The 49,560-nt window shown below is 45.2% G+C and carries 45 protein-coding genes and 1 tRNA gene (1 of these 46 running past the window's edge); 19 read left to right on the top strand and 27 right to left on the bottom strand.

The window, feature by feature from the left end; genetic code table 11:
* Both mrcB and hrpB read right to left on the bottom strand, forming a co-directional pair.
* Positions 1–386: the start of a penicillin-binding protein 1B gene (gene mrcB, locus NB463_RS12325; RefSeq protein ID WP_258432217.1), read on the bottom strand. The gene continues 1,987 nt to the left of window position 1, outside the view; the window shows 386 of its 2,373 coding nt (coding positions 1–386); it begins with the start codon at positions 384–386; its stop codon lies off the left edge, out of view.
* Positions 379–2,847 (bottom strand): ATP-dependent helicase HrpB, encoded by a 2,469-nt coding sequence (hrpB, locus tag NB463_RS12330; RefSeq protein WP_258432218.1) that lies wholly within the window; start codon positions 2,845–2,847, stop codon positions 379–381. The genes mrcB and hrpB overlap by 8 nt, the downstream gene beginning before the upstream one ends.
* Positions 2,848–2,913: 66 nt before the next feature.
* Between hrpB and sfsA the strand changes: the two genes are divergently transcribed.
* The 7 genes from sfsA to panC all read left to right on the top strand — a co-directional run bounded on the left by sfsA (position 2,914) and on the right by panC (position 8,860).
* Positions 2,914–3,630: a DNA/RNA nuclease SfsA gene (gene sfsA / locus NB463_RS12335; RefSeq protein ID WP_258432219.1), complete on the top strand. Its 717-nt coding sequence runs from the start codon at positions 2,914–2,916 to the stop codon at positions 3,628–3,630.
* A gap of 136 nt (positions 3,631–3,766) precedes the next feature.
* Positions 3,767–4,213, top strand: a complete 447-nt coding sequence (gene dksA, locus NB463_RS12340) for an RNA polymerase-binding protein DksA (protein WP_005386584.1) — start codon at positions 3,767–3,769, stop codon at positions 4,211–4,213.
* A 96-nt stretch (positions 4,214–4,309) separates the two neighbouring features.
* Positions 4,310–5,173 carry a tRNA glutamyl-Q(34) synthetase GluQRS gene (gene gluQRS / locus NB463_RS12345; protein ID WP_258432220.1) on the top strand — a complete coding sequence of 288 codons (864 nt, stop codon included), beginning with the start codon at positions 4,310–4,312 and terminating at the stop codon, positions 5,171–5,173.
* Between the two features lie 101 nt (positions 5,174–5,274).
* On the top strand, positions 5,275–6,642 hold the full coding sequence (gene pcnB, locus NB463_RS12350; RefSeq protein ID WP_005396721.1) for a polynucleotide adenylyltransferase PcnB: 1,368 nt from the start codon (positions 5,275–5,277) through the stop codon (positions 6,640–6,642).
* Positions 6,639–7,124 (top strand): 2-amino-4-hydroxy-6-hydroxymethyldihydropteridine diphosphokinase, encoded by a 486-nt coding sequence (gene folK, locus NB463_RS12355; RefSeq protein ID WP_005396720.1) that lies wholly within the window; start codon positions 6,639–6,641, stop codon positions 7,122–7,124. The genes pcnB and folK overlap by 4 nt, the downstream gene beginning before the upstream one ends.
* 24 nt (positions 7,125–7,148) lie before the next feature.
* Positions 7,149–7,943, top strand: a complete 795-nt coding sequence (gene panB, locus NB463_RS12360; protein WP_005396718.1) for a 3-methyl-2-oxobutanoate hydroxymethyltransferase — start codon at positions 7,149–7,151, stop codon at positions 7,941–7,943.
* Between the two features lie 11 nt (positions 7,944–7,954).
* The gene (panC, locus tag NB463_RS12365) at positions 7,955–8,860 is read left to right on the top strand and encodes a pantoate--beta-alanine ligase (protein ID WP_005396717.1); all 906 of its coding nucleotides are present in this window, start codon (positions 7,955–7,957) and stop codon (positions 8,858–8,860) included.
* A gap of 55 nt (positions 8,861–8,915) precedes the next feature.
* Here panC and NB463_RS12370 read toward each other — a convergent pair whose 3' ends face one another.
* The 4 genes from NB463_RS12370 to NB463_RS12385 form a co-directional block, all read right to left on the bottom strand.
* Positions 8,916–9,845: a Kdo(2)-lipid IV(A) acyltransferase gene (locus NB463_RS12370; RefSeq protein ID WP_258432222.1), complete on the bottom strand. Its 930-nt coding sequence runs from the start codon at positions 9,843–9,845 to the stop codon at positions 8,916–8,918.
* 127 nt (positions 9,846–9,972) lie between these two features.
* Complete coding sequence (locus tag NB463_RS12375; protein WP_005396714.1) at positions 9,973–10,743, bottom strand: ABC transporter permease; 771 nt, start codon at positions 10,741–10,743, stop codon at positions 9,973–9,975.
* Positions 10,744–11,661 carry an ABC transporter ATP-binding protein gene (locus tag NB463_RS12380; RefSeq protein WP_005396713.1) on the bottom strand — a complete coding sequence of 306 codons (918 nt, stop codon included), beginning with the start codon at positions 11,659–11,661 and terminating at the stop codon, positions 10,744–10,746.
* Positions 11,662–11,913: 252 nt separating this feature from the next.
* Entirely contained in the window at positions 11,914–13,584 is a 1,671-nt protein-coding gene (locus tag NB463_RS12385) for a SulP family inorganic anion transporter (RefSeq protein ID WP_258432229.1), read from the bottom strand.
* Between the two features lie 277 nt (positions 13,585–13,861).
* Between NB463_RS12385 and can the strand changes: the two genes are divergently transcribed.
* The gene (gene can / locus NB463_RS12390; protein ID WP_005379996.1) at positions 13,862–14,530 is read left to right on the top strand and encodes a carbonate dehydratase; all 669 of its coding nucleotides are present in this window, start codon (positions 13,862–13,864) and stop codon (positions 14,528–14,530) included.
* A 77-nt stretch (positions 14,531–14,607) separates the two neighbouring features.
* On the opposite strand, the gene hpt is transcribed toward can, so the two are convergent.
* Complete coding sequence (gene hpt / locus NB463_RS12395; protein WP_005379995.1) at positions 14,608–15,138, bottom strand: hypoxanthine phosphoribosyltransferase; 531 nt, start codon at positions 15,136–15,138, stop codon at positions 14,608–14,610.
* A gap of 318 nt (positions 15,139–15,456) precedes the next feature.
* On the opposite strand from hpt, the gene opaR reads away from it, so the two are divergent.
* Positions 15,457–16,071 (top strand): transcriptional regulator OpaR, encoded by a 615-nt coding sequence (gene opaR / locus NB463_RS12400; RefSeq protein ID WP_031780576.1) that lies wholly within the window; start codon positions 15,457–15,459, stop codon positions 16,069–16,071.
* Positions 16,072–16,216: 145 nt separating this feature from the next.
* On the opposite strand, the gene lpdA is transcribed toward opaR, so the two are convergent.
* The 5 genes from lpdA to ampD all read right to left on the bottom strand — a co-directional run bounded on the left by lpdA (position 16,217) and on the right by ampD (position 24,266).
* Positions 16,217–17,644 (bottom strand): dihydrolipoyl dehydrogenase, encoded by a 1,428-nt coding sequence (gene lpdA, locus NB463_RS12405; protein WP_005379993.1) that lies wholly within the window; start codon positions 17,642–17,644, stop codon positions 16,217–16,219.
* 267 nt (positions 17,645–17,911) lie between these two features.
* Positions 17,912–19,810: a pyruvate dehydrogenase complex dihydrolipoyllysine-residue acetyltransferase gene (gene aceF / locus NB463_RS12410; protein WP_258432223.1), complete on the bottom strand. Its 1,899-nt coding sequence runs from the start codon at positions 19,808–19,810 to the stop codon at positions 17,912–17,914.
* A 19-nt stretch (positions 19,811–19,829) separates the two neighbouring features.
* Positions 19,830–22,493: a pyruvate dehydrogenase (acetyl-transferring), homodimeric type gene (gene aceE / locus NB463_RS12415; protein ID WP_005396679.1), complete on the bottom strand. Its 2,664-nt coding sequence runs from the start codon at positions 22,491–22,493 to the stop codon at positions 19,830–19,832.
* 48 nt (positions 22,494–22,541) lie between these two features.
* Positions 22,542–23,309, bottom strand: a complete 768-nt coding sequence (gene pdhR, locus NB463_RS12420; RefSeq protein ID WP_258432224.1) for a pyruvate dehydrogenase complex transcriptional repressor PdhR — start codon at positions 23,307–23,309, stop codon at positions 22,542–22,544.
* Between the two features lie 405 nt (positions 23,310–23,714).
* Positions 23,715–24,266: a 1,6-anhydro-N-acetylmuramyl-L-alanine amidase AmpD gene (gene ampD, locus NB463_RS12425; RefSeq protein WP_053809205.1), complete on the bottom strand. Its 552-nt coding sequence runs from the start codon at positions 24,264–24,266 to the stop codon at positions 23,715–23,717.
* Between the two features lie 92 nt (positions 24,267–24,358).
* On the opposite strand from ampD, the gene nadC reads away from it, so the two are divergent.
* The 8 genes from nadC to yacG all read left to right on the top strand — a co-directional run bounded on the left by nadC (position 24,359) and on the right by yacG (position 31,548).
* Positions 24,359–25,246 (top strand): carboxylating nicotinate-nucleotide diphosphorylase, encoded by an 888-nt coding sequence (gene nadC, locus NB463_RS12430; protein WP_258432225.1) that lies wholly within the window; start codon positions 24,359–24,361, stop codon positions 25,244–25,246.
* Positions 25,247–25,507: 261 nt separating this feature from the next.
* The gene (locus NB463_RS12435) at positions 25,508–25,945 is read left to right on the top strand and encodes a pilin (RefSeq protein WP_053809203.1); all 438 of its coding nucleotides are present in this window, start codon (positions 25,508–25,510) and stop codon (positions 25,943–25,945) included.
* Positions 25,946–27,631: a type IV-A pilus assembly ATPase PilB gene (gene pilB / locus NB463_RS12440; RefSeq protein WP_053809202.1), complete on the top strand. Its 1,686-nt coding sequence runs from the start codon at positions 25,946–25,948 to the stop codon at positions 27,629–27,631.
* Between the two features lie 23 nt (positions 27,632–27,654).
* The gene (locus tag NB463_RS12445; RefSeq protein WP_053809201.1) at positions 27,655–28,878 is read left to right on the top strand and encodes a type II secretion system F family protein; all 1,224 of its coding nucleotides are present in this window, start codon (positions 27,655–27,657) and stop codon (positions 28,876–28,878) included.
* A 64-nt stretch (positions 28,879–28,942) separates the two neighbouring features.
* Positions 28,943–29,812, top strand: coding sequence for a prepilin peptidase (locus NB463_RS12450; protein WP_012841418.1), 870 nt, complete (start codon positions 28,943–28,945; stop codon positions 29,810–29,812).
* On the top strand, positions 29,813–30,427 hold the full coding sequence (gene coaE, locus NB463_RS12455) for a dephospho-CoA kinase (RefSeq protein WP_047008979.1): 615 nt from the start codon (positions 29,813–29,815) through the stop codon (positions 30,425–30,427).
* Positions 30,428–30,454: 27 nt separating this feature from the next.
* Positions 30,455–31,195 carry a cell division protein ZapD gene (gene zapD / locus NB463_RS12460; protein ID WP_258432226.1) on the top strand — a complete coding sequence of 247 codons (741 nt, stop codon included), beginning with the start codon at positions 30,455–30,457 and terminating at the stop codon, positions 31,193–31,195.
* Between the two features lie 158 nt (positions 31,196–31,353).
* Complete coding sequence (gene yacG, locus NB463_RS12465) at positions 31,354–31,548, top strand: DNA gyrase inhibitor YacG (RefSeq protein ID WP_005396692.1); 195 nt, start codon at positions 31,354–31,356, stop codon at positions 31,546–31,548.
* Between the two features lie 668 nt (positions 31,549–32,216).
* Here the strand turns inward: yacG and rplS are convergent.
* The 5 genes from rplS to ffh all read right to left on the bottom strand — a co-directional run bounded on the left by rplS (position 32,217) and on the right by ffh (position 35,801).
* The gene (rplS, locus tag NB463_RS12470; RefSeq protein ID WP_005379971.1) at positions 32,217–32,570 is read right to left on the bottom strand and encodes a 50S ribosomal protein L19; all 354 of its coding nucleotides are present in this window, start codon (positions 32,568–32,570) and stop codon (positions 32,217–32,219) included.
* 41 nt (positions 32,571–32,611) lie between these two features.
* A complete protein-coding gene (trmD, locus tag NB463_RS12475) occupies positions 32,612–33,355 on the bottom strand; it encodes a tRNA (guanosine(37)-N1)-methyltransferase TrmD (protein WP_005425529.1) in 744 nt (247 codons plus the stop codon).
* Positions 33,356–33,382: 27 nt separating this feature from the next.
* Complete coding sequence (gene rimM / locus NB463_RS12480) at positions 33,383–33,931, bottom strand: ribosome maturation factor RimM (protein ID WP_005379964.1); 549 nt, start codon at positions 33,929–33,931, stop codon at positions 33,383–33,385.
* A gap of 29 nt (positions 33,932–33,960) precedes the next feature.
* Positions 33,961–34,209 (bottom strand): 30S ribosomal protein S16, encoded by a 249-nt coding sequence (gene rpsP / locus NB463_RS12485; protein WP_005379962.1) that lies wholly within the window; start codon positions 34,207–34,209, stop codon positions 33,961–33,963.
* 209 nt (positions 34,210–34,418) lie between these two features.
* Positions 34,419–35,801, bottom strand: a complete 1,383-nt coding sequence (gene ffh, locus NB463_RS12490) for a signal recognition particle protein (RefSeq protein ID WP_005385423.1) — start codon at positions 35,799–35,801, stop codon at positions 34,419–34,421.
* Between the two features lie 224 nt (positions 35,802–36,025).
* Here ffh and NB463_RS12495 point away from each other — a divergent pair, with 224 nt between their 5' ends.
* Both NB463_RS12495 and NB463_RS12500 read left to right on the top strand, forming a co-directional pair.
* Entirely contained in the window at positions 36,026–36,820 is a 795-nt protein-coding gene (locus NB463_RS12495) for a cytochrome C assembly family protein (protein ID WP_005396694.1), read from the top strand.
* 124 nt (positions 36,821–36,944) lie between these two features.
* Positions 36,945–38,213, top strand: a complete 1,269-nt coding sequence (locus tag NB463_RS12500) for an HlyC/CorC family transporter (protein ID WP_005396696.1) — start codon at positions 36,945–36,947, stop codon at positions 38,211–38,213.
* Positions 38,214–38,328: 115 nt separating this feature from the next.
* Here NB463_RS12500 and luxS read toward each other — a convergent pair whose 3' ends face one another.
* From luxS to NB463_RS12550, 10 genes are all read right to left on the bottom strand, one after another.
* On the bottom strand, positions 38,329–38,847 hold the full coding sequence (gene luxS, locus NB463_RS12505) for an S-ribosylhomocysteine lyase (RefSeq protein ID WP_005396698.1): 519 nt from the start codon (positions 38,845–38,847) through the stop codon (positions 38,329–38,331).
* An 84-nt stretch (positions 38,848–38,931) separates the two neighbouring features.
* Positions 38,932–39,537 carry a transglycosylase SLT domain-containing protein gene (locus NB463_RS12510; protein WP_170891673.1) on the bottom strand — a complete coding sequence of 202 codons (606 nt, stop codon included), beginning with the start codon at positions 39,535–39,537 and terminating at the stop codon, positions 38,932–38,934.
* A 24-nt stretch (positions 39,538–39,561) separates the two neighbouring features.
* A complete protein-coding gene (gshA, locus tag NB463_RS12515; protein WP_258432227.1) occupies positions 39,562–41,130 on the bottom strand; it encodes a glutamate--cysteine ligase in 1,569 nt (522 codons plus the stop codon).
* Positions 41,131–41,286: 156 nt separating this feature from the next.
* Entirely contained in the window at positions 41,287–44,130 is a 2,844-nt protein-coding gene (locus tag NB463_RS12520; RefSeq protein ID WP_150919419.1) for a M16 family metallopeptidase, read from the bottom strand.
* 9 nt (positions 44,131–44,139) lie between these two features.
* The gene (locus tag NB463_RS12525) at positions 44,140–44,601 is read right to left on the bottom strand and encodes a YqaA family protein (protein WP_005396704.1); all 462 of its coding nucleotides are present in this window, start codon (positions 44,599–44,601) and stop codon (positions 44,140–44,142) included.
* Complete coding sequence (locus NB463_RS12530; protein ID WP_053809194.1) at positions 44,595–45,545, bottom strand: NADP-dependent oxidoreductase; 951 nt, start codon at positions 45,543–45,545, stop codon at positions 44,595–44,597. Before NB463_RS12530 ends, NB463_RS12525 begins: the two co-directional genes overlap by 7 nt.
* Before the next feature lie 123 nt (positions 45,546–45,668).
* Positions 45,669–46,799 (bottom strand): sodium ion-translocating decarboxylase subunit beta, encoded by a 1,131-nt coding sequence (locus tag NB463_RS12535; protein ID WP_005396706.1) that lies wholly within the window; start codon positions 46,797–46,799, stop codon positions 45,669–45,671.
* 9 nt (positions 46,800–46,808) lie between these two features.
* A complete protein-coding gene (oadA, locus tag NB463_RS12540) occupies positions 46,809–48,593 on the bottom strand; it encodes a sodium-extruding oxaloacetate decarboxylase subunit alpha (protein WP_199803557.1) in 1,785 nt (594 codons plus the stop codon).
* A 31-nt stretch (positions 48,594–48,624) separates the two neighbouring features.
* The gene (locus NB463_RS12545; protein ID WP_005379932.1) at positions 48,625–48,882 is read right to left on the bottom strand and encodes an oxaloacetate decarboxylase subunit gamma; all 258 of its coding nucleotides are present in this window, start codon (positions 48,880–48,882) and stop codon (positions 48,625–48,627) included.
* A 556-nt stretch (positions 48,883–49,438) separates the two neighbouring features.
* A tRNA-Arg gene (locus NB463_RS12550) sits at positions 49,439–49,515 on the bottom strand.
* Positions 49,516–49,560 lie beyond the last annotated feature (45 nt).

The raw sequence follows: 49,560 nt of genomic DNA on the forward strand, positions 1-49,560 counted from the left end.
GAAGAGGAATATTCGCCTGGGTAACGAGGTTGACTCACTTTACGGTAATTCAACACATCTAACTCGTTGCGCAGCTCTTGGATAGTGATATTCTCACCAGGACTTAGGTTCAAGATACGGGCATAAACCACCGTTGGCAGCTCAAACAGCTGACCTTCAAAGCGTTCTTTAACCACACTATCTAAGTAAATCCCCACAAACAGCAAAACAGCGGCAAGCGCAACACCGGCTTTCCAGCTAAATGACCACAAAACTTTCAGCCACGAACGTTTCTCGTTAGCCGGCTTTTTACTCGGTGTGCGTCGAGTCAGTTTTGTCGTTCCTTTATTGGTTGTACTTTTCTTCGCTGGCGCTTTTTTCGCGCTAGGCTTCTTGCTGTTAGTCATTATTCAATTGTCTTTTTGTTTTCGTAGTTGCTACATGATTGGCAGGATCATCTGGCCAAACGTGTTTTGGGTAGCGCCCTTTCATCTCTTTTTGAACGTCTTTATAGCTTCCGTTCCAGAAAGCCGCCAAGTCAGACGTCACTTGCAGCGGACGTTGTGCTGGCGAAAGCAGTTCAAGTACCAAACGCTTACGACCAAGTGCTACCGTAGGAGAGCCACTCTCACCAAATACCTCTTGCATACGCACCGATAGTTTCGGCTCATGGCCATACTGGTAACGGATACGCTTCTTTGAACCTGTCGGCAGTTGGTAATGCTCTGGTAACCATTCATCCAGCTGTTGATTGAGTGGCCAACCTAATCGAGCGTTCAGCGCTTCGACCAAGTTTATCTTGCTCAAATCGTTAACCGAACTGACGGACGTCATGTACGGCTCTAACCACTCTTCTAATGAATCCAACAAACTGGCTTCATCAAACATTGGCCATGATTGCTCGGGTAACCATTCCACCGCACAACGAACCCGAGCCAACAAGCTCTCCGCTGTCGGTGTCCAGTTTAGACTCTGTAAGCCCTGGCGGCGGACATACGTGAGTAAAGCTTGTGTCATTTTTTCTTTGCCAGGGCTTGGCAACGGCTCGCGTTCAACCACCAGCTGACCGAGTTTTGTTTGTCGCTCAGCCATTAGACGCCCTCTTTTTTCATCCCAGTCTACAACTTCTTCAGACGAAAATAGCGCTTCAAAGGTCGCTCGCAATATATTGACATCCAATTCACATGCCGAATGAATTTGACTGGAGTTAGAATGAGAACGCATTAAGTCAACGGCAACCAAATACTCACAGCCACCTAGCATGTCTTCCTGACGACATTCTGCACCATGACCATTAGCCAAAGTAAATCGCCCAAATTGATTTGTGCGCTGCTGCGCAATGCGATCTGGAAATGCCAAACTTAACACCAGCGGTAATGCTTCTTCATCCACGCCTTTCAGGTCAAATACCGTATCCAATTTGTACGCTAGAGATTGAGCACGCTTGAACAACAGCGACTTTTTTGGATGAGTACCAACAAGCCAACGATGCAAGCTATGAGCGATATTGGTAACGTTTCTCTCTGGCTCTTCAATCAGTGCGACCGCCGCCAAAGCAGCATTTAACATCTTATCACTGTAAGATTGCGCTTTAATTAGCATCGCAGCCGCACGAGGCTCAACGCCTAGTTCATGCGCCTGTTTTCCTTCGGACGTTAATTGCCCTTTTTCCGTCAGTAGTCCCAATGACACCAATAGCTGCTTCGCTTGTTCCAATGACGCGTTAGCGGGAACATCAAGCCACTTGAGATCGTGGATATCACTCGCACCCCAAAAGGCCAGCTCCATGATTAAGCTCGATAGATCGGAATGCAAAATTTCAGGTTGGGGAACCAGAGGTTGCTGCTTGAACTGGCTTTCAGAATAAAGACGAACACAAATGCCCTCTTCGATCCGCCCTGCTCGTCCTGCACGCTGAATCGCTGAAGACTGTGCAATGCGTGTTTGCTCTAAGCGTGTTAAACCGTTTTTCAAATCAAACCGGGCAATGCGTTCGAGCCCGGAATCAACCACAAGGCGAATGCCTTCAATCGTTAGTGAAGTTTCTGCGATGTTGGTCGCGAGTACGACTTTACGCTTGCCGTGTTCTGCCGGCGTGATGGCTTTTTGTTGCTCAGTAAAGCTCAGTTGCCCATAAAGCGGACACACTTCAATATCATCCGCCAAATGAGATAAACGTTCTTCGACTTGTTTAATGGCCCCAACGCCCGGTAGGAAAGCCAACAAAGAGCCGGATTCTTTATTCATAAGGCTTTCTATCGTTTGGGCCATACTCGTAGGTAAATGATCATTCACACCTAACGGTTGGTAACGCATTTCTACGTCGAAACTGCGTCCTTCTGATTCAATGTAACTGGCTTCCGGCAACAACGACTGTAAGGCTTGTTGATCAAGCGTTGCCGACATTACCACCAGCTTGAGATCGTCTCGCAATGCCTCTTGAACTTCTAAACTGAATGCCAAAGCGGTATCGGCATGAATACTGCGTTCATGAAACTCATCAAAGATCAGCAGATCAACACCATCCAGTTCAGGGTCAGTTTGAATCATCCGAGTCATGATCCCTTCGGTCACGATCTCCAACTGCGTTGCAGAACTTACCTTTGCCTCGCCACGAACTCGATAACCCACGCGTTGACCAACTTGTTCTCCCAATTGCTCAGCAAGATAACGGGCAATGTTACGCGCCGCGAGTCGTCTTGGTTCGAGCATGATGATTTTTCCAACAACCGAATGGTTTAAGAGGAGCTGTAAAGGGAAGTAGGTCGACTTACCGGCACCAGGCGCCGCTTTTAAGATCACTTGATGTTGATTTTTGACCGCCGTCAGCAACTCAGGCATCACGGCTTCAATCGGCAATTGTGACAAAGGAAATACCTTATGGTGTAATGGTGGCAACATTGTACATAAAAAAATTTTTGTCTAAATAAGCAAATGCATTTCACACCCGCTTTAGAGTCCGCCACTCTACTCAAACGCTATAAACGCTTTCTTGCCGATATCGAACTCGATACCGGTGAAGTTCGTACTGTCCACTGCGCAAACACTGGCGCTATGACAGGTTGTGCGACACCCGGAAACAAAGTTTGGTTTTCCACTTCCGACAACCCGAAACGAAAATATCCCAATAGTTGGGAGTTGAGTGAAACCGAACAAGGCCACCGCATTTGTATCAATACCGCGCGCGCCAACCAATTAGCCGTTGAGGCTATTGAAAATAATGTCATTTCAGAGCTTTGTGGTTATGACACACTTCAAACTGAGGTGAAATACGGTAATGAAAATAGCCGAATTGATATCTTGCTCAGCGCAGACAACAAGCCAAAGTGCTATATAGAAGTGAAAAGCGTCACTCTTCTTGATGAGACCGACTCTATTGGACAAGGATACTTCCCAGATGCGGTCACGACTCGGGGACAAAAGCACCTGAGAGAGCTCACAGAAATGGCACAAAATGGAAGTAGAGCCATACTTTTATTCACTGTTTTACATTCAGGTATTGAAAAAGTATCCGCGGCGCACCATATAGACGCGAAATATTCACTATTACTCAAACAAGCACAAGACGCTGGAGTGGAAGTTCTCTGCTACAAAGCTGAACTGAGCGATACTGGAATGAAGCTGATTTCCGCTATTGATTTTATCAATTAAGAGAAAAAATGATGTCGTCTTCACATTGACGATAACTTTGCGATTCAGTATTTGCTTGCACCGCCTCTTTTTGCTATAGATACCCGCCTTAAATTGACTGCGTAGCAGTTGACTAGGTGTAAGTAGGAGATGCTGTATGCCAGAATCAAAGAAGAAAACGATAGGCATCCTAGCCATTGCCGGCGTGGAGCCATATCAGGAAAAACCTGGTGAAGAGTACATGTCACCAGAGCAGGTTGAACACTTTACGAAAATCTTAACAGCTTGGCGCGACCAGCTGAGAGCTGAAGTGGATCGTACCGTTCACCACATGCAGGACGAAGCAGCAAACTTCCCAGATCCAGTTGACCGCGCCTCTCAAGAGGAAGAGTTCAGCCTAGAACTGCGTAACCGCGACCGCGAACGCCGTTTGATCAAGAAGATTGAAAAGACTTTGGATAAAATCAAAGAAGACGATTTTGGCTTCTGTGAGTCTTGTGGCGTAGAGATTGGCGTTCGCCGTCTTGAAGCACGTCCAACCGCTGACCTATGTATTGACTGTAAAACACTTGCAGAAATCAAAGAGAAGCAAATGCAAGGTTAATCAACCAAGCATTATGATTATTGAAGGGAGCTCAGGCTCCCTTTTTGTTTTGACTACCTTTGCATCCCATTTGTTTACTAAATTCGAGATACACGCATGACACGCTATGTAGGTCGATTCGCCCCATCTCCTTCTGGTCCTTTACATTTTGGTTCACTGATTGCCGCTCTTGGCAGCTATTTTCAAGCGAAAGCACACAACGGAACCTGGTTAGTACGTATTGAGAACTTGGACCCACCAAGAGAAATGCCAGGTGCGGCGCAACTTATCCTAGATGCGCTCAAAGCCTATCAGCTGCATTGGGATGGAGAGGTGGTATACCAGAGTGAACGTCATGACCTTTACCAAGCCCAAATAAACACATGGCTCGAAAATGGTGAGGCCTATTATTGCCAATGTACTCGAAAGCAAATTAAAGAGCATGGCGGGTTTTATCCTGGCACTTGCCGCGATAAAAACTTGAAAGACGGCGCGATTCGCCTAAAAATGACCAAGCCTGTCGCTCATTTCTTCGATCAGAAGCGTGGAACAATTAAGATTCCAGAGCAACTCGTTAATGAAGATTTCATTATTAAACGTCGAGATGGATTATTTGCTTATAATCTTGCGGTAGTATTGGACGACATCGACCAAGGCGTCACAGAAGTCGTGCGTGGTGCAGACTTAATCGAGCCAACAGGGCGTCAAATCAGTCTGTACCAGATACTTGGGCAGCCTGAAGTCAGCTACTTGCATTTACCATTGGCGATGGACAACAACGGCAATAAACTGTCGAAACAAAATCACGCGACGGCTATTGATATAGAGACACCAAAGCCTACTCTATTACGCGCCATGACATTTTTGGGCTTCGAGATACCGGAAGCCATAAAAGCGGCCAACATAGAAGAGATTCTTCGTTGGGGCTGCGAAAACTGGCGCTTGGAACAGCTTCCAACAGAGATCGAGATCACACCGTGATTCTCAAATGGCATTGTGTAGGCTATCATTAGCCGCAAATTAGGCCCTAGAGGCGCAAAAACTAACCAAAGCAAGATTGGACTAAACCCAGTTATTGCCAGATGCACATGAATACAAACGACTATACACCAAGCGAACCTGCCACTATTCCAGAGCTCGCTCTCAATGTAATAACTCGTGAAGAGCACAACATTTCGCGTAAGCAGATCAGTGATAATGCACTGAAGGTACTGTACCGTCTAAATGGTGCTGGTTTCGATGCTTTTCTTGTGGGTGGCGGGGTTCGAGACTTACTGCTTGGACAGAAACCAAAAGATTTTGACATTGCGACCAACGCAACGCCGGAACAGATCAAACAGCTATTTCGTAACTGCCGTTTGATTGGTCGCCGCTTCCGCTTGGCTCACATTATGTTTGGCCGGGACATCATTGAGGTTGCGACATTCCGTGGTCACCACCAAGAGCAAAAGAATAAGAGCATCTCTCAGCAATCGAAAGAAGGAATGCTGCTGCGGGACAATGTCTACGGCACCATCGATGAAGATGCTGAGCGCCGTGATTTCACGATTAACTCGATGTACTACAACATCGCGGATTACTCGATTCACGACTACGCACGTGGTATTGAGGATTTAGAAGATCGCCTCATTCGGCTGATTGGCGATCCAGAAACACGCTACCGTGAAGACCCAGTACGTATGTTGCGTGCAGTTCGCTTCGCGGTAAAGTTGGACTTTGATATTGAAGAAGACACCGCGGCACCAATCGAACACATGGCACCGTTGCTCGGTGACATTCCGTCAGCGCGTCTTTTTGAAGAGTCACTCAAGTTATTGCAATCCGGTCATGGCTTAGAAACCTACCACCTACTGCGTGAGTACAACCTATTCCAGCAACTCTTCCCGACGATTGCAGCGCACTTCACGGAAGATTACTCCTCTTACACAGAGCAAATGTTGGATCTCGTGTTGGATTCTACTGACATGCGCATCGAAGATGGGAAACGCATCAATCCAGCATTTATGTTTGCTGCAATGCTGTGGTACCCACTGTGTGCGAAAGCCGATGAACTGATGGAAGAGCGCAACCTAGGCCATTACGACGCTATTATGGAAGCGAGTAACATCATTCTTGATGAACAAGTTCGTACAATTGCCATTCCAAGACGCCACACCGCAACCATTCGCGAGATTTGGCAGTTACAGCTTCGTCTTCCACGACGCAACGGTAAGCGTGCATTCCGTCTTATGGAGCTCAATAAATTTAGAGCTGGCTTTGATTTTCTTGAAATGCGCGGTGAAATTGAAGGTGGTGACACTCAGAAGCTTGCCAAGTGGTGGGAAACTTTCCAAAATGCAGGCCGAGAAATGCGTCAAGCAATGGCTGCCGACCTAGACGGTCAATCACCGAAGAGTGGTCAGCGCCGCCGTAAAACCTATCGCAAGAAAAAGAGTAAGCCTAAGTCATGATCACAGCGTACATTGCGGTAGGCAGTAACTTGGCTGATCCTGTCAGCCAAGCGAAGCAAGCGATTGAAGCGTTAAAAACGCTGCCTAAATCAGAATTTGTTCAGGCTTCTTCGCTATACAGCAGCACGCCAATGGGACCACAAAACCAACCGGATTACATTAATGCGGTTGTGTCGATTAACACCAGTTTGACGCCTCTTGAATTGCTCGATTGCACACAAGCCATTGAGCAAGAACAAGGGCGTGTCCGTAAAGACGAACGTTGGGGACCAAGAACCTTGGACCTCGACATTGTTCTTTATGGCAATGAGGTGATTAATTCCGAGAGGCTGATCGTTCCTCATTATGGAATGAAAGAGCGTGAATTCGTACTCTACCCTCTTGCGGAAATTGCACCAAGTTTACAACTCCCCGATGGGACCGAGGTCTCTAAACTACTGGAACAAGTAGATAGAAACGGCCTCAGTATCTGGCAGTCATAGCCAACTCCTAGTAAGGATAAAACCATGAAAAAAATGACCATCAACGACCTAATCAAGTGGAAGCAAGAAGGTCGTAAATTTGCTACTTCAACCGCTTATGATGCGAGCTTTGCCCAACTGTTTGAAAGCCAAGAAATGCCAGTACTTCTTGTTGGTGATTCTCTAGGTATGGTTTTGCAAGGTCACAACGATACTCTGCCAGTAACGGTCGATGATATCGCTTACCATACTCGTTGCGTACGCGCAGGTAGCCCAAATTGTTTGTTGATGGCTGACATGCCATTCATGAGCTACACCACGCCAGAGCAAGCTTGCGAAAATGCGGCTACACTGATGCGTGCGGGTGCCAATATGGTGAAAATTGAAGGTGGTGACTGGCTAGTCGACACTGTAAAAATGCTCACTGAACGCTCGGTTCCAGTTTGTGCTCACCTTGGTTTAACTCCTCAAGCCGTGAATATTTTTGGTGGTTACAAAGTTCAAGGTCGCGATCAAGAAAAAGCGGACCGCATGGTGAAAGATGCGTTAGCACTGCAAGAAGCAGGCGCTCAAATCGTCTTACTAGAGTGCGTGCCTGCTGAGCTTGCTGAGCGTATTACGCAAGTGCTCGACGTGCCTGTTATCGGTATTGGAGCTGGTAACGTGACAGATGGTCAAATTCTCGTGATGCATGATATGTTCGGTATCTCTGCCAACTACATGCCGAAATTCTCCAAAAACTTTCTTGCTGAAACAGGTGATATGCGCAAAGCCGTTGCTAAATACATTGAAGATGTAGCCAACGGTGTATTCCCAGACGACGCTCATACCATTGCCTAGAGGATAAATGCATGCAAACTTTTGCGGAAATCTCAGCAGTTCGTGAACACCTTAAAACCTTTAAACGTGAAGGTCGTAAAATTGCGTTTGTCCCAACCATGGGCAACCTTCACGAAGGTCACTTAACTTTAGTGCGTAAAGCACGCGAATACGCTGATATCGTTGTCGTAAGCATCTTTGTTAATCCGATGCAGTTTGATCGTGCAGACGATTTAAATAATTACCCGCGTACGCTAGAGGAAGACTTAAGCAAGTTAACCTCTGAAGGGGTCGATGTGGTATTTACGCCGACACCAGAAGTTATCTATCCTGAAGGGCTTGATAAACAAACGTTTGTTGATGTTCCGGGTCTATCGACTATTTTAGAAGGGGCTTCACGCCCTGGTCATTTCCGTGGCGTCACAACCATCGTAAACAAGCTATTTAACATCGTTCAGCCAGATGTGGCCTGTTTTGGTGAGAAAGATTTTCAACAACTTGCTGTTATCCGCAAGATGGTTGTCGATCTTGCGATGGACATTGAAATCATCGGTGTACCAACCGTACGTGAAATGGACGGTTTAGCAATGAGCTCACGTAATGGTCTGCTTACACTTGACGAACGTCAACGTGCGCCAGTACTTGCTCGTACAATGCGTTGGATCAGCAGTGCCATTCGTGGCGGCCGTGATGACTACGCATCGATCATCGAAGATGCGAGCGACCAACTGCGAGCTGCAGGTTTGCACCCTGATGAGATCTTCATTCGTGATGCTCGTACATTACAAGTGATCACACCAGAAACGACACAAGCCGTCATTCTGATGTCTGCGTTCTTAGGCAAAGCTCGTCTTATCGATAACCAAACGGTAGATATGGTTGTCGAAGCGAAGGAAGAAGCAGAGTCTAGTAATACAAACTCAGAGAGCGCAGAGTAAGCTCTGAGCCATCAAGACGTAAAAAGGTCGACTCTTAGTCGACCTTTTTTATTTTCTACGTATAGACGCAATCTAACCCTTCAGGGCGTGTTTTAAACCGCTTGTGCAGCCACATCCACGCTGGAATATCACGTTTTATCATTTTCTCAAGCTCTTGGTTCAAGATACTTGCCGCTTTAATCGCATTACGCCTCTCGAAACGCTCACTGATATCTTTTCCAATATATAACGTGTAATGGTGATTCTTGCTCACTGTGACGCCAGATATGACCGCACACTTTGTTGCGTCTATAAGCACACTAGAGCCCACGGTACTCGCGGCTTGTTCAACAGCAAAGAACGGCGCAAAAACAGAATGGCTGACGCCATAATCATGGTCGGGCAAATACCACAGTCGATGACCATTTTTCAGAACTTTGAGCATTGATTTCACGTCTTTTCGATCAATCATTTGATGCCCAAAACGAGTTCGACCTCGATGTTGAATAAACTCATAAGCAGGGTTCGAATTTGGGCGATAAACGCCATAACCTTTGGCAAACTGGCTAAAAATACGAGCGGTTATCTCCAAGTTTAAATGGTGACTGCACACCACCAACACACCACGGCCATTCTTTTCCTCAGCGAGTAAACGATCTTTTCCAACAATAGAGGTTATCCGACGTATCCGCCAATCTGGCCAAAACCAGGCGATCCCCGTTTCGATGATCGCCATTCCCGTATATTGAAAGTTTTTTCGTACTACGTCCTTACATTGCCAGTCCGTAAAATCAGGGAAACACAGCTGGAGATTACGCAGAGCGATCTTGTGTCGGCGCTTCATTACATGCATCGCAACACAACCGATGTTTCTACCTAAGATTCGCAATACTATGTATGGCAGTACATTAACAAGAATCGCTAAAGATCCAAATGCCAGCCATACAGACCAATATTTGGGCTTAAGTAACTGATAGGAGAAAGGCGGCGGCGGGACAATATTCATAGGGTCACTCATTTATTACAAATGATTGAAACCTATCATGATAAAAACTGAATGATTGTATGGGTATGTATTGTTATGCATGCCAAAGAGCAGCATGATTCGCTGCTCTTTGTTGTGTGGGAGAGTCTTAGCTTCTTAGCCCAATACCTTTCGTTACTAAGTAATGAGCAACGGCATACAGCGCTATCACAAACACCGCAAGCACACTGAATGAGGTGACAATACCCACATCCGATACGCCTAAAAAACCATAACGGAACGCATTCACCATGTAGACGATTGGGTTAATCTTAGAGACACCTTGCCAAAATTCAGGCAGTAAGCTGATGGAATAAAAAACACCACCCAAGTAGGTTAACGGGGTCAACACAAATGTAGGAATGATCGAAATATCATCAAACGTTTTTGCATAGACCGCATTGATCAACCCGCCTAGAGCAAATACAACGGATGTCATGAAGACGGTCGCAACAATAATGCCCCAGTGTTCAACTTGCAGATCCACAAACAATAGAGACACACAGGTAACAATAGCGCCTACTAACAAACCTCGAGTCACACCGCCCATTACGTATCCAGCAATAATCACGTAATTTGGCACCGGTGCCACCAGCAGCTCTTCAATGTTCTTCTGTAGTTTTGCACTAAAGAACGAAGACGCCACATTCGAGTATGAATTGGTGATCACCGACATCATGATCAAACCTGGAACTATGTACTCCATGTAGCTAAAGCCGCTCATCTCACCGATTCGAGAGCCAATTAGATTACCGAAAATGATGAAATACAGTGTCATTGTGATTGCAGGCGGAACTAAAGTTTGCACCCAAATGCGCGTAAAACGGGTGATCTCTTTGCTCAGCAAGCTACGAAATGCCGTCCAATATAAACCGTACATTTACTTACTCCCTTCTCTTACAATGCTGACAAACAACTCTTCCAGTCGGTTGGCTTTGTTACGCATTGAAAGAACTTTAATACCATGCTCTGTTAACTGACTGAACACTGAATTCAATCCTTGGCTTTTATCTAGCTCTATCTCTAAAGAGCCATCAACAATACTTTGTCGATTGACGCCTTCAAGCTCAGGCACCTCGCCTTCAGATTCAATGTCTAGGATAAATGTCTCGACGCTTAACTTACCTAGCAACGCCTTCATGGTGGTGTTTTCGATCAACTCACCTCGGTTAATAATGCCGATATTTCGACACAGCATCTCCGCTTCTTCTAGGTAGTGCGTCGTCAAAATAATCGTAATCCCTTGCTCTTGGTTGATCTCTTTCAAAAATTCCCACATTGAGCGCCGTAGTTCAATGTCCACCCCAGCCGTTGGTTCATCCAAAATGAGCAACTGCGGCTCGTGCATCAAAGCTCGGGCGATCATCAAACGGCGCTTCATTCCGCCAGATAAATTACGGGCACGCTCTTTACGTTTTTCCCATAAATCGAGTTTTTTCAGGTACTTTTCCGCTCGTTCTTTGGCTAATACTTTAGACACACCGTAATAGCCCGCTTGCTGCATCACGATTTGTTCAACAGTTTCAAACTGATTGAAGTTGAACTCTTGTGGCACCAAGCCTAAATTCTGTTTGGCCAACTCAAGGTCGGTATCAATGTCATAACCGAAAACTTTCGTCGTCCCAGAAGTTTTGTTCACTAAGGAAGAGATGATGCCGATCGTGGTCGATTTTCCTGCACCATTGGGACCCAGAAGCGCGTAGAAGTCACCCTTTTTCACTTGGAGACTAATACCTTTTAACGCCTCAAAGCCACCTGCATACGTCTTGCGCAGCTGTTCAATTTCTAATGCGTACATAAGGTCTTGATTGCCGTTTGTTTGTGATTACTAATACCGACTCGATGTTTATCAGCGGTTTACTACGAAATCGCCTTGGGTATTGTACTGGAGGTCCATCAGTTTATCGTTGAATAACGATGATTACAATTAAACCTTTCGATAATGTTGGAAATATAGTCCCTATCAACGTAAAGGTTATCTGCAAGTAAGGAAAAGTTAGGGAATAAAAAACGCAACAGAGCGCTGTTGCGTTTTTAACGATCAGAGTGATTACGCCGTTATACGCTGATACTGGTCCGCCTCGACATGTGCTACCGCCGCATTTAATGCTTCATAACGGAATTGGTACATATTGTCATTTGGGACAAGATCAATGACGTGGAACTTTTCTAGCTGTTCTCGTGTTCGCTCATTCGGGCATAATAAATACACGGCACAATTGGCATCGAGAGCATCCTTAATCGCATTCTCTAACGCCAAACCGACGGTCACATCAATCATTGGTACATCCGTAAGATCGAGAATCATCACGTCATAGTCCGAAATACTAGAGTGCTGACGTGAAATGGCTTTAGAAACACTAAAGATCATCGGACCGGAAAGATAAAAGAACAGCACTTTACCATTAGCACGATCCAACAAACCACGCTCGCTGTCAGTCAGCGGCACATCATCTTCATCCGCGTCGCTGATTGCTTTTACTTGTCTCGCCTGCTCTCGGCTCAGACGCTCAATGATAATAATGTTGGAAATAAAGACGCCCAAGCCCACGGCAACGATAAGATCAACGAACACTGTGAACAACATAACGCCATACATGACCGCCATTCCGGAAAAGCTAACCTTGTGTGCTCGTTGAATAAAACTCCAATCCAAAATGTTAAAGCCGACATATACTGCAATGCCAGCCAACACAGCCATTGGGATCGGCTCCGTTAATCCACCCGCAACCAATACGACCAATGCAAGCATAAGTGCACGAATCACACCGGACAATGGCGAACGAGCCCCAACTTGAATGTTAGTCACCGTGCCCATCGTTGCGCCCGCGCCAGGTAGTGCACCGAACAAGCCTGAGATCATGTTGGCAAGGCCTTGGCCTCGCAGTTCTTTGTCTGAGTCGTGCTCTTTACGAGTCAAGGAGTCACCGATAACCGCCGTCAACAAAGTATCGATACAGCCTAAGGTGCCGAGCACCAACGCATCAATAACCATCTCAACAAACATATCTGGATCAATATGAGGCGCAACGAGAGAAGGCAATCCAGCCGGGATTTCACCGATACGACGAATGTCTTCAGTATCGAAGAGCATCACAGACAATAAAGTCACCGCAACCAACGCCACGAGTTGCGCTGGTACATATTTTCGATATTGCTTAGGGAAGAAAAAGAGAATACCCAAAGTCAGTAGACCTAAAAACAGTTCACTGAACTTAAGGTTAGAAATGGTATCCGGCAAAGCAGATAATGTTCCGAGCACTCCTCCAGAAGGCGCGGCATGCCCCATCAAAGGTGATAGCTGCAAAATGATAAGAATCACGCCAATCCCTGACATAAAGCCCGAAATCACGCTATAAGGCATCAAGGTAACGTATTTACCCAGTTTTAACGTCCCTAATAGGATTTGGAACGCGCCAGCCATCATAACAACCGTGAAGGTCATGGCCATGCCCGTTTCTGGATACTTCGCCATCATACTGGTTAATACAGCGGTCATGATTACCGTCATTGGCCCTGTTGGTTCTGATATTAACGTATTAGAACCACCAAACAACGAAGCAAACAGACCGACCATTATTGCGCCCCAGAGGCCTGCTTCTGCCCCTGCACCGGATGCAACACCGAACGCTAACGCCAAAGGAAGAGAGATAATCGCTGTGGTTACCCCGCCAAATACATCCCCTTTGAAATTAATATCTTCAAAACGACTACCGAACACTGCTGATTTCCCTGCATTCAATTTTAAAAAGTAAAATGTCATTACTTTAACGAGCCAGGCGAAAATTTAAACCATAAATAGATTAAGGCTAAATTCACACCACAAATAATTAGGCCTAATTTTACGTTTTTATTGATGAAAACTAGTCAGATGAGTCCTGTCTGACGAATATTTAACGAGATCGAAATTGTAACATTGTGTATAGTTACAAAACTGATCGCTTGCATGTTCATATAAGCGGCAGCGCTTTTGTCTTTTAAGGGAAGTAGTTTGCAAGATGCCGGAAATTAAACAGTTATTTGAAAACAATTCAAAATGGTCTCAAGAGATCAAATCTGATCGACCTGAATACTTCGCAAAACTCGCAGAGGGTCAAAAGCCCGATTTTCTTTGGATTGGCTGTTCTGATAGCCGTGTCCCTGCCGAGCGACTAACCGGACTATACTCGGGTGAACTATTCGTTCATCGGAATGTTGCAAACCAAGTCATCCATACTGATCTCAACTGTCTGTCCGTCGTTCAATACGCCGTAGACGTTCTTAAGGTTAAGCACATCATTGTCTGTGGACACTATGGCTGTGGTGGCGTAAACGCTGCCATTGATAACCCTAAGCTAGGTCTTATTAATAATTGGCTGTTACATATAAGAGATATCTATTTCAAACACCGCACTTACCTAGATCAAATGCCGCAGCAAGATCGAGCGGATAAACTAGGCGAGCTTAATGTTGCAGAGCAAGTGTACAACTTGGGTAACTCAACCATCCTGCAAAACGCTTGGGAGCGTGGGCAAGATGTTGAAATTCATGGCGTGGTATACGGCATTGAAGATGGTCGTTTAGAGTACTTAGGCATTCGTTCTAACTCTAAGGAAACCGTAGAAGCGTCTTATCAGAAAGCCCTTTCGACGATTCTAAATACAGACAATAAGCTGCTTTGTCGCTAAGCTACATCTAAAAGTTGAACAAAAAACGCCCATCTAAGATTGGCGTTTTTTTATATTTTTAATGCTGCTCTCAATGATTATTCTTGAGGTACAACTTTACCGATGTATGGTAAGTGGCGGTATTTCTGCGCGTAATCAATACCCACACCAACGACAAACTCATCTGGGATTTCGAAACCAATCCAATCCACAGGAACATTCACTTCACGACGAGATGGTTTATCTAGGAGCGTACAAATCGCGATAGACTTCGGCTCACGCAGCGATAAGATCTCACGGATTTTATTTAGTGTGTTACCTGTATCAATGATGTCTTCAACAAGCAAAATGTCTTTGCCTTTGATGTCATCATCCAAATCTTTCAAGATACGAACGTCACGTGAACTTTCCATTGTGTTGCCGTAGCTTGACGCTGTCATAAAATCAACTTGGTGAGTCAGTTCGATAGCACGTGCCAAGTCTGCCATAAATACAAATGAGCCACGCAATAAGCCTACCAACACAAGATCTTCACTACCTTGATAACGCTCTGTAATTTGTTTGCCTAATTCACGAACTCGTTCCTGAACTTCTTGCTCAGAAATCATGACTTCTATTGTATGTTTCATACTGTGCTCAATCTAATTTGTGGGTTGAGGTAAGTCGCACGCAAACGATCACCTAATCTTACGGCGTGTAGTGTATCACCACGTTCATTGGGTTGAAAGTCACATCCTGTTGCCAAAAAATCTTGGAAGAAGGTCTTAGTTTTATAAAGTTCATAGCTAAATTTATCAATAATAATGACATTACTGTATATAAATTGTTCTACAGATGTTGACCTTGTTGATATGCACCATTACACTCATCACTGCTTTAAGCAACTATTAAAATAATCAATTAGGGGGTTACCCCCAATATCAACTCAAATGGCAAGGAAAATGGATATGGACTCAATTGCAAAGAGACCTAGAACTAGGCTTTCCCCGATCAAACGTAAGCAACAGTTAATGGAAATCGCATTGGAAGTGTTTGCGCGCCGCGGCATCGGTCGTGGTGGTCACGCAGATATCGCAGAAATTGCTCAAGTTTCTGTGGCGACCGTTTTTAACTACTTCCCGACTCGTGAAGACTTAGTGGATGAAGTACTCAACCACGTCGTACGTCAGTTCTCGAACTTCCTATCGGATAACATTGACTTAGACTTACACGCACGTGAAAACATCGCCAATATTACTAATGCAATGATCGAGCTTGTCAGTCAAGACTGTCACTGGCTAAAAGTTTGGTTCGAGTGGAGTGCTTCAACACGTGACGAAGTATGGCCATTGTTTGTTTCAACTAACCGTACTAACCAGTTGCTGGTACAAAACATGTTCATTAAAGCGATTGAACGTGGCGAAGTGTGTGACCAGCACGATTCAGAACACTTGGCAAACTTGTTCCACGGTATTTGTTACTCACTGTTTGTCCAAGCGAACCGTGCAAAAAGTGAAGCGGAACTTAAGCACCTTGTTAGTTCATACTTAGACATGCTTTGCATTTACAACCGTGAACACTAAAGCTTAACTCGCAATATATGTCAGCCCACCGTTTGGTGGGCTTTTTATTGTCTTCTGTCAGCTAAGAACACATTTATATTCCTAACTAACAAGCATAAAAAAACCGCTGCAATGCAGCGGCTTCTATCATTCAGTCAGAAAAAGCTTACTTCTTCTTAACTGCTTTTTTGTTTGGCAGGTCAGTGATTGAACCTTCAAATACTTCAGCAGCTAGACCTACAGACTCGTGTAGAGTTGGGTGAGCGTGGATAGTCAGAGCGATATCTTCTGCATCACAGCCCATCTCAATTGCAAGGCCGATTTCACCAAGTAGTTCACCACCGTTAGTACCAACGATAGCACCACCGATTACGCGGTGAGTTTCTTTGTCGAAGATTAGCTTAGTCATACCGTCTGCACAGTCAGATGCGATTGCACGACCTGATGCTGCCCATGGGAATGTCGCCACTTCGTACTTGATGCCTTCTTCTTTCGCTTCTTTTTCAGTCTTACCAACCCAAGCTACTTCTGGCTCAGTGTACGCAATTGAAGGGATAACTTTAGGGTCGAAGTAGTGCTTCTTACCAGAGATAACTTCAGCAGCTACGTGACCTTCATGCACACCTTTGTGAGCAAGCATTGGTTGACCAACGATATCACCGATCGCGAAGATGTGAGGAACGTTAGTACGCATTTGCTTATCAACGTTGATGAAGCCACGCTCGTCAATTTCTAGACCCGCTTTTTCACCGTCGATTAGCTTACCATTTGGTACACGACCGATAGCTACTAGAACCGCATCGTAACGCTCAGCTTCAGCTGGCGCTTTCTTGCCTTCCATTGAAACGTAGATACCGTCTTCTTTTGCTTCAACTGCTGTTACTTTCGTTTCTAGCATTAGCTTGAACTTGTCTTTGATACGCTTAGTAAATACTTTCACGATATCTTTGTCTGCTGCAGGAATTACCTGGTCAAACATTTCAACAACTTCAACTTTAGAACCTAGAGAGTGGTAAACCGTACCCATTTCTAGACCGATGATACCACCACCCATGATAAGCAGTTTTTCTGGCACTTCTTTTAGTTCAAGAGCGTCAGTAGAGTCCCAAATACGTGGGTCTTCATGCGGGATAAATGGCAGTTTGATTGGACGAGAACCAGCCGCAACGATTGCGTTGTCAAAGTTAACAACTGTTGGCTCACCTTCGCCTTCTACAAGGATAGAGTTAGGGCCAGTGAACTTACCGTAACCGTTAACTACTGTTACGTTACGCATCTTAGCCATGCCGCTTAGGCCGCCAGTTAGTTGGTTAACAACTTTTTCTTTCCAGATGCGGATTTTGCTGATGTCTGTTTGAGGCTCACCGAACACAACGCCGTGGTCAGCCATCGCTTTCGCTTCTTCAATTACTTTAGAAACGTGAAGCAGTGCTTTAGATGGGATACAACCCACGTTCAGACATACACCGCCAAGCGTGCTGTAACGTTCAACTAGTACAGTTTCAAGACCTAAGTCCGCACAACGGAATGCAGCGGAGTAACCAGCAGGACCAGAACCAAGTACAACAACTTGGGCTTTAATTTCTTTGCTCATTTTGACCTCTTGTAGTCATTATCCCTAACAGGCTGAGTGGGTATCGATTTTTTATGTTTAAGAGAGATTTGTTTTAAACAGTTATTTTCAGACCGCTAACAGTTTACAGAGATGTTAATGGTGTGAAAAGTAAATCAATTTAGCCTGTGAGCTAGACAACAATTCGATTGTGAAAACCCTGAACGAAGCAAGGCTGATAACCAAATTGTCGGTAATTATGATTAGCAGAGGCGGCTAAGTTGCCGCCTCTCATTCATCTAATTTCTATTACAGAACTAGACGACGAATGTCAGATAGACATGAGTTTAGGTAAGTGATGAAGCGCGCACCTTCAGCACCATCGATCACACGGTGGTCGTATGATAGAGATAGTGGAAGTTGTAGACGCGGTTCAAACTCTTTACCGTTCCATACCGGTTTCATCTCTGACTTAGACACACCTAGGATACCAACTTCTGGCGCGTTTACGATTGGAGTAAACGCAGTACCGCCGATACCACCTAGGCTAGAGATAGTGAAACAACCACCTTGCATGTCAGCCGCTGTTAGCTTACCAGCACGTGCTTTCTTAGAAACCGCCATTAGCTCTTCAGATAGCTCGTAGATGCCTTTCTTGTTCACGTCTTTAAATACAGGAACAACTAGACCGTTTGGTGTATCTACCGCGATACCAACATTCACGTATTTCTTCAGAATTAGGCTCTCACCGTCTTCTGATAGAGAAGAGTTGAACGCTGGGAACGCTTCAAGCGCTTTAGCTACTGCTTTCATGATGAACACAAGTGGTGTGATCTTCATGCCAGTGTCTTTCTTCGCTTCAATCGCGTTTTGCTCTTTACGGAATGCTTCAAGAGCCGTGATGTCTGCGTTATCCCACTGTGTAACGTGCGGGATCATTACCCAGTTACGGTGTAGGTTTGCACCAGAGATCTTCTTAATACGAGATAGCGGTTGAACTTCTGTCTCACCAAACTTGCTGAAGTCCACTTTTGGCCATGGTAGTAGACCAAGAGCCGCGCCGTCGCCTTTACCAGATGCTGCTGCACCTGCGCCAGACTCAAGACGCTTAAGTGCATCTTTCACGTAAGCTTGAACGTCTTCTTTTAGGATACGGCTCTTACGACCAGAACCTTTAACCTTAGAAAGATTAACGCCAAATTCACGCGCTAGACGACGAACAACTGGAGACGCGTGAGCATACTCATCGTTTTCTTTGAAATCGCCAGTCGCTGCTGGAGCTGCTGCCGCTGGAGCTTCTGCTTTAGGAGCCGCCGCTGCAGGTGCTGCCGCTTGAGCTGGAGCCGCTGCCGGAGCAGGTGCTGCGCCCGCTACTTCGAATACCATGATTAGTGAGCCAGTAGACACTTTGTCGCCAGCTGCAATCTTGATTTCTTTAACTGTGCCAGCGAATGGTGCAGGAACTTCCATAGAAGCTTTGTCACCTTCAACAGTGATTAGAGATTGCTCTTCTTCCACTGTGTCGCCAACCGCAACCATGATCTCAGTAACTTCAACTTCGTCGCCGCCGATATCTGGAACGTTCACTTCTTTTGCCGCAGACGCTGCTGGAGCTGCTGCCGCAGGAGCTTCAGTTGCCGCTGGTGCTGGTGCTGCTGGAGCGCCTGAACCTGCTGTTTCGAACACCATGATAAGTGAGCCAGTCGATACTTTATCGCCTGCTGCAACTTTGATCTCTTTTAGAGTCCCTGCGAATGGCGCTGGAACTTCCATAGAAGCTTTGTCGCCTTCAACAGTTAGAAGAGATTGCTCTTCTTCGATGCTATCGCCAACGGCAACCATGATTTCAGTAACTTCTACTTCATCACCACCGATGTCTGGTACGTGAACTTCTTTTAGTTCTGCCGCTGCTGCTGGAGCTGGAGCTGCTGCTGGAGCTGCTTCTGCCGCAGGAGCAGGTGCAGCGTCAGCTGCACCCTCGGCTTCGAAAATCATGATTAGAGAACCAGTAGAAACCTTGTCGCCTTCTGCAACTTTGATTTCTTTAACGATACCCGCTTGAGAAGCAGGAACTTCCATAGAAGCTTTATCGCCTTCAACTGTGATCAGAGACTGCTCTTCTTCAACCTTGTCGCCAACGCTTACAAGAATCTCAGTAACTTCAACCTCATCCGCACCGATGTCTGGTACATTAATTTCGATTGCCATTTCTTATCTACCTTCTTAATTAAGCGTATAGCGGGTTTGTTTTCTCTGTGTCGATGTCGAATTTCTTAATTGCTTCTGCAACTACAGATTTCTCAACTTCGCCACGTTTCGCTAGTTCAGTTAGCGCTGCTACTACTACGTAACCTGCGTTCACTTCGAAGTGACGACGTAGGTTTTCACGGCTGTCTGAACGACCGAAGCCATCAGTACCAAGCACTTTGAAAGACTCAGCAGGAATGTATGCACGAACCTGCTCTGCGTAGTTCTTCATGTAGTCAGTTGCTGCGATAGCAGGCTCAGTGCCCATTACTGTTTGGATGTAAGGTACTTTTGCTTCCGCTTCTGGGTGAAGCATGTTGAAACGCTCTGCATCTTGACCATCGCGAGTTAGTTCGTTGAATGACGTTACAGAGTAAACATCAGAAGCAACACCGTAATCTTCGCTTAGGATTTGAGCTGCTTTACGTACTTCATTCATGATAGTACCAGAGCTCATTAGCTGAACTTTCGCTTTGTCGCCAGTGTAAGTTTCTAACTTGTAGATACCTTTACGGATGCCTTCTTCAGCGCCTTCTGGCATTGCTGGCATTGCGTAGTTTTCGTTCATTAGCGTTAGGTAGTAGAACACGTTTTCTTGTTCTGGACCGTACATGCGACGGATACCGTCTTGCATGATTACTGCTACTTCGTACGCGAATGTTGGGTCGTAAGAAATACAGTTAGGAACCGTACCCGCCAAAATGTGCGAGTGACCGTCTTCGTGCTGTAGACCTTCACCGTTCAACGTTGTACGACCCGCAGTTGCACCTAGTAGGAAACCACGTGCTTGTTGGTCACCCGCCATCCACGCCATGTCGCCAACACGTTGGAAGCCGAACATTGAGTAGTAGATGTAGAACGGAATCATTGGTAGGTCGTTTGTCGAGTATGAAGTCGCAGCAGCAACCCATGAAGACATAGCACCTAGCTCGTTGATACCTTCTTGTAGAACCTGACCTGAAGTCGCTTCTTTGTAGTAAGAAACAACGCCACGGTCTTCTGGTGTGTAAGTTTGGCCGTGCGGGTTGTAGATGCCGATTTGACGGAACAGACCTTCCATACCGAATGTACGCGCTTCGTCAGCAATGATCGGAACGATGTTCTTACCAATGTTCTTGTTCTTAAGTAGAACGTTTAGTGCACGTACGAATGCCATAGTAGAAGAGATATCACGCTTCTGTTCTTCTAGTAGTGGCTTGAATTCTTCTAGCTCAGGAACGATGAATTCTTGAGTGAATTTTGGTAGACGCTGTGGTGTGTAGCCGTGTAGCGCTTTACGACGAGCGTGTAGGTATTCGTACTCTTTTGAACCTTCTTCAAGTTTCAGGTACGGAAGTTCTTTCACAGCTTCGTCAGTTAGGATGTCTTGAAGACCTAGACGATCACGTAGGTGTAGTACGTGAGTCATGTCCATCTTCTTAACTTGGTGCGCGATGTTCTTACCTTCAGCCGCTTCACCCATGCCGTAACCTTTAACAGTCTTAGCTAGGATTACTGTTGGACGACCTTTAGTTTCTGCCGCGTTTTTGTATGCCGCGTATAGCTTAGAAGACTCGTGACCACCACGCTTAAGTGCGAAGATTTCGTCATCAGTCATGTCAGCAACAAGTGCCGCTGTCTCTGGGTATTTACCAAAGAAGTGCTCACGTACGTACGCGCCATCTTTAGATTTGAATGTTTGGTAGTCGCCATCGATCGTTTCGTTCATAAGCTGTAGAAGCTTACCAGAAGTATCTTTAGCTAGTAGTGAATCCCAGTTGTTACCCCAGATTACCTTCACTACGTTCCAACCAGCACCTTTGAACAGACCTTCAAGTTCTTGAATGATCTTACCGTTACCCATTACAGGGCCATCTAGACGCTGTAGGTTACAGTTGATTAGGAAACATAGGTTGTCTAGCTTCTCACGCGCAGCGAAAGAGATAGCACCACGTGATTCTGGCTCATCCATCTCACCGTCACCTAGGAACGCGTAAACGCGCTGCTCTGAAGTATCTTTAAGACCACGGCCTTCTAGGTACTTAAGGAAACGAGCTTGGTAGATAGAAGCGATTGGACCTAGGCCCATCGATACTGTCGGGAACTGCCAGAATTCAGGCATCAGTTTAGGGTGCGGGTATGAAGGAATACCTTTGCCGTCTACTTCTTGACGGAAGTTGTCTAGCTGCTCTTCAGTTAGACGACCTTCAACGAATGCACGTGAGTAGATACCTGGTGAAATGTGACCTTGGTAGTAAACTAGGTCGCCACCGTCCTTCTCGTTTGGCGCACGGAAGAAGTGGTTGAAACATGTCTCGTAGAACGCAGCAGAAGACTGGAAAGACGCCATGTGGCCGCCTAGCTCTAGGTCTTTCTTAGATGCACGTAGAACGATCATGATAGCGTTCCAACGAATAATTGAGCGAATACGACGCTCAAGTGTTGTGTCACCTGGGTATGCTGGTTCTTGGTCTGCAGGAATCGTGTTGATGTAGTTAGTTGTGATACCTGTTGGCATATCAACACCGTCTAGACGTGCTTTGTCTAGAACTTGCTCTAATAGGAATTGAGCACGCTCTAGACCTTCTTCACGTACAACTGACTCAAGCGCTTGTAGCCATTCTTGAGTTTCCAGTGCATCTACGTCATGCTTCATATCAGACATGGCGATCTATCCTTCTGTTGGTTGGATCTACTTATTTAAGTAACGCTCTTACGAGTCGTTACCCTGCTGAATTCGACGTAGAGAACGCTCTCGTCGAGACTCTTCTCGAGTCAAATCCAACAATGTTTCTTCGATGTAAGCCAAGTGCGAGTGGGACATTTCTCGCGCCTTTTCAGGCTGACCAGAAACAATCGCATCCACGATATTGGCTCGGTGTTTACTGACTTTCTCGACCGCTTCTGGGCGGCGACATAGTAATTTAAAATTTTGTAGAATATTTTGCTCAAGCAAAGGTGCTAAGCTTCGAACAATGTGCAACAAAACCACGTTGTGCGCGGCTTCGGTCAAAGCGATCAAAAATTGCATCACTTCCGCAGATTCAGCTTCGATATCGTTGTTTGCTTGCTCTTGGCTAATGCGTTCAAGGCAACCTTGAATACGCGCAAAATCTTCTTCGGTACCACGTAAAGCTGCAAAGTAAGCTGAAATTCCTTCCATTGCATGACGAGACTCAAGCACATCAAGCTGGGTTTCAGAATGACTAGACAACAAATTCAACAAGGGATCTGAAAAGCTCTTCCAGATATTCTCACTTACGAATGTTCCGCCACCTTGGCGACGAGTTAACAAACGCTTCGCTTCTAAGCGTTGAATGGCTTCTCGGACTGAAGGACGAGACACATCGAACTGTCTTGCCAGTTCACGCTCTGGAGGCAGTTGTTGCCCCGGAGACAATGTTCCTTCCACTATCAACCTTTCTAACTCTTGTTCGATAACATCAGAGAGTTTTGGCTGACGAATCCTTTGATAAGCCATAATTTATTGTTCTTCTACTCTTGCAGGTAATTGGTAATACCAATTTTAAGTTGGTGCAGAAATTAACATAATTAAAACGCCACTGTCCAGCCGAAAATTGACCTAAATCATAGAACGAGCTTACTTCCAACACTCTGATAACAATCGACTGTTAAAACAGCAATAGAATTGGTATGACCAATTACATAAAGCATACAAATGGGAAGTCGACGTGCTAGCAATTTTGGAAAAGAAATACAGAAAATGACAAAATTATCAGTCTATTTCTTGACCAAAACGGCGTATACGAGCGTAAAAATGTAGTTAACTTTTAACAATCATTAATATTTCTGGTATCAAAAAAAGGCATACCTGATCGTATGCCTTATTTATTTCGCTTTTTTGAATTTACACTTTCGCTACAAATCAACGCTGTATAAGCTGTCTATATTTCACCCAATCAAAGCTTAGACCAGGATCGCTTTTTCTCAAGGGCGCAATATATTGATGACCAGTAATTCGTGGCAAGGTGATTTGAGGATAAGACTGCATAATCACCTCAGTGATCTCTGCAAGTGATTGATATTGCGCTTCTGTGTAGGCAGTAAATTCTGTCCCTTCAAGCTCGATACCAATGGAATAGTCATTACAACGCTCCCTACCCGCGAAACTGGATTGACCGGCATGCCATGCTCTATCGAGAAAAGAAACAAATTGAACAACCTCGCCGTTTCTCTTAATCAAGCAATGTGCAGAAACGCCCATTTTGTGAATAACTTCAAAAAATGGATGTGCGTTTGGGTCTAGCTTGCCAGTGAAGAAGTCCTCTATATATGGTCCACCAAACTGCCCAGGAGGCAAACTGATGTTGTGTACCACCAGTAGAGAGATGTCGTTTGTATCAGAGCGGGCATCAAAAAATGGTGACGGAACATGCTTTGCCTGTGTCAGCCAGCCATTCTCGATAATTGGGCGCATATCAACCTCTCTACTTTGCAAATTAACTGCTGAAATTATTGACACCGGAGAGTATCATCCGTTGCCATCTCCCTTTCAAGACAAGATTTGCGATGAAGAACACACACAACATTCAAGAACGCCTAGAATACCTTAAACAACAACTCCCTTTAGAGATCACTCGCTCTGTCGCTGATACCTTAAAAGAAGATCTAGGTGGCAGTGTCGACGCAGATAACGACATTACTGCATCTTTGATCCCTGCCGATGCGGTTAATACCGCAACGGTTATTACTCGTGAGCATGGTGTGTTCTGTGGTCAAGCATGGGCAGATGAAGTTTTTAAGCAGCTCGGTGGCAAGGTCAGCATTGAATGGCACGTAAAGGACGGCGATAAAGTCGAACCTAACCAAACCCTTTGCACGCTGACAGGCCCTGCTCGTGACTTGTTGACTGGTGAGCGTAACGCAATGAACTTCATCCAAACGCTGTCTGGCTGCGCAACAGTTACCGCAGAGTACGCTGAAAAAATCGCGCATACTGAGTGTCGTCTACTAGACACACGCAAAACCATTCCTGGTCTGCGTAGCGCACTAAAATACGCCGTGACCTGCGGTGGTGGCTTTAACCATCGCATCGGTGTGTTCGACGCTTACCTTATTAAAGAAAACCACATTATTGCTTGTGGTGGTATTACTCAAGCGATCCAAAAAGCGAAAGAGCTCAACCCAGGCAAACCGGTAGAAGTAGAAACGGAAAGCTTAGAAGAGTTGAAACAAGCGATAGACGCCGGTGCCGACATCATCATGCTAGATAACTTCACAAAAGAAATGATGCGTGAAGCCGTAGCGATTAACGCAGGTCGTGCCGCTTTAGAGAACTCCGGCAACATTACGCTAGAGACCATCGCAGAATACGCAGAAACCGGTGTCGATTACATTTCGGTAGGCGCGTTGACTAAGCATCTAAAAGCGATGGATCTTTCGATGCGCTTCAAATAGTTGAAGCAACAAATATAAAATTACTTCAACTAACTCAGTAGGTTGTGAGTAATTCATCATTAAAAAGGGCCTATTGGCCCTTTCTTTTTATCCGCTAAAAAATAGTACTACTCGCAAAACTCTGCATGCGATATGCAACTTTTCACCAAAGAGTTTTATCTCACTCGAGAGCCCATCTCTTCCCCATTTTCAACCCACCTTAACTCTCCATAATCTTTCGCTAATGCAAGAGCATTATTAATTTTTAGGAAAGGGTTAAAAATGAAAAACAGTAAACAGAAAAAACAACAGGGTTTTACTCTGATCGAATTGATGATTGTGGTGGGAATTATCGGTATTCTTAGTGCGTTAGCGATCCCAGCCTATCAAAGTTATGTTTTAAAAACCGAAGCTAATACAGCTGTGAGTGTACCACGAGCACTGACCACCAATATTGATATGTACATTCAAGAAAAAGGGGTTTTCCCTCCTAACTCTGATATTGGTGATGTTGGTGGTGCAACGGACATGAGTGCACTTGGAACACTAAAACTAACCCCAGGTACTGGGGAAGCTGGTGAGTTAGAGTTCGAAATCACCAACACAGAAGCTTCTCTAGCCAACAAAAAGATTACTTTTGCAAGGACCTCTGCGGGTTGGAAGTGTACACATGACACAGGGCAAAACCTAAAAGGTTGTGGCGCAGCAGTAACACCTTAGATGTTAACCAACCTCTCAACCATTCTTCGTCAAAAAGGATTACTGACGTTTTCCCAAGAAGAATCGTTAATAGAGCAAGTCAAAGCTTCTGGCATTTCAATGCCGGAAGCTTTACTCAGTTCTGGATTATTAACATCAAGCGAGCTCGCTGATCACTTAAGTTCTCTCTTTGGTTTGAGTCAGCCCGAGTTATCTCAGTATGAGTACGCTTCGCTTTGTCAACAACTCGGTCTACGTGAATTAATCACTCGACATAACGCACTCCCACTCCAGCGTACGTCTTCAACGTTATTACTCGCCGTTGCCGACCCCACGAACCAACAAGCAGAAGACGATTTCCGCTTTGCCACTGGTTTACAGATTGAACTGGTCTTGGCGGATTTTCGTCAACTCAGCGCGGCAATTCGACGCTTATATGGTCGTTCATTGAGTCACGAGAAGTCCGGATTAAAAGAGATCAACCAAGAAGAGTTAGCCAATCTGGTTGACGTGGGCGCAGATGAAATCGACAACATTGAAGACTTGAGCCAAGACGAATCTCCTGTTAGTCGTTATATCAACCAAATTCTGTTGGACGCTGTGCGCAAAGGCGCATCCGATATCCACTTTGAACCTTATGAAAAGATGTACCGCGTTCGCCTACGCTGTGATGGCATCTTAATTGAAACACAGCAGCCACCAAGCCACTTAAGTCGCCGCTTATCCGCTCGTATCAAAATCCTCTCTAAGCTTGATATTGCAGAGCGACGTTTACCACAAGATGGGCGTATTAAGCTCAAGTTGAATCAAGACACCGCGATTGATATGCGTGTATCCACGCTACCGACTCTATTCGGAGAGAAAATTGTATTACGACTGCTCGACAGCAGCTCTGCGTCACTGGATATCGACAAGCTTGGTTATAGCGAACAACAAAAACAATTGTACTTGGATGCGCTGCGTCGCCCACAAGGCATGATTCTGATGACAGGCCCTACCGGGAGCGGAAAAACCGTTTCTCTGTACACTGGGCTGAGTATTCTCAATAAGCCAGAAATCAACATTTCCACAGCAGAAGATCCGGTAGAAATTAACTTATCGGGCATTAACCAAGTACAAGTACAGCCCAAGATCGGCTTTGGCTTCGCAGAGGCATTACGCTCTTTTCTTCGTCAAGACCCCGATGTAGTAATGGTCGGTGAGATTCGTGACTTAGACACTGCGGAAATCGCCATAAAAGCATCGCAAACCGGTCACTTAGTACTTTCAACCTTACATACCAATTCTGCGGCTGAAACGGTTATTCGTTTATCAAACATGGGCGTAGAAAGCTTTAACTTGGCCTCATCTCTTAGTTTGATTATTGCCCAGCGCTTAGCCCGTAAACTGTGCTCGCACTGCAAACAATCACAAGAGCTTACCGTTCAGCTACAACATCTCGGAATTCAAGCAAGCGACAACATTTTTAAAGCCAATCCCGATGGATGCAATGAGTGTACCCATGGTTATTCCGGCCGAACGGGGATTTATGAAGTGATGCGCTTTGATGAATTTCTTTCCGAAGCGCTTATTAAAGGCGCGTCGGTACATGAACTAGAAAAACTCGCCATCGCAAATGGTATGAGCACGTTACAAATGTCGGGCATAGAAAAACTCAAACAAGGGATCACAAGTTTTAGTGAACTACAGCGCGTACTTTATTTTTAATCCTTTAATCAGCAGTCACCTCTATGAAAAGCACTACACCACAACTTAAAAACTTCCGCTGGAAAGGCATCAACAGTTCAGGCAAAAAGACGTCTGGACAAACCCTCGCGATGACAGAAATTGAAGTACGCGAGCGTCTAGACGCACAGCACATCAAGATCAAGAAGTTAAAGAAAAGCAGTATCTCGTTTCTCACTAAACTCAGCCATCGCGTGAAAGGCAGAGACATCACGGTGTTTACCCGTCAAATTTCGACGATGTTGATAACCGGTGTACCCTTAGTTCAGGCTTTAAAATTGGTATCAGAAAATCACAAAAAAGCAGAGATGAAATCCATTTTGATGAGTGTGACACGCGCCGTTGAAGCGGGTACACCCATGTCAAAAGCCATGCGCACTGCAAGTGAACACTTTGACTCACTCTATACCGACCTTATCGCAACAGGTGAGCAATCCGGTAACTTAGCGGAAGTATTCGAGCGCTTAGCCACCTACCGAGAAAAAAATGAGCAGCTTCGTGCGAAAGTGATCAAAGCACTGATTTACCCAGCCATGGTAGTGCTAGTAGCGTTAGGCGTGTCGTTTATCATGCTCACCAAAGTCATTCCCGAGTTCGAAAAAATGTTTGTTGGTTTTGGTGCTGACTTACCTTGGTTTACCAGGCAAGTGTTAGATCTTTCCGCCTGGACACAAAACTGGAGCCCCTTTATAGCACTAGGCTCTATCAGTCTATTCATCTCGGCGAGACTCCTCTCTAAGCGTTCAGATTCTTTTCGCTTAATGCTCAATCGATCTGTGCTTAAATTTCCTGTCCTTGGGCCTGTATTATCAAAAGCCGCTATCGCCAAATTTAGTCGAACACTCGCCACAAGCTTTACAGCGGGTATTCCAATTCTAACCAGTTTAAAAACCACATCAAAAACCTCAGGAAACTTACACTATCAACTCGCCATAGAAGAAGTTTACCGTGATACCGCCGCAGGTATGCCAATGTATGTTGCCATGCGTAATTGTAATGTGTTCCCTGAATTGGTGTTACAAATGGTTATGATCGGTGAAGAGTCTGGTCGACTTGACGATATGCTCAATAAAGTTGCAACGATCTACGAGTTTGAAGTCGATAACACCGTCGACAACCTTAGTAAAATTCTAGAGCCGCTAATTATCGTTTTTTTAGGCATCGTTGTTGGCGGATTAGTGACAGCAATGTACTTGCCAATCTTTAACTTAATGAGTGTATTGGGCTAGAATGAGCTGTTAACTCATTTAAAACAGCATCTTGCTGATTTCACTCATCGCTCAAGAGACAAATATGGAAGTATTCCAGTACTACCCTTGGCTATTCGTTGTGTTTGCCACCATCTTCGGTCTGATCGTGGGTAGCTTCCTCAATGTGGTTATTTATCGACTACCTAAAATCATGGAACTAGAATGGCGACGCGAATGTGCCGAGTCATTTCCTGAATACAAAATAGAACCTCCTAAAGAAGTGCTGACCTTGAGCGTCCCACGCTCCTCCTGTCAGAAGTGCGCAACGCCGATACGTATTCGAGACAACATCCCTGTGATTAGCTGGCTTCTTTTAAAAGGCAAATGCCACAACTGTCAGACAGCCATTAGCGCACGCTATCCACTGATTGAACTGCTCACTGCGTTCTGCTCAGGCTTTGTCGCTTACCACTTTGGTTTTAGTTACTTTACCGTTGCCCTACTCTTTTTCACTTTTATCTTAATCGCCGCAACATTTATCGATCTCGATACTATGTTGTTACCTGACCAATTAACATTACCATTAACTTGGGCTGGCATTGCCTTAGCATTAGTCGAAATAAGTCCTGTTACTCTACAAGATTCTGTCATTGGTGCTATTGCTGGTTACCTATGTCTCTGGTCCGTTTACTGGGGCTTTAAGTTACTTACCGGTAAAGAAGGAATGGGATATGGTGATTTTAAACTACTCGCAGCACTAGGGGCTTGGCTGGGCTGGCAGTCACTGCCGATGATCATTCTACTTTCTTCTGTGGTTGGCATCGTATTTGGCATCATTCAACTACGCTTGCAAAAACAGGGAATTGAAAAAGCTTTTCCTTTCGGTCCTTACTTAGCAATTGCTGGTTGGATAAGCTTAATTTGGGGCGACCAGATTTTAAACTGGTACTTTACTTCAGTTCTAGGAGTGTAAATGGCTTTGGTTATTGGTTTAACAGGTGGTATCGCTAGCGGTAAAACAACCGTCGCGAATCTGTTCAAACAACAATTTAAAATCGATATCGTCGATGCAGACATTGTAGCAAGAGAAGTTGTCGAGCCAGGCACTCCCGGCCTAAACGCGATTATTGAACATTTTGGTCACGATATAGTTCGTGAAGACCAAACTTTAGATCGCGCAAAGCTGAGAGAGAAAATCTTTTCAAACTCAGATGAAAAAGCATGGCTCAACGCACTGTTGCACCCGATAATTCGTGAAAAGATGATCGAAGATTTGCAGCAAGTCACCTCAGAGTATGCGTTACTTGTGGTGCCGTTGCTCGTGGAAAACAAGCTAGACAGTTTGTGTGATCGAGTTCTTGTCGTCGATGTAGAACCGAATACACAGATATCTCGCACGATGAAACGAGACAATGTGAGTGAAGAACAAGCTCGCGCTATCCTTGCCTCTCAAGCATCAAGAGAGCAAAGACTCGCGCTTGCAGACGATGTGGTTAAGAATAATCCAAGTGACCCAGATCTTTTGCTTCAAATCACAGATTTGCACGAAAAGTACCTAGCCATGTGTAAGAAAAATCTGCGAAAATAGGAACGAAACTCACAAAGGCTTATGTCGATGACCACGCACAAATTTGAACATCCGTTAAATGAGAAAACTCGTATTTATCTAAGAGTGGAGTCTCTGCTGCGTCAGGCTCACTTGGCCTCTGGGTTTAGCGAAAATCACCAGTACCAACTGTTTTTCCGTGCGTTATTCGATATGGTTGAAATCTTCGAACAGATCCAGCTAAAAAGTGAACTGGCCAAAGATTTAGAGAAACAACGATTGTCGTACCGCCATTGGCTAAATGTTGATGGCGTCGATCAGGACGCATTAAATACCCTACTACAAGAGATAGATGTCGTTCATAGCCAACTGATGGGTGCAGAGCGTTTTGGTCAAGCACTAAAAGAAGATCGCTTCTTAAGCTCTATCCGCCAACGCTTTAATCTACCGGGTGGTTCATGCTGTTTTGATTTGCCAGCGTTACATTACTGGCTTCACCTACCCATTGAACGCAAAAAGCATGATGCGCAGCAGTGGCAAGCAAGCTTAAGGCCCTTGTCTGATGCCCTTTCATTATGGTTAAAGCTCACTAGAGAGACCGGACATTTTAAAGCTCAAATCGGTCGTACGGGTTTCTTCCAAAGTGACGCTGATGAAGCTAATATTCTAAGACTTCACATCCCAATGGAATATGGCGTTTATCCTATGATTTCTGGCCATAAAAACCGCTTTGCGATCAAGTTTATGTCGTTTGAAAACGGTCAAGCGTGCACACAAGATATTGAGTTTGAACTTGCTGTGTGCAGCTAAGGCGACACTAAGCCTCACCCCCACAATTTAAAATTCAACGCTTTATTGTTCGTATATTGGATAAAAATTCGTAGCAGCAATAGCGCGTTGAATAAGCCATCTTGAATTCATTTAGGTATACTACCCTTTAACACCAATTAGTAATGGGACGCTCAACTATGTCTAAAATTACCATCGTTCAATGCCCACAATGTGGCGCCGACGTAGAATGGGGAGAACAAAGCCCTCATCGCCCTTTCTGCAGTAAACAATGCCAAATGATTGATTTTGGTGAATGGGCAGATGAAGAAAACACCATCCCAGGCGCCCCCGATATGTCCGACAGTGATGGCTGGTCTGAAGACCAGTATTAAATTGAGGCACTAGGGTAAAGGAATATCCTAGGCTCCTTCTTGGGGAGTCTAAATCACGCTCTTTCGTCGCTGTCCAGAGTGACGAATTTTAACCGCAGAGCCCTGTAATCTTTGGTCATCATTTGTCGTCATTCCGAGGAGCCATAGCGACATCAGGAATCTACTCACAGCAAGGATGAAGCTAACAACTTAAACACTTGCATTTTCGACTAGTAGATTCTGAATCACGCTCCTTCGTCGCTGTTCAGAATGACGAATTTTAACCGCGGAGCCCTGTAATCTTTGGTCATCATTTGCCATCATTCCGAGGAACCATAGCGACATCAGGAATCCACTCACAGCAAGGACACTTCTGAAGTTGACGACTTAAACACTAGTGCTTTCGGCTAATAGATTCTGAATCCCGCTACTTCTTCGCTGTTCAGAATGATGAATTTTAACCATTGCGGTCTGCAATCGGTATTCATTCACCCCTTTTCAACTCTGACTATTTTGATGATCTAGCAAAGCTATTTTTATTCGAGCAAGGCGGAAGCGTGGAGAGTATGCCAGTGCATGAGCATCGACAGTACAAGTCGGGTGAAAAGAAAACGAGCAAGCTAATTACGCAAATAAAAAAACGGAGCCCTAAAAGGACTCCGTTTAAGATGAGAACGCTAGTTATAGCATTACTTCTTAGCAAGTTTCTCTTTGATACGAGCAGACTTACCAGAACGCTCACGTAGGTAGTACAACTTGGCACGACGTACTGCACCACGGCGTTTAACTTCGATGCTATCAACGATTGGAGAGTGTGTTTGGAACGTACGCTCAACACCTTCACCGTTAGAGATTTTACGTACAGTGAAAGCAGAGTGTAGACCACGGTTACGGATTGCGATTACAACGCCTTCGAAAGCCTGTAGACGCTCACGGTCACCTTCTTTTACCTTAACTTGAACTACAACAGTGTCACCTGGTGCAAATTTAGGTAGGTCTGATTTCATTTGCTCTTCTTCAAGAGCTTTGATGATGTTACTCATTTTTTAAATTCCTAGAATAAACTGATACTAAATAAATTAGGTTACTTTGCGTTATGTTCACTAATGAACTCAGCAAGTAATTGTTCCTGTTCGTCAGTCAGAGCTAGGTTTTCCAGGAGCTCTGGTCTTCTAAGCCAAGTTCGGCCCAGCGACTGTTTTAGTCGCCATTGACGAATGTCCTTGTGATTGCCTGACATCAGTACCGCTGGTACCTCTTTGTCATCCAATACTTCTGGACGCGTATAGTGAGGGCAATCTAACAAGCCATTTGCAAAAGAATCTTCTTCTGCTGACGCGAAATCCCCTAGTACACCCGGAACAAACCGAGAGACAGAGTCGATTAACGTCATGGCTGGTATCTCACCACCCGTCATCACAAAATCACCAATCGACCATTCTTCGTCGACTTCAGATTGAATGATGCGCTCATCTACCCCTTCATAACGACCACAAATCAGAAGCAAGTTCTCATTCGTTGCCAGTTCTTCCACTCCTTTCTGGTCGAGCTTGCGACCTTGAGGAGAAAGGTAGATGACTTTCGTCTTGCCCGGTGAGGCTGCTTTCGCGGTATGAATGGCATCGCGCAAAGGCTGAACCATCATTAACATACCAGGGCCACCACCGTAAGGTCGGTCATCGACTGTGCGATGTTTGTCGTGAGTAAAATCTCTAGGATTCCAAGTCTCAATCGACAAAAGACCTTTTTTAACCGCTTGACCTGTTACTCCAAAATCAGTAACAGAACGGAACATTTCAGGAAAAAGGCTAATAACGCCAACCCACATGTTTATCTCGCTCTGTAATTTTGGAGATTAGAATCCAGGATCCCAGTCAACTTCGATCCGTTGAGCTTCGCGATCAACATTAATGATCACTTGCTCTTCAAGGAACGGGATTAATCGTTCCTTCTGCCCGAAAGCATCTTTAAGATTTGCTTTAACAACCAGAACATCGTTTGAGCCAGTTTCTAGCATGTCAGTAACGACACCTAGATCGTAACCTTTAGTGGTTACAACTTGCATCCCAAACAATTCGCGCCAGTAGAACTCATCTTCTGACAATTCAGGCAGTACCGCAGGGTCAATAGCAATTTCAAAGTTCGTCATTAGATGCGCGTCTTCACGAACATCCATGCCTTCCAGCTTAGCCACCATACCTTTGTTATGGCGCTTCCAGCTTTCTACTTTGTACTCAACCCACTTGCCCTTTTGGTTAATATACCAAGGGCTGTAATCGAAAATGCTTTCAGCATTGTCTGTGTAGGAAAAAACCTTAAGCCAACCTCGAATGCCGTAAGTAGCACCAAACTTGCCTACAACAATCTTTTCGTTGCTCATTGTTTCTTTACCTTTCATCGACATAAACTAGTTTCTACTTTTCAAGTAAAAAATTAAGCCGCTTTTTGAGCGTCTTTAACTAGCTTAGCAACGCGGTCAGATACAGACGCGCCTTGACCAACCCAGTGGTTAACGCGGTCTAGGTCTAGACGTAGACCTTCTTCTTGACCTTTAGCAGTTGGGTTGAAGAAACCAACTTTCTCGATGAAACGGCCAGTTGCAGCGTTGCGGCTGTCCGCTACTACGATTTGATAAAATGGACGCTTTTTAGCGCCGTGACGTGCCAAACGAATGGTTACCATGTCGTCCTCTTTGCTTTCTCAAAAATAAAATTAACCCCAAAAACCATTCAAGAAATTAAATAGTTTGGGGTCTCGTGCCAAAATAAAGCTCCGGAATTTTACTCTTCTCCCGGAGCAATGCAAGGAGTTTAGTTACTTTTTCACCAACATAAATTGAATTTAAAGTTTGTGACGTACCTAACACCCTGAATCGATGCGTGATCGATTAATTAACGACCAAATGGGTTGAAGCCACCGCCTCCACCCATGCCGCCCATCATGCCTTGCATGTTGCGCATCATGCCTTTCATGCCACCTTTTTGCATCTTTTTCATCATCTTCTGCATTTGGGTGAACTGTTTTAGTAAGCGGTTTACGTCTTGAACCTGCACACCAGAACCAGCCGCAATACGTTTCTTGCGTGAGCCTTTGATAATCTCTGGGCGTTGACGTTCTTTCATTGTCATGGAGCTGATGATCGCTTCCATCTGCTTGAACATCTTGTCATCGACTTTGTCTTTCACATTGTCTGGTAGCTGAGACATACCTGGAAGCTTATCCATCATGCCCATCATGCCGCCCATGTTTTGCATCTGGCCTAGCTGTTCACGGAAATCTTCAAGGTCGAAACCTTTCTTCTCTTTGAACTTCTTCGCCAGCTTTTCTGCTTTTTCTTGGTCAACGTTGCGTTGAAGGTCTTCAATTAAAGACAGAACGTCACCCATGCCAAGAATACGTGAAGCAACACGATCTGGATGGAACGGTTCTAGCGCGTCAGTTTTTTCACCGACACCCAAGAATTTGATTGGTTTACCCGTTACATGGCGTACTGACAGTGCCGCACCACCACGAGCATCACCATCAACTTTAGTTAGAACTACACCGGTAAGAGGTAGCGCATCGCCAAAGGCTTTTGCTGTATTTGCTGCGTCTTGACCCGTCATAGCGTCAACAACAAATAGCGTTTCTACTGGGTTGATAGCTGCGTGAAGATCTTTGATCTCCCCCATCATCTCTTCATCAATCGCTAAGCGACCTGCGGTATCGACAATCAATACGTCGTAGAATTTTTTCTTCGCATGGTCAATCGCTGCATTGGCGATATCAATAGGCTTCTGGTCTGGAGATGATGGGAAGAAGTCAACACCGATGTCTGACGCCAGCGTTTCAAGCTGCTTGATTGCCGCAGGGCGGTAAACGTCGGCAGACACAACCAAGACTTTCTTCTTGTCACGTTCTTTTAAAAGCTTAGATAGCTTACCTACCGATGTGGTTTTACCCGCACCTTGTAGACCCGCCATAAGAAGCACAGCAGGTGGTTGAGCGGCAAGGTTTAGCGCCTCATTCGACTCACCCATTACGGCTTCAAGTTCTGTTTGAACGATCTTGATAAATTCCTGACCAGGAGTCAGAGATTTAGAAACTTCTACACCTACCGCTTTTTCTTTAACGCGGTTAACAAATTCACGAACAACCGGAAGCGCAACGTCAGCTTCAAGTAAGGCCATTCGTACTTCACGTAGGGTCTCTTTAATGTTGTCTTCGGTCAGACGACCTTTGCCACTGATATTTTTCAGCGTTTTGGATAATCGATCCGTTAAATTCTCAAACATCTTTGTCTCTTCGCTAAAATGGCGATTAATTAGTGTGAGTATACATTAGCCAAGGTCTGAGTCATACCCGTACCGCTGCTCTATTCTTGTCTCTATTTCTATATGGTGCGGTAACTTATTAATTTCAATATCTCATCTCTCACGATTGATGTCGGATATAACGTAGCCCCAAAGTGTAATGCAAGGTATAATTTCCTCATTGTGCACAATAATATTTAGGATTCATGGATAGCTTAATAGCCATCGCGGCCGCCATACTTTATGTTTTGGCGATTGCGACCATCATACCCGGACTCTCACAGCAGTCAGGAATCAAAGCAAAAACAGTGTTTGCTAGTGCTGCCTGTGCGCTTGTTTTTCATGCGTGGATTTTGAGTGATCTGATTTTTGATGGTTCAGGTCAAAACCTTAGTATTCTAAACGTAGCCTCTTTGATCAGTTTTATTATTTCTCTGGTCATGAGCCTTGCTATGTTGAAAAATCGGTTGTGGTTTTTATTGCCTGTCGTTTATAGCTTTGCTGCCATCAATTTATCTGCTGCCACATTTTTGCCAAGCACGTTTATCAAGCACCTAGAGAATGACCCTAAGCTACTCATTCACATTTCTTTTGCGCTGTTCTCATACGCAACTTTAACTATCGGTGCACTCTACGCACTTCAGCTGGCTTGGTTGGATCACAAACTGAAAACAAAAAAATCTTTGGCGATTAACCCAAACCTGCCGCCTTTATTAATGGTAGAGCGTCAGCTATTCAAAATTATTTTGATCGGTAATTTATTGTTAACTGGCACGCTCATTACTGGCTTTGTCTTTGTGCAGGATATGTTTGCTCAAGGTAAAGCGCATAAAGGCATTCTTTCTTTCATCGCTTGGATTGTGTACTCAATACTGCTTTGGGGTCATTATCAAAAAGGTTGGCGTGGTAGAAAAGTTACTTGGTTCGCTGTCGCAGGGGCAACGCTGTTAACTCTGGCGTATTTTGGCAGTCGCTTTGTGAAAGAAATCATCTTGAATTAAGGAGCTCTAGGGCTCCTATCCTTTATATTTTAGGCTAGATAAAATACAGTACGCCTTAACCCTTTGACTTAACGGACTTACTCAACCGTTATATAACCCAATACTTACAAGGAACAGCAACGTTTTGGACGACATCTCTACGGGTATCTTGTTTGCGCTACTCGCGTGTCTTATCGTCATATCAGGTTACTTTTCCGGCTCAGAAACAGGGATGATGTCTCTGAACCGTTATCGCTTAAAGCACTTAGCCAAAAATGGGCATAAAGGCGCTAAGCGAGTCGAAAGGCTATTAGACCGTCCAGATCGTTTGATTGGTCTTATTCTTATCGGCAACAACCTCGTTAATATTCTCGCGTCCGCCATCGCGACCATTATTGGTATGCGTTTGTATGGTGATTTAGGTGTCGCTATCGCAACCGGTGCACTGACTATGGTTGTATTGGTTTTTGCTGAAGTTACCCCAAAAACAATTGCAGCGCTGTACCCTGAACGCGTGTCTTACGCGAGCAGTATCCTACTGACCATATTGATGAAGTTACTATCGCCTTTGGTGATGCTCGTTAACTTTATTACGAATGGCTTTATTCGTTTACTTGGCGTAAAAGCCGATCACTCAGTAGAAGACCATCTTAGTTCCGATGAGCTGCGTACCGTAGTAAACGAAGCTGGCGGATTGATCCCTCGCCGACACCAAGACATGTTGGTATCTATTTTGGATCTTGAGCACGTCACTGTGAACGACATCATGGTGCCACGCAATGAGATTACCGGTATCGATATTAATGATGACTGGAAATCCATCGTTCGTCAGCTTACCCACTCACCACATGGACGCATTGTTTTTTATCGTGACCAAATTGATGAAGTGGTTGGCATGCTGCGCCTGCGTGAAGCTTACCGCCTGATGCTGGAAAAAAACGAGTTCAATAAAGAGACGCTATTACGTGCTGCGGATGAAGTCTATTACATCCCGGAAGGTACGCCACTGAACGTGCAAATGTTAAAGTTCCAACGCAACAAACAGCGTATTGGTCTGATTGTTGATGAGTATGGTGACATTATTGGCTTGGTGACATTGGAAGATATTCTGGAAGAGATCATTGGCGAATTCACGACCTCGATTTCTCCAAGCCTTTCTGATGAAATCAGTCCTCAAGGTGACGGAAGCTTCCTCATTGAAGGCAGCACCAATATCCGAGATATTAACAAAGGCCTGAAATGGGATTTACCAACGGATGGCCCAAGAACGTTAAACGGTCTTATTTTGGAACACCTGGAAGATATTCCAGAGAGCCATTTAAGCGTGAGAGTGGCTGGTCATCCAATGGAGCTTGTTGAGATTGAAGAAAACCGCATCAAGCTCGTTCGTGTTTATCCTAAAAAGAAAAAATAGCCACCTATCTACAAATCACGATGAGAAAAACTCAACGATAAAAAATAAAAGAGCCTGATCATGTCAGGCTCTTTTTAGTTCTGGATAAATATGCTTCTTGATAAGTTTTTAGCAACTAGTCGATGCGCAGCTCTTTTAGCATCGATTCAGGCAAAGCAAGTTCATCATTTTTGTTCACCGATACACCAGCATCCAAAATGCTCTTTGCGATCTGTTGTGCTTCTTCTAAAGAGTGCATCGCTGCCGTGCCACATTGGTATTCGTTGAGTTCAGGGATCTTGTTCTGGCTTTCTACCTTTAGTACGTCTTCCATGGCCGCAATCCAAGCATCCGCTACTTGCTGCTCTGATGGAGTGCCAATCAGGCTCATGTAAAAGCCGGTGCGGCAACCCATAGGCGAAATATCGATGATCTCAACAGAATCGCTGTTTAGGTGATTGCGCATAAAACCTGCATAAAGGTGCTCTAGTGTATGGATACCTTTTTCAGAAAGGATGTCTTTGTTTGGCGCGGTAAAGCGTAAATCGAAGACAGTAATCGTGTCCCCTTTTGGGGTCTGCATGGTCTTCGCCACTCGCACTGCCGGTGCATTCATGCGAGTGTGGTCCACGGTAAAACTATCGAGTAAAGGCATTACATCTCTCCTGATTGTAACTCCAATACCTCTCGGTACTGGATAAATGTCATTCATCCCTACAGCACATAAACAGGCTGTAGGTTAAAAGAACCAGCTGCTGTTGTCTTCCAATTCCTGACGACATTGCTTCAGCTGCCAGCCATAAGTTTTTGCAGTTTGTTCAACACGTCGAGCGACTTTGAGCAAGCTGGGCTTTCGCTTATAAGTACCTCGCTTGTACCCACCTCGACCTTCATGATAAGCCAGATATTGACTGTATGGGTCCCATAACGAAATCCCTAGTTGGCGCCTCGTTTCGTGAGTATACCAACCGACAAACATCATTGAATCATCAAAGTTGGTACGAGAACCGCCCTGACCCGTCGCATCTTGGAAATCTTCCCAAGCAGGATCTTGAGCTTGAGCGTAACCATACGCACTGCTGACTCGTCCCCAAGGGATAAATCCCAATAAATAGTCTTTGGGTGGTTTCGCATCGTGCCGAAAGCTGCTTTCTTGTTTAATGATAGCCATAGCGACATGAATGGGGGTTCCCCACTTTTCTTCCATATCTTTGGCATCATCATACCAGCCGGATTTCTCTCGAAATATCTCACATAAATTATTCTGCTGCTTTGGCGGTGCCGTGGCACAACCTGCAAGTAACATGCTTCCGAGTACCGATACTACTAACGGTTTAATGTTCAATCCCACCCAACCTTTACCTATTCACTACTGCTTCAAATAAGCAAAGTAATCTCCCAAAAAATCATCAAAAGATAGCGTGTCACTTTGTTCCGCTTGCTTTTGCTTTTCTACTGACGACGCCACTTCCGTTTCCATCGTATCTTGCGAGTAGTACTGATAACCGTGAGCTAGATTTTCCTCGCGGTACTTCATGCCAAGCGCACAGCCGACTTTACCTAACCCACCAAGCTCTTTCGTCAGCTCTAATAGTTGACCTGAAATCGTTAGTTCTGGGTTATCAACCCATGTCTCGAGTTTATTACACACATCTTGGTATGCACTGCCACCAGCAGCCATATCCATTTGCTGTGCTATCTGACGCAGCTCGACAAAAACTCGATGCGCCCAATCTTGCAGAGATAGACGTTCACCTTGGCAACCAATTTGCAGCATTAGCCCTTTTTCACGACCAGAAACAATGACTTTGTTCCAGTTGTCGCGCCAACACTCTAATTCACAGTTGTCCATTGGATCCGAGTCTGACAAGGCCGCCCAAGTCAGGAAGAGATCAAGGAATCGTACTTGCTCTTCATCCAACCCCACTGCGCTGAATGGGTTAACGTCTAGAGAGCGAACTTCAATGTACTCAACCCCACCGCGTCGTAACGCATCTGAAGGTTTCTCACCACTTTTCGACACGCGTTTCGGGCGAATTGGAGCGTATAGCTCGTTCTCAATTTGTAAAATATTGGAATTAAGCTGGCGGTATTCACCGTCCACTTTGACGCCTATTTTCGCAAACTCTTCTGATGGGTGACGAATCGCATCGCTCAAACCATCCAGATACTGATCAATGCTGTTAAAGCCAATTTTCAGTATACTTTGCGCACTATTGGTGTAGCCCAGATCGCTCAAACGCAAAGACGTCGATTTCGGCAAATACAAAGTGCCGCCAATTTTCTCGAATGGCAGATCGGTTTCACGACCTTGAATAAAAGAGCCGCATAACGCTGGCGATGCACCGAAGAAATACGGAATCATCCAACCAAAACGGTAGTAGTTACGGATCAGCGCAAAGTAGGCATCAGACTTAGCATCTTGGCGGGCTTGTTCATCTTGCTCGCCGAATAGCGCATCCCAAAATGTCTCAGGGAACGAGAAGTTAAAATGCACACCTGAGATGATTTGCATCAGGCTGCCATAGCGGCGTTTTAGGCCTTCTCGGTACAGGGTTTTCATTTTTGCTGCATTCGAAGAGCCGTACTGAGCAAGCTGAATATCCTCTTCCGAGCCGACATAACATGGCATAGAAAGAGGCCACATCTTTTCTTCACCCATTTTTGTCTGCGTGAAGTGATGGATATCTTTCAGTTGTGCCATCAGTTCTGGAATTTCATGTGACACAGGAGTAATGAACTCTAACAATGATTCAGAAAAATCAGTCGTGATCCATTGGTTTGTGAACGCTGAGCCTAACCCCTCTGGATGAGGTGTTGTTGCTAGATGTCCATCCTGACGATAGCGCAAAGTTTCTCGCTCAACACCGCGTCCAAACTGCTTAAATACTTCGGGGTTTGATGCAACTTTTTTTAGTCGCGCAGCAAAATCAGTCAAAATGAGGTTCGCTTATATTGGGAGCAGGACACTTGTCACAAAGGACAAGCGTAAGCTAAGTTATTGATATTTAATGCATCTAGATAAATAACCCACGAAAAGTCGCTTATCTAGATGAATAGCGGAGAAACGTTTCTCCGCTATTAAATGTGTACTCTATCGAATGATTTCAAGCTCTTCTACGTCTTTCCCCAACTTTTCTAATTGAGGACGCAGTGATTTAGCATCACCAACGACGATAATTTGATAGTCATTTGGATCAAACCACTTTTGAGCCAGTGCATTCAAAGTCTGCTTATCAACTTTTTCTACGATAGCGTTTCTTTGCTGCAAGTAATCTTGATCGAGGTTGTACTTAAGAATATCACTAATGAGTTCCGCTTTTTGTGTTGGCGTTTCATATTTCAGTGCATCTTTTTGACCGACCGCTTGACGCATAAATTTCATCTCTTCATCAGTAATTCCTGACTGCGAGTATTCATTTAGCTCATTTTCCATCTCAATGATAGAAGCAACCGTTGCATCCGCTCGTACTTGCGCGGTGAAAACAACCGAGCCAGTTTCTGGATTTCCAGAGAAGTAGCCGTAAGCGCCGTATGTGTAACCCTTGTCTTCACGTAGGTTTTGGTTAATGCGGCTATTGAAGTTTCCAGCTAAGTTGAAGTTTGCCAGTTGGCTTAGGTAAAAATCGCCCGTTGCATCGTAAGGCATACCCTGACGAACCATCATGACCACACTTTGTGGTGCACCTGGTTTATCAACAAGATGGATCTTTTGCTCACCTAATGCAGCGATGCTTTGCGGTGCATACAATGGCGCAGCTTCATCCTGCCAGTTTTTCCAGAACGTCAGTTGCTGTTCAATTTCCTGTTGGTCAATGTCACCAACAACGACGATTTGCGCACTTTGTGGCGTGTAATGCTTCGAGTAGAATTCACGGACATCATCCAACGTTAGTGCACTAACACCTGCTTGCGTGCCGTCTTTTGGTCGAGCAAAGACAGAGTCCCCATAAAGCACCTGGCGAGTCGCTTGTGATGCCATCCAACTTGGGTTTTGATGCTCATACACAAGACCTTCTAGCGCTTGCATCTTCACACGCTCGAAGTCTGCTTGCTTAAATGCAGGAGACAGCAACATCTCTTCGACAATTTTCAACGTCGGCTCTAAGTTCTTTTCTAAAGCAGAAACGCTGATGTTTGTTGTGTAGCCCGTTGCATTCACGGAGATGACACTACCTAGTTTATCGAGCTCAGCTTGAATCTCTTCGACACTACGTTTCGTTGTGCCTTCTTGCAACATTGCTGCGGTCAACTGGGCAAGACCTTCTTTGCCCTTTTCAACAAAACGTGTTCCCGCAGGTAAACTAAACTGCATCATGACCGTTGGTGTTTCATCGCTAACCGCACCAAGCAATTCCGAGCCATTATTGAAATGAAGCTCGTACAACTCAGGCATCGTCGCTTTCACTGGCTCCCCTACAGGCGGTTGCACAGAGCGATCGAAGTTATCGGTCGCACGACGATACGCCAATTGATCATCAGTGATCTTCTCGTATTCTGGTAGCGTACGCTTTGGCGTCACAAAGGTCGCTGGTTTTACGACAAGGTCAGTTTTTCCTTTTGGTACCACGCTTAGGGTCACTTTGTTCTTACCTTGGATAAAATCCGTATACGCTTTTTCTACCGATGCAGGCGTGACTGCGCGGATCTGCTCAAGCTGTTGCTCAAGACGATCAGGATCGCCGAAAAATGTCTCGTTGGAAGCCAACTGCGTTACTTTGCCTTTAACGCTTTCTAATGCAAAGATAGCATCCGCTTCCGCCTTACCCTTCAATTGTTCAAGGCGATCTTCTGTCACGCCTTTTTCAGCAAACTGATTGAGTGACTGTAAAAGCTCGTCGTACAGTTTTGATAGGTCGCCTTTGTCCCCAGAGTCACCCATTGCATAAACGTAAAAGTTACACGCCAGTTCTGCACAGTCATGGAATGAGCCCGCATCGACGGCTTTTTGAGTCTTGACTAAGTCTTGGTAGAGCACGCTGTTTGTACCGCCACCTAGCACTTCAGATAGCGTGTCGAGAGACGCTTGGCTTTCTTCGCCGTTGTAAGTTGTTGGCCACGCGATCATCACCATCGGTTGTTGAATGCGATCTTCTAGCGTGATGTATTTGTCTTCTTGCAGTTTTGCAGGTTGTTTCGGCGCATTTTCAACCTCTGGCCCACGAGGAATCGAACCGAAGTACTTATTTACCCACTCAAGAGTTTGTTCAACGTCTAAGTCCCCACCGATAGTGATAGTCGCATTGTTTGGGCCATACCAACGTAAGAAAAACGCTTTGAGATCGTTCACATCAACACGATCAAGATCTTCAACATAACCAATAGTTTGCCACGAATACGGATGACCTTCAGGATATAGCGCTTCAGACATGCGCTCCCAAATTAAGCCATAAGGACGATTATCGTAACGCTGAGCTCGCTCATTTTTTACAGTAGAACGCTGAATTTCAAATTTGCGTTGAGAAACCGCATCCAGCAAAAAGCCCATACGGTCAGACTCTAACCACAGCATTTTCTCTAGCTGGTTAGCCGGGACAGTTTCAAAGTAGTTAGTACGATCACGGTTTGTCGTACCATTTAACGTACCGCCAGCCTCTGTGATGATTCTGAAGTGCTCTTGGTCACCAACGTTCTCTGAACCTTGGAACATCATGTGCTCAAAGAAATGCGCAAAACCAGACTTACCCACCTCTTCACGAGCCGAACCAACATGGTAAGTCACATCCACATGGACCAATGGGTCGGAATCTTCAGGAGCTAATATCACCGTTAAACCATTATCGAGTTTATACTTTTGGTATGGAATCTTTACTTTGCCTTCTTCCGCTTTCGATGACTCGACGAAAGTTACCCCTTTCGGCAGTGATGAAACTGGCGTATTTGATGCACAGCCCGTGATCACCAAAAGTGAACACGCGCCAACCCAAAACATCTTCATGTACTTTCCTTAAAATAATCCGAGATAGATGGCCGCAAGTAAGCTATACCTAGCAGCCTTTCCTAAAAATATTAAAATCACGCAAGGCAGAAACTTCATTCTCAGCCACCCTGCGGCTAAACACAGCGGGTCTCCAATCACGGGTAACCAGCTAAAAAATAATCCCCAATAGCCATACTTTGACAGCCACTTTAATGCGGTATGACCGTGCTTTTCTTCTTGCGCTTTGTTGGGAATCCACAAGCCAAGCCAATAATTTGTTAAGCCACCAAGCGTATTGCCGATAGTGGCGACCATAATAATTGACGAAACGGAATATTGATTTAATGAGAGAGTGGCAACTAAGCCCGCCTCAGAGCCACCAGGTAACAAAGTGGCACTGAGAAAACCGGTCATGAAAAGCACCCATAATGCTGAATCTGAAAACCAAAGCGCTAAACTTTCAAAGCTCGTATTAAATGCTTCTAGCATGTCATATCAAGCAACACCTTGCCTCTGGTTCTTCCTGATTCAACTTGCTGGTGAGCAGCAATCACATCACTCATCGGATAAACCTGTTGAATTTCAGTCTTCAGTAAACCAACGCCAACCATGTACAACAAGGTATCTAATTGCGCTGGATCTGGCTCAACCAACATGCCGTTAGCCTCAAAGCCTAGGAGTTTGGCTTTTTCACAAATCAGCTCAGCTGTGATGGTTGGAACGGTTATGACTCTCGCACCGTCTTTCAGGCATTTAAGCGCATCTAACGCGGCATCTCCACCTACTAAATCAATCAAAACATCAACGTCTTCAACACGTTCTGACACTGGTGCAAATTGATAGTTCACTGCGTGAGCGCCAAGGGTAGCCAGGTAGTCTAAATTTCGTTCACTGCAGGTTGTAAAGACTTCCGCTTTAGTCGCGACCGCGATTTGTACCGCTAGGTGTCCAACGCCACCGGCTCCTGCGAGGATAAGTACGCGATCGTTTTCTGTCACATTGGCTTTGCTGAGTGCTTGTGCCGCAGTTTGGCCAGCCAACGGTAATGCTGCTGCAGCCTCTAAAGTAACTGAACTGGGAACATGACTTAACTCAGCTTCTGGAACACATACGTACTGACTGTACCCACCGCCTCGGACTGGGAAACCGATAAATCCAGCCACCTCATCACCATCATTAAAACGCGACGCCCCGTCTCCACAGGACACGACTTTTCCTGAGATGTCATAACCTGGTACCCAAGGTAAATTATCCTTGTTCTGCGCAGCTGCCCAACCGAGTCCGGCTCGAGTTTTAACATCAATAGGGTTTACGCCTGAAAAAGCGACTTTTACTAAGACTTCACCAGGCTGTGGTGATGGTGTAGAAGCATGTTGAATCGCGAGTACGTTGGCATCACCAAATTCAGTGATAACGATCTGTTTGTGTTCCATAAACCATTCCCTGCAAGAAAACAAAAAGGGATGCGAAAGCATCCCTTTGACTATAAACCATTTTGTTAACCGAAGTTAATCGTGATTTTGTAAATTGGTTGATCATTCCATTTTCGGTAATGACTAGCCGACAAGTGCTAGCAAGATACCAGCGGCAACCGCTGATCCCAATACACCTGCAACGTTTGGTCCCATCGCATGCATCAACAAGAAGTTTTGCGGGTTAGCTTGTAAGCCGACTTTGTTCACCACACGCGCGGCCATTGGTACCGCAGAAACGCCAGCCGCACCGATAAGTGGGTTGATGTCTTCTTTCGAGAACTTGTTAAGCAACTTAGCCATTAGCACACCAGCACCCGTACCAATACTAAACGCAACCGCACCAAGCCCTAGAATGCCTAATGTTTCTAAGTTCAGGAATTGATCCGCTTGCAGCTTCGAGCCAACCCCTAAGCCCAAGAAGATCGTCACGATGTTGATCAGCTCATTTTGTGCGGTTTTCGATAGACGATCGACCACACCCGCTTCACGCATTAAGTTACCAAGACAGAACATACCGACAAGAGGCGTTGCTGAAGGTAGGAAAAGAATCGTCATGAGTAATACTGCCATCGGGAACAATACCTTTTCCCATTTACCCACGTGACGCAGTTGCGCCATTTGAATCTCACGTTCTTCCTTAGTGGTTAGCGCCTTCATGATTGGCGGCTGAATGATTGGCACTAAAGCCATGTAGCTGTACGCGGCTACAGCAATCGCACCAAGCAGGTCTGGTGATAACTTACTTGCTAAGAAAATCGCCGTTGGGCCATCCGCACCACCGATGATGGCGATAGACGATGCATCCGCCATGGAGAACTCCATACCAGGTACATAGTTGAGCAAAATAGCGCCAAACAGTGTCGCAAAAATACCAAACTGAGCTGCCGCACCTAGCCACAACGTTTTTGGGTTTGCGATCAAAGCACCAAAGTCGGTCATCGCACCCACACCCATGAAGATCAACAACGGGAACACACCCGATTCAATCCCAATGTAGTAAACGTAGTAGAGCAAGCCGCCAGGCTCAGTAAAGCCAGCATTTGGAATATTCGCCAAGATAGCACCAAAACCAATCGGCAATAACAGTAAAGGCTCAAAGCCTTTTTTGATTGCCAAAAACAGCAAGGTACAACCAACCAGCATCATACAGATTTGGCCGAACTCGAAGTTAGCGATCCCTGTTTCTGCCCAAAGGGTTAACAATCCGTCCATGATACTCCCTTACGCCAGGCTCAACAGAGGCGCACCTACTGTGACAGCATCGCCTTCTTTAACGTTCAACTCTTGGACAACACCACCACGCGCCGCACGCACTTCTGTTTCCATCTTCATTGCTTCAAGAATCAGTAGTACATCGCCTTCAGCCACTTCAGCACCAGGCTGAACATTCACTTTAAAGATGTTACCGGCAAGAGGAGCAGGCACCGCTTCAGCAGAAGCGCTAGAAGGTGCGCTAGGTGCCGTCGATTTTGCAGGCGCCGCAGAAGGAGCGACAGAGGTTAGCTCGCCTTGAGGACCGACTTCCACCTCATACACCTGTCCGTCAACACGTACGCTATAAGTTTCTACGCCGCCAGTTGCTGTTTGCGCCGCAGGTACAGCAGGCTTCGCGGCTTCTAGCGTTGGTGCAGGTTCAAATGCTTCTGGGTTTTCACGATTCTTAAGGAACTTGAGACCAACTTGAGGGAAAAGCGCATAAGTAAGTACATCATCAACACGCTCGCTTGCTAGCTTAATACCCTCTGATTTCGCTTTCTCCATCAGATCAACAGTAAGCGTCTCCATTTCAGGCTCAAGCAAATCGGCAGGACGACAAGTAATAGGCTCTTTGCCATCAAGTACTTTAGCTTGCAGCTCTGCATTTAACTCGGCTGGCGCTTGACCGTATTCGCCTTTCAATAGACCAGCGGTTTCCTTAGTAATGCTCTTATAGCGTTCGCCAGTAAGCACGTTAATCACCGCTTGCGTTCCGACGATCTGCGAAGTTGGAGTCACCAATGGAATGAAACCAAGATCTTCGCGAACACGAGGGATCTCTTCTAAGACTTCATCAATGCGATCCGCCGCGCCCTGTTCTTTCAACTGGCCTTCCATGTTAGTCAGCATGCCGCCAGGCACTTGAGCAATCAGGATGCGAGAGTCTACACCTTTCAACTGACCTTCCCACTTCGCGTACTTCTTACGTACTTCACGGAAATACGCGGCGATAGGTTCTAGTTGCTCGAGCTTCAAATTCGTATCTCGCTCGGTTCCTTCTAGCATCGCGACTACCGTTTCAGTCGGTGTGTGACCATAGGTACAACTCATTGAAGAAATCGCTGTATCGAGAATATCAATACCAGCTTCAACTGCTTTTACCGCTGTCGCAGTAGACAAGCCTGTCGTCGCGTGACAATGAAGTGCTAATGGCACATCACAAGACGCTTTGATACGCGTAATAAGCTCTTCCGCTTCATAAGGCTTGAGTAAGCCAGACATATCTTTAATACACAGTGAATGACAACCTAAATCCTCTAGGCGTTTTGCCAAGTCAACCCAAGTGTCTGCGTTATGCACAGGGCTTGTTGTGTAAGACAATGTACCTTGGGCATGTGCGCCAACATCGACCGTTGCTTTAACGGCCTTCTGGAAGTTTCGCACGTCATTCATTGCATCAAAGATACGGAACACGTCCATACCGTTAGCATGTGCGCGTTCAACGAACTTCTCTACTACGTCGTCGGCATAATGGCGGTATCCTAAAAGGTTTTGACCACGCAGTAGCATTTGCATTGGCGTATTAGGCATCGCTTTTTTCAACTCACGTAAACGCTCCCAAGGATCTTCCCCTAAGAATCGAATACAAGAATCAAACGTTGCGCCACCCCAAGTCTCTAGAGACCAGTAACCAACCTTATCCAACTCAGCTGCGATAGGCAGCATATCCTCAATACGCATACGCGTAGCAAATAGTGATTGATGGGCATCACGAAGGACCACATCTGTAATAGCTAGTGGTTTAGACATGCTCTTAAACTCCTTTTTAATCCTGGTTCGGCTACTTCGCGAATGAGGCGCGATGTTTATGAATCGCAGCCGAGATCGCCGCCACTACTTGTGGACTAACAGCTGAAGAGGTTGATTGAATATTAGTATTTGTTTTTGGTGCTGCGATCGGCTCTGGTACTTCTTCTGGTACCAATTTCGACATTAGCCGAACGAGATAAACAAGAATAGTGAGGAAAATAAATACGACCGCCATCCCCGTTAGCATCAGGGTGGCCGCATCTACTAGCAGGCTTCCTATATTAGTCATGTTGCTTCCTTTCTTTGTCATCCTGACAACGTGCAGGACTTTAATAGCGTCAAATCCCGACCAATGGATTATCTCGATTGGTTAAATTTTGTCAATTTTGTTTAAGGAAGGTTTGTAATAATCCTGATAAATGATTATTTATTCACTACCCAGATCACAGTTCATGACAAAATAATTACTGCGAATCTGCTATCTCCTTACGAACAGAGTAAAGGAGGACATAAATAAAAACTGCGATTTGGATTTCAAAACCAAATCGAGATTTACACATAAAAACCAATAAAAACAAAAGGATGTCATTTTATAACAATTAATAAACAAATAAAAAACAAAGAAGTTACATGTAAACAGTTGAAGTGAAAGAAACGGAAATTAATATACAGGAGAGATAGTAAGGATGGATTCACAAACTACAGCTGAAACTTTATTCCAAATTGCTTAGATAAGCACATATTCGCTTTTGGAAAAGAAGGACCTCGCCTCTAACAACTCTAGGCTATAGTTCCTGATGTCCAGATACAAAAAAGCCTCGCAATTGCGAGGCTTTTTCAGTAAATGGCGCGTCCTGGAGGATTCGAACCTCCGACCGCCTGGTTCGTAGCCAGGTACTCTATCCAGCTGAGCTAAGGACGCGCAGTTTTCGATATCAACTTTCGTCAACATCAGGGCATTACCCTT

This window comes from Vibrio sp. RM-41-2B (assembly GCF_024744415.1).
Taxonomy (GTDB): Bacteria; Pseudomonadota; Gammaproteobacteria; order Enterobacterales; family Vibrionaceae; genus Vibrio; species Vibrio diabolicus.

Coding starts and splice junctions, on each gene's coding strand:
- NB463_RS12375 (WP_005396714.1), bottom strand. CDS start 10,743: ATGTACGGTTTATATTGGACGGCATTTCGTAGCTTGCTGAGCAAAGAG.
- rimM (WP_005379964.1), bottom strand. CDS start 33,931: ATGTCGATGAAAGGTAAAGAAACAATGAGCAACGAAAAGATTGTTGTA.
- NB463_RS12380 (WP_005396713.1), bottom strand. CDS start 11,661: ATGTACGCATTAGAAATTGAACAGCTGCGCAAGACGTATGCAGGTGGC.
- NB463_RS12545 (WP_005379932.1), bottom strand. CDS start 48,882: ATGACTAATATAGGAAGCCTGCTAGTAGATGCGGCCACCCTGATGCTA.
- opaR (WP_031780576.1), top strand. CDS start 15,457: ATGGACTCAATTGCAAAGAGACCTAGAACTAGGCTTTCCCCGATCAAA.
- NB463_RS12435 (WP_053809203.1), top strand. CDS start 25,508: ATGAAAAACAGTAAACAGAAAAAACAACAGGGTTTTACTCTGATCGAA.
- hpt (WP_005379995.1), bottom strand. CDS start 15,138: ATGAAACATACAATAGAAGTCATGATTTCTGAGCAAGAAGTTCAGGAA.
- yacG (WP_005396692.1), top strand. CDS start 31,354: ATGTCTAAAATTACCATCGTTCAATGCCCACAATGTGGCGCCGACGTA.
- rplS (WP_005379971.1), bottom strand. CDS start 32,570: ATGAGTAACATCATCAAAGCTCTTGAAGAAGAGCAAATGAAATCAGAC.
- NB463_RS12530 (WP_053809194.1), bottom strand. CDS start 45,545: ATGGAACACAAACAGATCGTTATCACTGAATTTGGTGATGCCAACGTA.
- NB463_RS12525 (WP_005396704.1), bottom strand. CDS start 44,601: ATGCTAGAAGCATTTAATACGAGCTTTGAAAGTTTAGCGCTTTGGTTT.
- rpsP (WP_005379962.1), bottom strand. CDS start 34,209: ATGGTAACCATTCGTTTGGCACGTCACGGCGCTAAAAAGCGTCCATTT.
- coaE (WP_047008979.1), top strand. CDS start 29,813: ATGGCTTTGGTTATTGGTTTAACAGGTGGTATCGCTAGCGGTAAAACA.
- folK (WP_005396720.1), top strand. CDS start 6,639: ATGATCACAGCGTACATTGCGGTAGGCAGTAACTTGGCTGATCCTGTC.
- NB463_RS12520 (WP_150919419.1), bottom strand. CDS start 44,130: ATGAAGATGTTTTGGGTTGGCGCGTGTTCACTTTTGGTGATCACGGGC.
- NB463_RS12445 (WP_053809201.1), top strand. CDS start 27,655: ATGAAAAGCACTACACCACAACTTAAAAACTTCCGCTGGAAAGGCATC.
- gluQRS (WP_258432220.1), top strand. CDS start 4,310: ATGACACGCTATGTAGGTCGATTCGCCCCATCTCCTTCTGGTCCTTTA.
- luxS (WP_005396698.1), bottom strand. CDS start 38,847: ATGCCTTTACTCGATAGTTTTACCGTGGACCACACTCGCATGAATGCA.
- can (WP_005379996.1), top strand. CDS start 13,862: ATGCCGGAAATTAAACAGTTATTTGAAAACAATTCAAAATGGTCTCAA.
- sfsA (WP_258432219.1), top strand. CDS start 2,914: ATGCATTTCACACCCGCTTTAGAGTCCGCCACTCTACTCAAACGCTAT.
- NB463_RS12535 (WP_005396706.1), bottom strand. CDS start 46,799: ATGGACGGATTGTTAACCCTTTGGGCAGAAACAGGGATCGCTAACTTC.
- oadA (WP_199803557.1), bottom strand. CDS start 48,593: ATGTCTAAACCACTAGCTATTACAGATGTGGTCCTTCGTGATGCCCAT.
- NB463_RS12370 (WP_258432222.1), bottom strand. CDS start 9,845: ATGAATATTGTCCCGCCGCCGCCTTTCTCCTATCAGTTACTTAAGCCC.
- dksA (WP_005386584.1), top strand. CDS start 3,767: ATGCCAGAATCAAAGAAGAAAACGATAGGCATCCTAGCCATTGCCGGC.
- pcnB (WP_005396721.1), top strand. CDS start 5,275: ATGCACATGAATACAAACGACTATACACCAAGCGAACCTGCCACTATT.
- trmD (WP_005425529.1), bottom strand. CDS start 33,355: ATGTGGGTTGGCGTTATTAGCCTTTTTCCTGAAATGTTCCGTTCTGTT.
- lpdA (WP_005379993.1), bottom strand. CDS start 17,644: ATGAGCAAAGAAATTAAAGCCCAAGTTGTTGTACTTGGTTCTGGTCCT.
- pdhR (WP_258432224.1), bottom strand. CDS start 23,309: ATGGCTTATCAAAGGATTCGTCAGCCAAAACTCTCTGATGTTATCGAA.
- ffh (WP_005385423.1), bottom strand. CDS start 35,801: ATGTTTGAGAATTTAACGGATCGATTATCCAAAACGCTGAAAAATATC.
- zapD (WP_258432226.1), top strand. CDS start 30,455: ATGACCACGCACAAATTTGAACATCCGTTAAATGAGAAAACTCGTATT.
- panB (WP_005396718.1), top strand. CDS start 7,149: ATGAAAAAAATGACCATCAACGACCTAATCAAGTGGAAGCAAGAAGGT.
- panC (WP_005396717.1), top strand. CDS start 7,955: ATGCAAACTTTTGCGGAAATCTCAGCAGTTCGTGAACACCTTAAAACC.
- aceE (WP_005396679.1), bottom strand. CDS start 22,493: ATGTCTGATATGAAGCATGACGTAGATGCACTGGAAACTCAAGAATGG.
- ampD (WP_053809205.1), bottom strand. CDS start 24,266: ATGCGCCCAATTATCGAGAATGGCTGGCTGACACAGGCAAAGCATGTT.
- pilB (WP_053809202.1), top strand. CDS start 25,946: ATGTTAACCAACCTCTCAACCATTCTTCGTCAAAAAGGATTACTGACG.
- nadC (WP_258432225.1), top strand. CDS start 24,359: ATGAAGAACACACACAACATTCAAGAACGCCTAGAATACCTTAAACAA.
- NB463_RS12450 (WP_012841418.1), top strand. CDS start 28,943: ATGGAAGTATTCCAGTACTACCCTTGGCTATTCGTTGTGTTTGCCACC.
- NB463_RS12495 (WP_005396694.1), top strand. CDS start 36,026: ATGGATAGCTTAATAGCCATCGCGGCCGCCATACTTTATGTTTTGGCG.
- aceF (WP_258432223.1), bottom strand. CDS start 19,810: ATGGCAATCGAAATTAATGTACCAGACATCGGTGCGGATGAGGTTGAA.